The 56,350-nt window shown below is 62.3% G+C and carries 52 protein-coding genes and 2 pseudogenes (2 of these 54 only partly in view); 24 read left to right on the forward strand and 30 right to left on the reverse strand.

Annotation, left to right across the window (positions count from 1 at the left end):
* A protein-coding gene (locus P3T23_RS28945; RefSeq protein WP_429319518.1) for a glutathione peroxidase crosses the window boundary here: on the forward strand, positions 1-63 show its 3' end. The gene continues 483 nt to the left of window position 1, outside the view; the window shows 63 of its 546 coding nt (coding positions 484-546); its start codon lies off the left edge, out of view; the stop codon is at positions 61-63.
* 120 nt (positions 64-183) lie between these two features.
* Here P3T23_RS28945 and P3T23_RS28950 read toward each other — a convergent pair whose 3' ends face one another.
* The 5 genes from P3T23_RS28950 to P3T23_RS28970 all read right to left on the reverse strand — a co-directional run bounded on the left by P3T23_RS28950 (position 184) and on the right by P3T23_RS28970 (position 5,326).
* Complete coding sequence (locus tag P3T23_RS28950) at positions 184-1,359, reverse strand: thiolase family protein (RefSeq protein ID WP_429319519.1); 1,176 nt, start codon at positions 1,357-1,359, stop codon at positions 184-186.
* The gene (locus tag P3T23_RS28955) at positions 1,356-2,258 is read right to left on the reverse strand and encodes a 3-hydroxyacyl-CoA dehydrogenase (RefSeq protein WP_429319520.1); all 903 of its coding nucleotides are present in this window, start codon (positions 2,256-2,258) and stop codon (positions 1,356-1,358) included. Before P3T23_RS28955 ends, P3T23_RS28950 begins: the two co-directional genes overlap by 4 nt.
* A 14-nt stretch (positions 2,259-2,272) precedes the next feature.
* Positions 2,273-3,130 carry a fumarylacetoacetate hydrolase family protein gene (locus P3T23_RS28960; protein WP_429319521.1) on the reverse strand — a complete coding sequence of 286 codons (858 nt, stop codon included), beginning with the start codon at positions 3,128-3,130 and terminating at the stop codon, positions 2,273-2,275.
* The gene (locus P3T23_RS28965) at positions 3,127-4,209 is read right to left on the reverse strand and encodes an amidohydrolase family protein (RefSeq protein WP_429319522.1); all 1,083 of its coding nucleotides are present in this window, start codon (positions 4,207-4,209) and stop codon (positions 3,127-3,129) included. The genes P3T23_RS28960 and P3T23_RS28965 overlap by 4 nt, the downstream gene beginning before the upstream one ends.
* A 301-nt stretch (positions 4,210-4,510) precedes the next feature.
* Positions 4,511-5,326 carry a TetR/AcrR family transcriptional regulator gene (locus tag P3T23_RS28970; RefSeq protein WP_429319523.1) on the reverse strand — a complete coding sequence of 272 codons (816 nt, stop codon included), beginning with the start codon at positions 5,324-5,326 and terminating at the stop codon, positions 4,511-4,513.
* Positions 5,327-5,466: 140 nt separating this feature from the next.
* Here P3T23_RS28970 and P3T23_RS28975 point away from each other — a divergent pair, with 140 nt between their 5' ends.
* Positions 5,467-7,116 (forward strand): AMP-binding protein, encoded by a 1,650-nt coding sequence (locus P3T23_RS28975; RefSeq protein WP_429319524.1) that lies wholly within the window; start codon positions 5,467-5,469, stop codon positions 7,114-7,116.
* 104 nt (positions 7,117-7,220) lie between these two features.
* Here P3T23_RS28975 and P3T23_RS28980 read toward each other — a convergent pair whose 3' ends face one another.
* Positions 7,221-8,021, reverse strand: coding sequence for an SDR family NAD(P)-dependent oxidoreductase (locus P3T23_RS28980; protein ID WP_429319525.1), 801 nt, complete (start codon positions 8,019-8,021; stop codon positions 7,221-7,223).
* A gap of 126 nt (positions 8,022-8,147) precedes the next feature.
* Here P3T23_RS28980 and P3T23_RS28985 point away from each other — a divergent pair, with 126 nt between their 5' ends.
* Positions 8,148-8,882, forward strand: a complete 735-nt coding sequence (locus P3T23_RS28985; RefSeq protein WP_429319526.1) for a DUF2889 domain-containing protein — start codon at positions 8,148-8,150, stop codon at positions 8,880-8,882.
* Positions 8,883-8,968: 86 nt separating this feature from the next.
* Here P3T23_RS28985 and P3T23_RS28990 read toward each other — a convergent pair whose 3' ends face one another.
* The 4 genes from P3T23_RS28990 to P3T23_RS29005 form a co-directional block, all read right to left on the reverse strand.
* The gene (locus tag P3T23_RS28990; protein ID WP_429319527.1) at positions 8,969-9,535 is read right to left on the reverse strand and encodes a 3-phenylpropionate/cinnamic acid dioxygenase subunit beta; all 567 of its coding nucleotides are present in this window, start codon (positions 9,533-9,535) and stop codon (positions 8,969-8,971) included.
* A 40-nt stretch (positions 9,536-9,575) separates the two neighbouring features.
* Positions 9,576-10,967 carry an aromatic ring-hydroxylating dioxygenase subunit alpha gene (locus P3T23_RS28995; protein ID WP_429319528.1) on the reverse strand — a complete coding sequence of 464 codons (1,392 nt, stop codon included), beginning with the start codon at positions 10,965-10,967 and terminating at the stop codon, positions 9,576-9,578.
* A 176-nt stretch (positions 10,968-11,143) separates the two neighbouring features.
* Entirely contained in the window at positions 11,144-12,082 is a 939-nt protein-coding gene (locus tag P3T23_RS29000; protein ID WP_429319529.1) for an NAD(P)-dependent oxidoreductase, read from the reverse strand.
* A gap of 24 nt (positions 12,083-12,106) precedes the next feature.
* Entirely contained in the window at positions 12,107-13,537 is a 1,431-nt protein-coding gene (locus P3T23_RS29005; RefSeq protein WP_429319530.1) for an aldehyde dehydrogenase family protein, read from the reverse strand.
* 188 nt (positions 13,538-13,725) lie between these two features.
* On the opposite strand from P3T23_RS29005, the gene P3T23_RS29010 reads away from it, so the two are divergent.
* The 7 genes from P3T23_RS29010 to P3T23_RS29040 all read left to right on the forward strand — a co-directional run bounded on the left by P3T23_RS29010 (position 13,726) and on the right by P3T23_RS29040 (position 19,911).
* The gene (locus P3T23_RS29010) at positions 13,726-14,673 is read left to right on the forward strand and encodes a LysR family transcriptional regulator (protein WP_429319531.1); all 948 of its coding nucleotides are present in this window, start codon (positions 13,726-13,728) and stop codon (positions 14,671-14,673) included.
* A gap of 136 nt (positions 14,674-14,809) precedes the next feature.
* Entirely contained in the window at positions 14,810-15,460 is a 651-nt protein-coding gene (locus P3T23_RS29015; RefSeq protein WP_429319532.1) for an RraA family protein, read from the forward strand.
* Between the two features lie 19 nt (positions 15,461-15,479).
* Positions 15,480-16,253 (forward strand): fumarylacetoacetate hydrolase family protein, encoded by a 774-nt coding sequence (locus tag P3T23_RS29020; RefSeq protein WP_429319533.1) that lies wholly within the window; start codon positions 15,480-15,482, stop codon positions 16,251-16,253.
* Positions 16,254-16,294: 41 nt separating this feature from the next.
* The gene (locus tag P3T23_RS29025; RefSeq protein WP_429319534.1) at positions 16,295-17,773 is read left to right on the forward strand and encodes an aldehyde dehydrogenase; all 1,479 of its coding nucleotides are present in this window, start codon (positions 16,295-16,297) and stop codon (positions 17,771-17,773) included.
* Positions 17,774-17,895: 122 nt separating this feature from the next.
* On the forward strand, positions 17,896-18,432 hold the full coding sequence (locus P3T23_RS29030) for a phosphonopyruvate decarboxylase (protein ID WP_429319535.1): 537 nt from the start codon (positions 17,896-17,898) through the stop codon (positions 18,430-18,432).
* Positions 18,429-19,034: a thiamine pyrophosphate-dependent enzyme gene (locus P3T23_RS29035; RefSeq protein ID WP_429319536.1), complete on the forward strand. Its 606-nt coding sequence runs from the start codon at positions 18,429-18,431 to the stop codon at positions 19,032-19,034. The genes P3T23_RS29030 and P3T23_RS29035 overlap by 4 nt, the downstream gene beginning before the upstream one ends.
* Positions 19,035-19,041: 7 nt before the next feature.
* Entirely contained in the window at positions 19,042-19,911 is an 870-nt protein-coding gene (locus tag P3T23_RS29040) for an alpha/beta hydrolase (RefSeq protein WP_429319537.1), read from the forward strand.
* Between the two features lie 66 nt (positions 19,912-19,977).
* On the opposite strand, the gene P3T23_RS29045 is transcribed toward P3T23_RS29040, so the two are convergent.
* The 12 genes from P3T23_RS29045 to P3T23_RS29100 all read right to left on the reverse strand — a co-directional run bounded on the left by P3T23_RS29045 (position 19,978) and on the right by P3T23_RS29100 (position 32,685).
* A complete protein-coding gene (locus tag P3T23_RS29045; protein ID WP_429319538.1) occupies positions 19,978-21,048 on the reverse strand; it encodes an oxygenase in 1,071 nt (356 codons plus the stop codon).
* 33 nt (positions 21,049-21,081) lie between these two features.
* On the reverse strand, positions 21,082-22,026 hold the full coding sequence (locus P3T23_RS29050; protein WP_429319539.1) for a Rieske 2Fe-2S domain-containing protein: 945 nt from the start codon (positions 22,024-22,026) through the stop codon (positions 21,082-21,084).
* A 112-nt stretch (positions 22,027-22,138) separates the two neighbouring features.
* On the reverse strand, positions 22,139-23,164 hold the full coding sequence (locus P3T23_RS29055) for an amidohydrolase family protein (protein WP_429319540.1): 1,026 nt from the start codon (positions 23,162-23,164) through the stop codon (positions 22,139-22,141).
* Between the two features lie 143 nt (positions 23,165-23,307).
* Complete coding sequence (locus P3T23_RS29060) at positions 23,308-24,147, reverse strand: SDR family oxidoreductase (protein ID WP_429319541.1); 840 nt, start codon at positions 24,145-24,147, stop codon at positions 23,308-23,310.
* A 15-nt stretch (positions 24,148-24,162) separates the two neighbouring features.
* Positions 24,163-24,933, reverse strand: coding sequence for an SDR family NAD(P)-dependent oxidoreductase (locus P3T23_RS29065; RefSeq protein WP_429319542.1), 771 nt, complete (start codon positions 24,931-24,933; stop codon positions 24,163-24,165).
* A gap of 59 nt (positions 24,934-24,992) precedes the next feature.
* Complete coding sequence (locus tag P3T23_RS29070) at positions 24,993-26,045, reverse strand: phosphotransferase family protein (protein WP_429319543.1); 1,053 nt, start codon at positions 26,043-26,045, stop codon at positions 24,993-24,995.
* A gap of 20 nt (positions 26,046-26,065) precedes the next feature.
* Positions 26,066-27,340 (reverse strand): acyl-CoA dehydrogenase family protein, encoded by a 1,275-nt coding sequence (locus tag P3T23_RS29075; RefSeq protein WP_429319544.1) that lies wholly within the window; start codon positions 27,338-27,340, stop codon positions 26,066-26,068.
* 35 nt (positions 27,341-27,375) lie between these two features.
* Positions 27,376-28,113: an SDR family NAD(P)-dependent oxidoreductase gene (locus tag P3T23_RS29080; RefSeq protein ID WP_429319545.1), complete on the reverse strand. Its 738-nt coding sequence runs from the start codon at positions 28,111-28,113 to the stop codon at positions 27,376-27,378.
* Positions 28,114-28,146: 33 nt separating this feature from the next.
* Positions 28,147-30,465 (reverse strand): CoA transferase, encoded by a 2,319-nt coding sequence (locus P3T23_RS29085; protein WP_429319546.1) that lies wholly within the window; start codon positions 30,463-30,465, stop codon positions 28,147-28,149.
* A complete protein-coding gene (locus P3T23_RS29090; protein ID WP_429319547.1) occupies positions 30,462-31,469 on the reverse strand; it encodes a fumarylacetoacetate hydrolase family protein in 1,008 nt (335 codons plus the stop codon). Before P3T23_RS29090 ends, P3T23_RS29085 begins: the two co-directional genes overlap by 4 nt.
* Positions 31,466-32,017 carry a bacteriohemerythrin gene (locus P3T23_RS29095; RefSeq protein ID WP_429319548.1) on the reverse strand — a complete coding sequence of 184 codons (552 nt, stop codon included), beginning with the start codon at positions 32,015-32,017 and terminating at the stop codon, positions 31,466-31,468. Before P3T23_RS29095 ends, P3T23_RS29090 begins: the two co-directional genes overlap by 4 nt.
* A complete protein-coding gene (locus tag P3T23_RS29100; RefSeq protein WP_429319549.1) occupies positions 31,990-32,685 on the reverse strand; it encodes an SDR family NAD(P)-dependent oxidoreductase in 696 nt (231 codons plus the stop codon). The genes P3T23_RS29095 and P3T23_RS29100 overlap by 28 nt, the downstream gene beginning before the upstream one ends.
* Positions 32,686-32,851: 166 nt before the next feature.
* Between P3T23_RS29100 and P3T23_RS29105 the strand changes: the two genes are divergently transcribed.
* The 5 genes from P3T23_RS29105 (at position 32,852) to P3T23_RS29125 (ending at position 37,985) form a co-directional block, all read left to right on the forward strand.
* On the forward strand, positions 32,852-33,265 hold the full coding sequence (locus tag P3T23_RS29105; RefSeq protein ID WP_429319550.1) for a Zn-ribbon domain-containing OB-fold protein: 414 nt from the start codon (positions 32,852-32,854) through the stop codon (positions 33,263-33,265).
* Entirely contained in the window at positions 33,262-34,452 is a 1,191-nt protein-coding gene (locus P3T23_RS29110; RefSeq protein WP_429319551.1) for a thiolase family protein, read from the forward strand. The genes P3T23_RS29105 and P3T23_RS29110 overlap by 4 nt, the downstream gene beginning before the upstream one ends.
* A gap of 187 nt (positions 34,453-34,639) precedes the next feature.
* Positions 34,640-35,941 carry an MFS transporter gene (locus P3T23_RS29115; RefSeq protein ID WP_429319552.1) on the forward strand — a complete coding sequence of 434 codons (1,302 nt, stop codon included), beginning with the start codon at positions 34,640-34,642 and terminating at the stop codon, positions 35,939-35,941.
* A 23-nt stretch (positions 35,942-35,964) separates the two neighbouring features.
* Complete coding sequence (locus P3T23_RS29120) at positions 35,965-37,203, forward strand: NAD(P)/FAD-dependent oxidoreductase (protein WP_429319553.1); 1,239 nt, start codon at positions 35,965-35,967, stop codon at positions 37,201-37,203.
* 80 nt (positions 37,204-37,283) lie between these two features.
* The gene (locus P3T23_RS29125) at positions 37,284-37,985 is read left to right on the forward strand and encodes a hypothetical protein (RefSeq protein WP_429319554.1); all 702 of its coding nucleotides are present in this window, start codon (positions 37,284-37,286) and stop codon (positions 37,983-37,985) included.
* Positions 37,986-38,009: 24 nt separating this feature from the next.
* Here the strand turns inward: P3T23_RS29125 and P3T23_RS29130 are convergent, their stop codons facing one another.
* Positions 38,010-38,258, reverse strand: a complete 249-nt coding sequence (locus tag P3T23_RS29130; RefSeq protein WP_429319555.1) for a hypothetical protein — start codon at positions 38,256-38,258, stop codon at positions 38,010-38,012.
* 74 nt (positions 38,259-38,332) lie between these two features.
* Between P3T23_RS29130 and P3T23_RS29135 the strand changes: the two genes are divergently transcribed.
* The 7 genes and pseudogenes from P3T23_RS29135 to P3T23_RS29165 form a co-directional block, all read left to right on the forward strand.
* Positions 38,333-39,253, forward strand: coding sequence for a LysR substrate-binding domain-containing protein (locus P3T23_RS29135; protein WP_429319556.1), 921 nt, complete (start codon positions 38,333-38,335; stop codon positions 39,251-39,253).
* A 104-nt stretch (positions 39,254-39,357) separates the two neighbouring features.
* Positions 39,358-40,233 (forward strand): FAS1-like dehydratase domain-containing protein, encoded by an 876-nt coding sequence (locus P3T23_RS29140; protein ID WP_429319557.1) that lies wholly within the window; start codon positions 39,358-39,360, stop codon positions 40,231-40,233.
* Positions 40,234-40,253: 20 nt separating this feature from the next.
* Positions 40,254-41,414, forward strand: coding sequence for an acyl-CoA dehydrogenase family protein (locus tag P3T23_RS29145; RefSeq protein ID WP_429319558.1), 1,161 nt, complete (start codon positions 40,254-40,256; stop codon positions 41,412-41,414).
* Between the two features lie 10 nt (positions 41,415-41,424).
* Positions 41,425-42,603, forward strand: coding sequence for a CaiB/BaiF CoA transferase family protein (locus P3T23_RS29150; RefSeq protein WP_429319559.1), 1,179 nt, complete (start codon positions 41,425-41,427; stop codon positions 42,601-42,603).
* Positions 42,604-42,627: 24 nt separating this feature from the next.
* Positions 42,628-44,004 carry an MmgE/PrpD family protein gene (locus P3T23_RS29155; RefSeq protein ID WP_429319560.1) on the forward strand — a complete coding sequence of 459 codons (1,377 nt, stop codon included), beginning with the start codon at positions 42,628-42,630 and terminating at the stop codon, positions 44,002-44,004.
* The gene (locus P3T23_RS29160; protein WP_429319561.1) at positions 43,997-44,839 is read left to right on the forward strand and encodes an HpcH/HpaI aldolase/citrate lyase family protein; all 843 of its coding nucleotides are present in this window, start codon (positions 43,997-43,999) and stop codon (positions 44,837-44,839) included. The genes P3T23_RS29155 and P3T23_RS29160 overlap by 8 nt, the downstream gene beginning before the upstream one ends.
* Positions 44,840-44,866: 27 nt before the next feature.
* Positions 44,867-45,454: pseudogene (locus P3T23_RS29165) on the forward strand (MFS transporter); the annotation flags it as partial.
* Between the two features lie 314 nt (positions 45,455-45,768).
* Here P3T23_RS29165 and P3T23_RS29170 read toward each other — a convergent pair.
* Positions 45,769-46,851 (reverse strand): aldo/keto reductase, encoded by a 1,083-nt coding sequence (locus tag P3T23_RS29170; protein ID WP_429319562.1) that lies wholly within the window; start codon positions 46,849-46,851, stop codon positions 45,769-45,771.
* An 85-nt stretch (positions 46,852-46,936) separates the two neighbouring features.
* On the opposite strand from P3T23_RS29170, the gene P3T23_RS29175 reads away from it, so the two are divergent.
* Complete coding sequence (locus tag P3T23_RS29175) at positions 46,937-47,344, forward strand: MarR family winged helix-turn-helix transcriptional regulator (RefSeq protein ID WP_429319563.1); 408 nt, start codon at positions 46,937-46,939, stop codon at positions 47,342-47,344.
* Positions 47,345-48,305: 961 nt separating this feature from the next.
* On the opposite strand, the pseudogene P3T23_RS29180 reads toward P3T23_RS29175, so the two are convergent.
* The 6 genes and pseudogenes from P3T23_RS29180 to P3T23_RS29205 all read right to left on the reverse strand — a co-directional run.
* Positions 48,306-49,103: pseudogene (locus P3T23_RS29180) on the reverse strand (IS110 family transposase); the annotation flags it as partial.
* 581 nt (positions 49,104-49,684) lie between these two features.
* Entirely contained in the window at positions 49,685-50,587 is a 903-nt protein-coding gene (locus P3T23_RS29185) for a SphA family protein (RefSeq protein ID WP_429319564.1), read from the reverse strand.
* A gap of 111 nt (positions 50,588-50,698) precedes the next feature.
* Positions 50,699-52,246, reverse strand: coding sequence for a bifunctional 3-(3-hydroxy-phenyl)propionate/3-hydroxycinnamic acid hydroxylase (locus P3T23_RS29190; protein ID WP_429319565.1), 1,548 nt, complete (start codon positions 52,244-52,246; stop codon positions 50,699-50,701).
* Complete coding sequence (locus P3T23_RS29195) at positions 52,246-53,184, reverse strand: VOC family protein (protein WP_429319566.1); 939 nt, start codon at positions 53,182-53,184, stop codon at positions 52,246-52,248. Before P3T23_RS29195 ends, P3T23_RS29190 begins: the two co-directional genes overlap by 1 nt.
* A gap of 42 nt (positions 53,185-53,226) precedes the next feature.
* The gene (locus tag P3T23_RS29200; RefSeq protein WP_429319567.1) at positions 53,227-54,075 is read right to left on the reverse strand and encodes an alpha/beta fold hydrolase; all 849 of its coding nucleotides are present in this window, start codon (positions 54,073-54,075) and stop codon (positions 53,227-53,229) included.
* A 156-nt stretch (positions 54,076-54,231) separates the two neighbouring features.
* Positions 54,232-54,891, reverse strand: coding sequence for a TetR/AcrR family transcriptional regulator (locus tag P3T23_RS29205; protein ID WP_429319568.1), 660 nt, complete (start codon positions 54,889-54,891; stop codon positions 54,232-54,234).
* A gap of 495 nt (positions 54,892-55,386) precedes the next feature.
* Between P3T23_RS29205 and P3T23_RS29210 the strand changes: the two genes are divergently transcribed.
* Positions 55,387-56,350 carry the 5' portion of a hypothetical protein gene (locus P3T23_RS29210; RefSeq protein ID WP_429319569.1) on the forward strand. Its footprint extends 203 nt past the window's final position, so 964 of the gene's 1,167 nt are visible here — the first part of the coding sequence; the start codon lies at positions 55,387-55,389; the stop codon falls past the right edge of the window.

The following is a 56,350-nucleotide window of genomic DNA, read 5'->3' on the forward strand; positions in this document are numbered from 1 at the left end:
CCGGATGTGGCAGCGGACGATCCGCGCCTCGTGGCGGCGATCGATACAGAACTCGCGAAGTAAGTGCGCGGCTGACTGACTTCAGCAGCTGATTCCCGTCGCCTGGTTCGGCCGCATGAAAAAGCGGCGCGCTGTAGATAGCGCGCCGTTTCCTTTCCGGTGCTTTCCACGCGGTGTTCGTGCTCAGTCCAGCCGCTCGATAATTGTCGCCGTCCCGAGACCACCCGCGCAGCAGATCGCCTGCAAGCCATAGCGCGCGCCGCGCCGCTCCAGTTCATGCAGTATCGAGGTCATGATGCGCGCCCCGCTTGCACCCAGCGGGTGGCCGAGCGCGATCGCCCCGCCGTTCACATTCAGCTTCGAATGCGGCACACCGAGTTCTTTCATCCACACGAGCGGCACGCACGCAAACGCCTCGTTGACTTCGAACAGATCGATATCGTCGATGCCGAGACCCGCCTTCGCCAGTACTTCACGCGTCGCGGCAATGGGACCGGTGAGCATCAGCGTCGGATCGGCGCCGACGGTGGCGACCGCCCGCACGCGCGCCCGTGCCTTCACGCCGAGTGCCTTCGCTTTGCCGGCGGACATCAGCAGCAGGGCCGACGCGCCATCCGAGATCTGCGACGAATTGCCGGCAGTCAACCGCCCAACGCTCCGAAAACTCGCTTTCAGCGTCGCGAGTTTCTCGGCGTGGGTACCGGGACGGATCGTTTCGTCCGCGAAAAATAGCGGCGCCTCGCCCTCGCTCGAATTCTCGCGCAGACGCTGCACCGGCACCGGCACGATTTCGCGCGCAAACCAGCCTTCCGCTGCCGCGGCGGCCGCACGACGATGACTTTCCACCGCGAACGCATCGAGCTCGTCGCGCGTAAGCTGCCACTTGTCACACAGCCGCTCGGCTGCCTCGCCCTGGCTCGTCAACTCGTACCTTTCGCTCGCCATCCAGCCGAACGCATCGCCGTGCAGGTCGCGATTGCTGCCCATCGGCACGCGGCTCATGTTCTCCGCGCCACCGGCCACCACCACGTCCGCCGCGCCGAATGCAACCAGCCCGGCGGCAACGTGCACCGCCTCTTCCCCCGAGCCGCATTTGCGGTCGATCGTGAGACCCGGAATGCTGTCGGGCCATCCCGCGCCAAGCAAAGACGTGCGCGCGATATTGGCCGACTGCTCACCGATCTGCGTGACGCAACCGAAGATCACGTCGTTGACGACATCGGGTGCGAGCCCCACGCGTTTGACCAGTTCGTCGATCACATGCGCACCAAGATGATCGGCGCGCACGCCGGCAAGCGAACCGCGAAACTTGCCGATCGGCGTGCGCGCCGCACCGACGATCACGACATCGCCGCTCATAGCGAACTCCCTTTCAGACCCGAGCCGGGGACCCGCTGACCGTCTTCGTAGCGATACACGCCGTGACCGGTCTTGCGCCCCAGGCGCCCAGCAGCCACCATCTTGATGATCAGAGGACACGGGCGGAACTTGTCGCCGAGCGTCTGATGGAGATACCTCAACACCGACAGGCGCGTATCCCAGCCGGTGAGGTCACCCAATTCGAGTGGCCCCATCGGATGATTGAAGCCGAGGCGCAGCGCAGTATCGATATCCTCCGCGCTGGCCGCGCCCTCCTGCAACATCCACATGGCCTCATTGCCGGCGAGCGCCGACATGCGGCTCGTCGTCAAACCGGGGGATTCGTTGACGATGATCGACGTCTTGCCGATCGCGTCCGAATACTCGCGCGTAAGCGCCACGGTTTCGTCGCTGGTGGCAAGGCCGCGCACCAGTTCGACCAGCTTCATTTTGTGCACGGGGTTGAAGAAATGCATGCCGATCACGCGTTCGGGATGCGCCACCGCCGTGGCAATCTCGGTCACGCTGAGCGCCGAGGTGTTGGTCGCATAGAGCGCGCCGTCGGCCATGACCTCTGCCGCATGCGCGACCACTGCCTGCTTGACCGCGAGTTTCTCCGACACGGTTTCGATCAGCAGATGTGCACCGTCCGCAGCAGCGGCGACATCGGTCTTGATAGCGAGCCGCGCCTTGGCGGCATCGGCCGCGGTGACCTGAAATTTGCCGAGGCGCACGCCTTCGTCGAGAATCTTGCTGATGCCCTTCCGGGCCCGTTCCAACGCATTTTCGTCCGTGTCGACGAGTGCCGTGCTGAACCCCGAACTCGCGAACGCATGCGCGATGCCGGTGCCCATCAACCCCGCGCCGACCACTACCACCTTGTTGTTTTTCAAAGTCATACCGCTGTCTCCCTTCATGCTGATTCGTATGCCGATACGACGTTGCGCAATATGCCGATGCCTTCGATCGAGGCTTCCACCACGTCGCCGGGATTCAGGAAACGGCCTGTCCCCTGGCCCGTACCCTCTGGCGAGCCGGTGAACAGCACATCCCCCGCTTCGAAGCTCGAGCGCTCGTCAACGAAGCGTATCAGCGCGGCCACGTCCCACGTCATCTCTCCCGACGATGCATCCTGACGCGTATCGCCGTTCACTTTCAGCGTCATGCGCAACGCCGGACTGCCAGCCGCGAATTCGTCGCGCGTGATGATCCAGGGGCCGAGGCCCGTCGAGCGATCCTGACTCTTCGCGGCGAACAGATCCATCCCGACGCCCGGCGGCCCGCTGCGTTGCAGATCGCGCGCGCTGACGTCGTTGCCTACCGTGTAACCCAGCACACTGGCGAGCGGATCGGCGCGGTTCACATGCCGCGCGCCGATCACCGCGACCAGTTCGACTTCGTGGTCGAGTTCTTTGGTGAGCGGCGGATAGCGAATCGGATCGCGCGCGCCGATCAGCGCGCCATAGGCTTTCAGGAACGCAACCGGCTGACTGTGGCTCTTCATGCCAAAGTCGGCACTCAGGTGCTTCGCATAGTTGGCGCCGGCGACGACCACGCGATTGCCGCGTTCAACCGGCGGCAACAAGCGCAACTCGCCCAGCTTGCGCGGCGCACCTGCGAGCTTGAGCGCATCCAGGCCGTCCTTCGGTCTTGCGGTGACTGCAGGCGCCCATTCGGCGAATGAACCGGCGATCGGGGTCGCTTCGCCGCGTTCCGTATCCACTACGGCCCAGAACGGCGCGCCACCGTCCGTGCAGCGCGCGAGCTTCATGCGCTCACCGCCTGCTTCGGCGCCGGCACGCCGATCTTCGCCGGATCGAGATGCAGCAGCTTGCAGGCGTTTTGCCAGCGGATTTTTTGCAGGTCTTCTTCCGACAAACGCAGACCGTCGGTCAGATCGTGACGCACCGCATCGCTGCCGCCGAAGTTGCTGCCGTACAGAATCCGGTCCGCGCCGATGATGTCGATCAGCGCCTGGCGCATCGGCACCTCATGCAACTCGACGTCGAAATAGAAGTTCTTCAGATATTCGAGCACCGGCTTCTTGTTGTGCGCGAAGTCGAGATTGGTATTGCACTGCGCGAGACGGCCAAGTTGGTAAGGCACATAGCCGCCGCCGTGCGTGATGTACACCTTGAGATCCGGGAAGCGGTCGAATACGCCGCCGCAGATCAGATTCCAGAAGCAGCGCGTTTCGTCGTACTGCATGCCGACAATTGCCGTGGTCTCGTAGCGGTCCTCGTTGGCCTTCTTGCCCCACGTAACCGACTGGTTGTAACCGTGGATGAACATCGGCAAGTCGAGATCGCACAGCGCCTGCCAGACCGGATCGAGTTCCGGCGAATCGAATTCAAGGCCGCCGAAATTGGCGCCGCCCGCCACGAGCCCTTTTGCACCGAGTTCACCGCACGCACGGCGGATTTCCTTCGCAGCCTCTTCGGGCACGTTCAGCGGCGCATGCGCCCAGAACATTAGACGATCGGCCGCGGCGGAACAGTATTCGGCGAGCGTGTCGTTGACCTTCTTCGCGTAGCGCACCGAGAAGTCCGCTTCCGCCCAGTACATGTAGCAATGCGACGGCACCGACACCACCTGGGCATTCTGGCCGGCGGCATCCATACCGGTTAGACGTACGTTCGGATTGGCCCAACGCGCGAAGTACTCGTCCAGCTTCAGCCCTTTGCCGGACCGTACGGCTGCTTTGCGCTCCGGTGAGCCGAGCGTCAGGATCCAGTCGCCCACCCGCAGCTTGACGTCGCCGTCCTCGTGCTGTTCGAAGAACGGGCCCCAGTGGGGATGTTGGTTGTAGTAGCCCGGATGCGGGGCGTGGGCATGAAGGTCGATGAGCATGATGTCTCCTGGCGCTCGACGGCGCCGATGTGGGATAGACCTGTCTGCGGTTCACCGACACCCGGACGCACGAAAGCCAGATGCGCGAAGCAGATCAGACTGTTCGACATCATGCCAATATTAGTCACTTAATGCAAATGTGTTCAAATTAATGTTTACGCGGGCTCCTCAATGCCTGCCTTCGGTTTGCTGTCCGTCTCTGTTGCCGCTGGCATTCCTGCGTGGCGACGCGTCGGCCCCGGCGAGAAAGCCGGCGGCAAGGCGGCCGCTGGAAGCCGCGGCGTGCGTGAACGTCATACGCTTAGCGGCGCGCCCTCGTGACGCCGCCGAAGCGGATCGAATCGATGAGACGGCCGATACGGCGTTGCATCGCGCCCCGCTCGGATTCATTCGACACGAGGTGTTCGCTCATGACAAAACGGATCAGCAGGTCGCAGATCAGTTCGCGATCGAGTTTGACGCCCAGACGTTCGTCCCATGCGTCGAACACCGGCGACAGCAAGTCCTGAAAGCGCACCACGGCGTCATGAAAGATGCGCTTGAAAAAGCGCAGTGCGAACTCCGGTGCAACCAGCAACATGCGCCGGGAATTGCCCGCGTCGAGGTAGTCCTGCAGGTAGTTGATGACGACGTCGAAGCGCTCGTCCGGATCCGGATAGCGCACCAGCAGTTCAGCCAGCGACTTGTGGAAGTTCTCCCTTTTGTGACGCGAAAAAGCTTCGAGCAGTTCGTCCTGCGAGGCGAAATAACGGTAGAACGTGCCCCGCGACACGCCCGCCGTTTCGCACACTTCAAGAATGGAAATACGGTCCGCACCCGACTCCAGCACGACCTTTTCCGTCGCGGCAAAGATGTTGTCGATGGTCTGCTCAGAGCGGCGATTGCTGCGCCGACGGCGCGGGGCCGCTGCGGCTGCAGCGGGTGCGGCCGCAGGCGCTGGAGGCACAGCGGGCGCGGCTTGCACGGCAGGCGCACTGCTCTTGCGTGCCTTTGGCGCAGACGCCACCGACTGCGCCGCGCTCTTGCTGCGCTTCTCGGCGACGGCGCGTTTCTTCGCCGGTTGTTTGACAGCGATCTTCGACGTGCCGGCTTTCGATGGAGTGGTCTGTTTAGCCATAAGTTGAATAGTTTTTAGAAAATTGTGCGGGTTTCCCCGCAGATCAGGATAGGAATACAAACACTAGAATTCAATTCTCGGGTTAGAATTTGTGGGCAGGTCGCCCGGTTCACGCCCAGTTCATTTTCGGAGAGGTTGATATGGCTGGTATGGGAAGAGCAGAGACGTGGTCGCTCGGCGAACAGGACACTGTTATCGCCGCACTCGAGCGCGCCGTCGCGGCGCATCCGGACCGGGTTCTGCTCGACTTTTCGGGTGCGCTCTACACCTACGCGGACGTCGACCGTCTTTCCACGCGCCTCGCCCACTCGCTGGCGTCGCTCGGGGTTCAGGCCGGACAAACCGTCGTCACGATGCTCGACAACAACGTCGACGCCGTGATCTCGTGGCTGGCGGTCAACAAACTCTGCGCCGTGAGTGTGCCGATCAACACGGCATTGCGCGGCGAATTCCTGCGCCATCAGATCGCCGACGCCGGCGCGCCGCTCGTGATCTGCGAAGCCGACTATCTCGATCGGATCGCCGCCGTGGCGGCGCAATTGTCCGAAGTGAGACAGGTGCTGTATCGCAGCACCGATGCGGGCGCCGCCGCCGTCACCGCCACCACCTGCGGACCGTTGCCGCTTGCGCCGCTCGACGCCCATCGCGGTCATGACGACACGCCCTTCGAGCGCAAGCCGAAGCCGTGGGACCTCGCCAGTCTGATCTATACATCCGGCACCACCGGCCCGTCCAAGGGCTGCATGATCAGCTACAACTTCATGTGTAATCTGGCGCGCCTGCAATTGCGCGCCGGCCCCGCGAGCGCCAACGACGTGACGATCACGCCGCTGCCGCTGTTTCACATGAACGCACTGGCGGTGGGCATCCTGTCGAATATTCTGGTCGGCGCGCGCGTGGCGATCATTCCGCGTTTCTCGGTGTCCAATTTCTGGCCCGAAGTCGAGCGCAGCGGCGCGACCATTGCTTCGATTCTCGGCGGCATGGGCGGCCTGCTCGCCAATGCGCCGGATCACGAGGCGGCAAAGCGCTGCTTCGGCCAGATTCATACGGTGCGCGGCAATCCGTTCACTGAAGAAAACAAGAAGGTCTGGCGCGAGCGCTTCGGCGCCAGGCAGGTGGGTGGCAACGGCTACGGCCTCACGGAAGCATGCGTAATCACCTCGCTGCCGGGTGGCGAATACGCAGCGCCCGGGTCGTCCGGCAAACGCATAGCCGACTTCGACGTGCGAATCGTCGACGATCTCGACCGCGAGCTGCCGGCCAATACGCCCGGCGAAATCATCTGCCGTCCGCTGCGACCGGACATCATGTTCATGGGCTACTGGCGCCGTCCTGAGGAGACGCTGAAGCTGATGCGCAACATGTGGTTCCATACCGGAGATATAGGCAAGTTCGACGACGATGGATTCTTCTATTTCGTAGACCGCAAAAAAGACTATTTGCGCCGCCGTGGCGAAAATATTTCCAGCTTCGAGATGGAATCGGCCTTTGCACGCCACCCCGATATCGCCGAGGTCGCGGTCCATGCCGTGCCATCGGACAAAGGCGAGGACGACGTCAAAGTCACCGCCATTCTGAATCCGGGTGCCGAGCTAACCGCCGAAGCCCTGTTCCACTGGGCCACCGACGCCGTTCCATATTACGCCCTGCCGCGCTACATCGAGTTTCGCGAGACGCTGCCGAAAAACCCACAAGGCCGCATTCTGAAATATCAGCTCCGCGATGAGGGCAAGACGGCGTCCACCTGGGACATCGAGGCGACCGACATCAAGGTGGCCAAACGCTGACCGTGTTCAGTTTCGTCAATGACTAGCAGTAAAGGGGCCCGCGGGGCCCCTTTTTTTATATATACGACCCGCTTTCGTACTCAGCCGCGTGCCCGGACCATTACTCAATATTCGCGCACAGGCACGTTGGCCGGCCGCGAGTTGTAGCCCGGCAAATGCAGGCCACCGTCCACATGCAGCGTCTCGCCGGTGATGAAGCGCGACATCTCCGACGAGAGAAACACTGCTGCCGGTCCGATATCTTCTTCCGGATCGCCGCAGCGACCGAGCGGTCGCGCCGCGGCCGAACGCTCGGCAAAGCCGGGATTCTCTTCGGCCAGCTTGAAGAACGTCGCGCCCATCGCCGTCGGCGCGATCGCGTTCACGGTGATATTGAAGCGCCCCCACTCCGAAGCCGCGCTACGCGTCAAACCGACGATGCCCGACTTGGCGGTATTGTAATCGGCATGCAGCCATGCGCCGGTCTCGGTGTCGATCGAATAGAAGTTGACGATGCGGCCCCAATGGTGCTCGCGCATATGCGGCATCACCGCACGCATGGCCCACCAGGTGGCCCACAGTGACGACGTCAGGGTTTGCTGCAACATCTCGTCGGTCTTGTCTTCGAACAGTACGTTGGGCGTGGGAATAAAAGCATTGTTGACGAGAATGTCGATGCTGCCGAAGTGCGCTACGGTGCGCTGCACGGCTGCTTCGATCGAAGCTTTGCTGGTCACGTCGGTCTTGACGAACAGTGCACGACCGCCGATCTCCTTGATTTCGCGCTCGACTTGCAAGCCGGTTTTCTCGTCGATCTCGGCAATCACCACGGCCGCGCCCTCGCGCGCGAATGCCCGTGCGACGCCGCGGCCAATGCCGCCGCCGGCACCCGTGACGAGACTCACCCTCTCCTTAAGCAATGCCATGCCGACGCCTCTTGTTTGTTGAACACAATTTAATATATCGTACACTTTAAGAATAAAAGTGTCAGTATTTTGCAGCCCGCAATCGGGTATCGCTGCTGTTTTTACGCTGTTTTCGAGGGTCTCTTCATGTTCAGGCGCCGCATCGTCATCCGCAGTCGCACCGAGACGTCACAGCGCGTGACGCGCGCCGCACTCGAAGACGACTTTCATCACTTCCGCGTCGAAGTAACCAGCGCGCGTGGACAGGTGACCTCCATCGAGGCCGCATCGCCGCGCCGGCCCTATACGCTGTGTGCGCAAGCCGCCGGGCGATTGCAGGCGCTGGTCGGCATGGCGCTCACGCAAACGGCCCACGAAGTCACGCGCATAGCGGACGCCAGCGAGCAATGCACCCATCTGTTCGAACTCTCCGGACTGGCGATCGCCGCGGCGGCGCGCGGTACGTTGCGACGTCAATACGACATCGAGGTGCCGATGCGGGTAAACGATCACACCCATTCGACGCTCGCGCGTGACGGTGTCCCGTTACTCGAATGGAATGTTTTGGGCACGATGATTCAGGGACCGCCACCGTATGCGGGCATCGATCTGTATCACGGTATGGCACGCTGGGCGTTGACTACGCTATCGAGCGAAGAAGCCGAAGCGGCTCTGGTGCTCAGACGCGCGACGGGCATCGCCAAAGGGCGAGGTATGAATCTCGACGCTCAGGTGCATGCGCGCCCCAACGGTAACTGTTTTGCACAGCAGCCGGTGCGAGCCGAACAGGCGATTCGCATCGTCGGTTCGACCTTGGACTTCGCCACGCGCCCCGCCGACCTATGCGCGGCCGACCAGGCGTGGCTAGCCTTCGACGAATGAGCCACCAGTAATCGCAGACCATAAAAAAGCCCCCGAAAACAGGGGGCAACTTCCTTGGCTCGCGAAGCCTGGAGAAACGGTAACGGCTATAGAAAGATCGCCAGATTCGGCGTGCCAAGCACAGCCTGATCGAGAATGATCTCGCGGCGCGCCAGCTTGAACGTTTCGCCGCTGCGACGCAGCACATCATGGCGCTCGCCGCTGATCAAATCCATCTCGTCAAAGTTGAAACGGCTGCGCGTCACCAGCAGATTGCTGCGCACCACGTATTCGCCGGCCGCATCGCCTTCGTACACCAGCACGTTGGTGACAAGACGCCGCGTGCGCGACGGCGGGTCTTCGGCCCATGCGCTCTTGGTGCCCGTGAGGCGCATGATCCGCCCCATGATCGAGCGATAGTTGTCGTGATAGTGCTGCATCGTGCGAATAACCGATGACTCATGCTGTGCATACGGGCGCGTCTGCCGCAGCGGCGCCGCATACACGAGATCGGTCGCCAGCGTGGCGCCCCATTCTTCCAGGCGAATCTCGTCGAGCAGGACCGCCTCGTCATACAGGAAGTCGACCACCGCGTTATATACAGCTGAACCGAGCGGCACGCGAGCGCGTTGCTGCGCTGCGGCCTGCTCTACGGCTTCTTTTACTTCGCTCATCACACTGTCTCCTTGAATGGCTTTGATTGACGCGTAGCGCTCAGCTTTCCGAGGTCATCAGTTCACGCCAGTGCAGCCACCAGTGCCATTGTGTGTCGTCCTTCGTGAAGCCTTCGTTGACGATACCCGGACCAGGCCACCCCGCCGGCGCGCCGGTTTCGTATATCGCCTGATATTTGAGCGTCTGCTTCTTGCCCTGCGCGCCCTTGGCGGCGAGCGTCATATGCGGCCACGTGTCGGAGTCATCCTGCTCGACCATGCCCGACGTACCGAACAACTGGATGGTCTGCTTGAGCATCTGTTCGCGCACCTCGGGCGGACAGTCCTTTTCCGCGAAGACCCAGTTGACGAACTCGAGCTTGTCCGGTCCGCGCGGAATATAGGCGTGCAGCGTGATCGAGCCGATCACCGAGCCGTCGGCCTGCGGAATATAGAGGAAACCGAACAGTACGTTCGGGAACATGCCGCCCACTTGAGGCGGCATCGAGGTCTGCACCTGCAATTGGCCTTCGTTCAGATTGCGCTTGAGCTGGCTGACCATTTCCTTGGTCATTCCCGCGGGCGGCAGCACGTCGAGCTTCTGTTCGACCGTCAACTGATCCGGATCGAGACCGGTCAGACGGCGAATCTTGCGACCCAGATCGATGCAGCGCAGCGCGTGGCCGTGCGGCGAACTGATTTCGACGCCATACATTTCCGGGCTCAGATCGCCGCCCTTTTCATCTTTTTTCGAATACGCGCCCACTTCGCCGAGCCAGCGGTGCAAGGTCAGCGTGTGATAACCGTCGCCCGACGACTGTTCGCCCGCCGCCTTCCAGTTGGCGCGCACGATGAAGCGCTGCGGCGGCCCGAGCACTTCGATGCCCTTGTCGCTGCGTTTGAACAGCATGTCGTAATACCACTTCGCATCGCCGAGGAATTCCTCGAACGACGGGCCGTTCAGATTCCATGTCGCGAAGATCAGCCCGCCGTACAGCGTCATCCGCGCCTTTTTCAGCGAGAGCTCGTCTTTGCTGCGAATCTTGCCGTGCATGCATTCTTTCTCGACCGGCGCACCGAGGAACTGGCCGTTCGGACGAAACGCCCAGCCGTGGTAAATGCAGGTGTGGATTTGCGTATTGCCGGCGTCCAGCGTGGAGACGCGCATGCCGCGGTGCGAGCACACGTTCAGCATGACGTGAATCTCGCCGGTCTTGTCGCGCGTGACCAGCACCGAGTCCGACCCCATGTCACGGACCATGAAGTCGCCGGAATCCGGAATTTCGCTTTCATGGCCGAGCAGCAGCCATGTCTTGCCAAAAATCCGCTCCATCTCCAGTTCATACAGTTCGGGGTCCGAGAGCGTGCGCATCTGCACCTCTCGCGTTTCGACGTTCACCAGATCAGCGACCTTGGTGCCGTCCGCCAGTGTGGGACTGGTCTGAGTCAACATGCTTGTCTCCTTGACTTACCCTTCGTGGGGTTGAATTGTTAATATAAACACTTTTACAATCTGTGTACATATTTTGAGTTTTTGATCCGGATAATCCCCTAGGGGTGCGAAGCGGGCACGTTCATGCCTGCCCGCGCCCGGTCTTCGTCATGAGTCTGCAAGCCATGTCTTCATATTCAGGAAGCGGTCCAGCCCTTCGGCACACGCGCCCGTTCGATCTTCGCCAGATCGCAGATCGCGTCGGCAATGCCGGAAAAGTCGATGCGGCCATACTCACTGGCTCGCGCGAGACTGAACGACTCGAACACGGCCGCCGCCACGGGCATCGGGACCTTCGCTGCGTGCGCGGCGCCGAGCACCAGCGCCATGTCCTTGTGCGCAAGGTCGATCGTGAAGCCCGGCGTGGTGTCGCCCGCGAGCACCTTGTTCGGGAAGTTCATTCGCAGCTGGCCGTTGCTCGCCGAGGTGCCGTAGAGCACCTGCAACGTCTTTGTGATGTCGAGGCCGAAGCGCTGCGACAACGCAAGCGCTTCTGCGTTCATCTGACACAACGTGACGGCGACGTAGTTGTTGACGAGCTTGGTACGCCCACCGGTGCCGACGGCGCCGCAGTGATAGACGGTCGTGCCCATCGCGTCGAGCAAGGGTTTGACGCGGGCGAAATCTGCGTCGCTCGCCCCCACCATGAAGAGCGATTCCCCACGGTCCGCATGCTCGGCAAGACGGCCCACCGGTGCGTCAACCACCGAAAGACCATGCTCGCGTGCTCGCGCTTCCAGCCGGTCAGTGGCGAGCGGATCGATCGTGCTCATATCGAGCAGCACGCTGCCGCGCGTGGCGTTGGCGAAGATGCCGTCGGTGCCCAGCGCAACCTGCTCCACTTCCACCGAGCTCGGCAGCATCGTCACGACGATCGAACAGTCGCGCGCGATCTGCGCGACGCTTTCGCCTGCGCGCGCACCCAACTCCACCAGTTCCGCCACGGCCGCGCGATTCAAATCCATCACGACCAACTCGAAGCCCTTCTTGCGCAGATTGGCCGCCATCGGCTTGCCCATGCGGCCGAGGCCGATAAATCCGATCTTTTCCATCATCCAGGTCCTGTTGTCGTCCATCGTTATCAGAGAGGGCCGGCCGGTTCAGTAACCGACGTAGGCCGTTTTGCTGTTCGTGTAGAAATCCACCGCGTAGGTACCCTGCTCGCGCTGACCGTAGCTCGATGCCTTGGTGCCGCCGAACGGCACGTGATAGTCGAGGCCCGCAGTCGGCAAGTTGATCATCGCGAGGCCGCTTCTGACGTGCTGGCGGAAGTGGCTCGCGTGCTTGTGCGAGCTCGTGCAGATGCCCGCCGAGAGGCCATATTCGGTGTCGTTGGCGAGCGCCAGCGCTTCGTCGTAATCGGCTGCGCGGATGACCGTCGCGAACGGACCGAACACTTCCTCGCGATTGATGCGCATGCTGTTCGACGTGGCGGTCATCAACGCGGGCTGCATGAAGAAGCCGGGCGTGCCGGGCTGCAACAACTGGCCGCCTTCGACCAGTTCCGCGCCTTCGTCGCGTCCGGTCTGGATGTAGCCTTGCACCATGTCCAGTTGACGCTGGTTGATGAGCGGCCCAATGTCCGTACCGGCCGTCAATGCGTGGCCGATCTTCAGCGAGCGCATGCGTTTGCGCAGCGCGTCGACGAAACGGTCGTGGATCGCATCGGTCACGATCAGGCGGCTCGATGCGGTGCAACGCTGTCCTGCCGAAAAGAACGAGCCATTCAGCGCACATTCCACGGCGACACCCAGGTCCGCATCGTCGAGAACGACGAGCGGATTCTTGCCGCCCATTTCCAGCTGGACCCGTACCATGTTGGCGATCGCGCTTTGCGCGAGACGCCTGCCGGTGCGCACGCTGCCAGTGAAACTCAGTGCGTCGACACCTTCGACGAGCGCCTCACCGGCATCCGCACCGCGTCCGTTGATCAGATTCGCGACACCGGCTGGCAAGCCAATGCGCTCCAGCACGCGAAACAGCTCCCACGCGACGCCGGGGGTTTCTTCCGAAGGCTTGAGCACAACGGTGTTGCCGAACGCGAGCGCCGGTGCGAGTTTCCACGCGGCAATGGCAATGGGGAAATTCCACGGCGTGATCAACGCAACGACACCCACCGGCTCGCGACTGATCTGCACGTTAATGTTGGGGCGCACCGATGGCAGGTTCTCGCCGCCATAGCGCACGGCTTCGCCTGCGAAGAACTGAAATATCTGACTGGCGCGCAACACTTCGCCGATACCTTCCGCGCGCGTCTTGCCTGCTTCGCGCGACACCAGTTCGCCGATTTCCTCTTTGCGGGCGGCGAGTTCGATCGACGTTTTCAGCAAAAGATCGCTGCGCACCTGGGTCGTCGTGGCGCTCCACGCAGGTTGCGCTGCGCGTGCCGCAGCGACCGCCTCGCGCATTTGCGTCGCATCCGCGAGCGCGTAATGCCCGATGCTTTCGCGTGTATCCGACGGATTGATGCTCTCGATCGAACTCGATCCTTCGCGCCATTCCCCGCCGATGAGGTTGGGCTTCACTGTCATGTGACTTGTCTCCGATATGCGCAGCATTCGCGTAAACGCTCGGCTGAACGCGATGGTGTTTTGGCAGGGAGTCATCTTAGAATTGCGTGCAATTCGTTGTCGAATGACAAAAACTGATCGCCGTATTACGCACTGACATGCGTGGTGGTCGATTTCATGCAGCGTGTGTTTGAACTACCGGACTTGCCATGGATATCCGCCAGATCCGCACTTTCCTCGCGATCGCCGACACAGGCAGTGCGACGCGCGCCGCCGAGTTGCTGCACATCGTGCAACCCGCGGTGTCGCGGCAATTGAAGTTGCTCGAGGACGACGTAGGCGCACCGTTATTCGAGCGCGATCGCCGCGGCATGCAGTTGACCGAAGCCGGCCATATCCTGCTCGATCGAGCGCGGCGAGCGCTGCGTGAGTTGGAGTCGGCGCAGCAGGAGATCCGGCCGACACCTGGACTCGTGTCCGGCGCGGTGAGTTTAGGTCTGCTACCCAGTAGTTGCGAGTTGCTGACCGCGCCGCTGGTGGGCGCCTTGCAGCGGGCGTTTCCGCAGATACGAGTGTCGCTGTCGGTGGGCTATACCGATCATTTGCAGCGCTGGCTCGAAAGTGGCGAGATCGACGCCGCGCTGCTGTACGACCCGGCGGCTTCGCCAGCTTTGGATGTCAAACCTTTGGTCGAAGAGTCGCTGAGCCTTGTTGGGTTGGCGTCGATTTGCCTGAGCGACGATTATCCGGTTTCCGTTGCGGCACTTGGAGAAGCACCACTGGTTCTGCCCAGTGCGCCGCATCGGCTGCGGAGCCTGGTCGAACATGCCTGCGCGGTAGCCGGAGTCGAAATCACCTTTGCTGCCGAGACCAATGCTTTGAGTGTGCAGAAAGCGCTAGTCGCCCAGGGATACGGCGCGACGGTGATGCCTCGCGTTGCCGTTCAGCAGGAGATCGAACGTGGGGTGTTCAGCGCGGCACGGATCGACGGAGAAGCCTTTTTAAGGCGGATTTATCTGGCAATCCCGACGACGAGAAGGTCGTCCACAGCGGTTAGATGTGCCACCACCGTGCTGCAGAACTGCGTGAGAGAGATCGCTTGCAGCGGCGAGTGGGAAGGCGCGCGGTGGATTGGGCCCAGCCATACCCCGGACTGATCGAAGCATCAACTTTTGTGATTCGACATGCCGCCGACGCGGCTCCTAGAATCCCTTAGCCGCGGATGCGCCGCCAGGAGACAACACACCGTACGCGCACATCCGCGTTATCCGCCCTTTGGCAAAGAGAACTCCAATGACCTCACTCGCCGATCAACTGGCCACCTGCAGCACGCCCGGCCTTTTTGACGTCCTCCGCATCCACGGCCTGCCCGTCCACGAACTGCCGCGCGACATCAAGGGCCTCGCACCCAATATGAAACTGGCCGGACCGGTATTTACCGTCACCGGCCGCACCGACCCGACCATTTCGGTCAGCGAATCGCTCGAACTCTTCATCTCCAAGGTTCTGTCGGGCGCGCCGCGCGACCACGTCGTTGCGTGCCAGCCGCATGACCATGCGCGATCGGCGATGGGCGATCTCGCCGCCGAGGCCCTCAAGCAGCGCGGCATCCGCGGTTATTACATCGACGGCGGTTCACGCGATGCGGACGAAATCGAAGTCATCGGTTTCCCGGTTTTCGCCCGCTATGCCAGCCCGATCGACATCGTCGGCAGTTGGCGTCTGGAAGCTACCGATGTGCCGGTTGTCATCGGCGGCGTCACCGTGTCGCCCGGCGATTACCTTCTCGGCGATCGCGACGGCACGCTCCTGATCGAGCGCGAACACGCGGAGTTCGTCATCACCGAAACGGTCAAGACCATGAGCACGGATTCACGCATGCGTACGGCCATCCGCAGCGGTCGCGATCCGTATGACGCTTTCCTCGAGTTCGGCAAGCTGTAGAACACCCTCAGGACACCCCATGAAAATCGCCCGCTATCAATTGCACGACGCCGTTCACTATGGTGTGCTCGAAGGCGAGCATCTGGAGCGCCTGAGCGGCTCGCCTTTCGATGGCATCACGCCGGTCGGCCCGACGGATGCGTTGGCCGACGCGAAAATCCTCTGCCAGCTGGCCGCCCCCAGACTGTTCGCGGTCGGCATGAACTACGTCGGTCACATCGCCGAGGCCGACGCGAAGACACCCGAAATTCCCCAATTCTTCATGATGCCGACGACGGCGGCAATCGGCCCGGATGAAGCCATTGTCCGGCCACGCGAGGCCCAGGTGGTTCATCACGAGGCGGAACTGGCCATCGTGATCGGCAAAAAGGGCCGCCGTATCGATATCGCCCAGGCGCTCGACTACGTGTTCGGCTACACCTGTGCGAACGACGTGAGCGAACGTGTGATCCAGAACCGCGAAATGGGTTACGGCTGTTTGCTGGTCGGCAAGGCCTTCGATACCTTTTGCCCGCTCGGACCCGTCATCGCCACGGGACTCGACGCCGGTAATTTGCGCGTGCAGTCGAGTGTCAACGGCACAAAGCGCCAGGACGGCAACACGTCGGACCTGCTCTTCTCCGTGCCGTTCATCGTGTCCTATCTGAGTCAGGCGGTCACACTGCTGCCCGGCGACGTGATCCTCACCGGCACGCCATCCGGCGTCGGCCCGCTCAATGGCGGTGACGTCTGCGACATCACCATCGAAGGCATCGGCACGCTGAGCAATCCAGTGGTCGACGAAGCCGCTTGAGCGGGCTCACCGCCACGCCCTCTTTCGAAACAGGAATCGACATGCAACGCTATGTGCATTACATCGACGGCCAGGATACGCCGCCGCAAAGCCAACGCTGGTTCGAATCGCGCAACCCGTACACCGGTGACGCATGGGCGGAAATCGCCGAAGGCTCCGCCGTCGACGCCGATCTTGCCGTTCAGGCCGCGCACTGCGCCTTCACGAGCGGCGCATGGCCGCAGTTGACCGCGACGCAACGCGGTGAGCTGCTGCGCCGGCTGGGCGACCTGATCGCACGCGACGCGCAAAAACTTGCTGCCATCGAAGTGCGCGACAACGGCAAGCTGCTCGCCGAAATGGCCGGGCAACTGAACTACATCCCGCAGTGGTTCTATTATTTCGGCGGTCTCGCGGACAAGATCGAAGGCAGCGTGATTCCGCTCGATAAAAAGGGCTTCTTCAACTTCACGCGCCATGAACCGCTCGGCGTAGTCGCAGCGATTACGCCCTGGAACTCGCCGTTGCTGCTCACGGCGTGGAAGATCGCGCCGGCGCTCGCCGCGGGTTGCACGGTCGTGATCAAACCGTCGGAATTCACTTCGGCGTCCGCGCTGGAGTTCGTCAGACTGTTCGCCGAGGCCGGCTTTCCGCCGGGGGTGGTCAACGTCGTAACCGGTTTCGGGCGCGATGTGGGCGCGGCGCTCGTCGAACATCCGCTGGTACGCAAAATCACCTTCACCGGCGCGGACAGCACCGGACGCGCGATCAACGAAACCGCCGCGCGGCACTTCAAGCACGTGAGTCTGGAGCTGGGCGGCAAGTCGCCGAACATCGTGTTCGCCGATGCGAATCTCGACGACGCCGTCAATGGCGCGGTCGCCGGCATCTTCGCCGCGACCGGGCAAACCTGCATCGCCGGGTCACGGCTGCTGCTGCAGGACTCGATCTACGACACATTCGTCGAGCGATTGTTGAATCTCGCCCGCACGGCGCGCATGGGCGACCCGATGTCGGCGGATACACAGGTCGGCCCGATCACCACGCGTCCCCAATACGACAAGGTGCTGCGCTACATCGATACCGCACAGTCCGAAGGCGCCACGCTCCTGCTCGGCGGCAGCGCCGGCACGCGGCCCGAATGCGGACGCGGCTGGTTTGTCGAGCCGACTATTTTCGGCGACGTCGATAACAGCATGCGCATCGCTCAGGAAGAGGTGTTCGGCCCGGTGCTCTCGATCATTCGCTTCAGGGACGAACACGACGCGCTGCGCATTGCCAACGACGTGCGCTTCGGACTCGGCTCGGGAGTCTGGACGTCGGACATCGGCCGCGCGTTTCGCGTGTCGGAGCGGCTGCAAGCCGGCACGGTCTGGGTCAATGCCTATCGCGCGGTCAGTTTCATGTCGCCGTTCGGCGGCTATAAAGACTCGGGTCTGGGGCGCGAGAACGGCGCCCAGGCGATCCACGAGTACCTGCAAACCAAGAGCGTGTGGATCAACACGGGCGCGGGCAGCGCCAATCCGTTCGTGATGCGCTGAAGGCGCGAGGCGCTGCGCTCGTCCATGCCAAAAGCTGATATCACCAGCAACCTTTGTTATTGGCGCTGCGCCCGTCTCTCACCCTAGCATAGCGCTACACATTCACGGACTCACGAGGAGACATGAGCACAACCGAGTCGCCAGTATCGAACTGGCAGGAGAACATTTTCTCCATTCTGAAGAGTGGCGGCGTGCGCCAGGTCGCTTATGTGCCGGATGCCGGCCACGCGCACGTGATCCGCCGTGTCCAGCAGGACCCGCAGATGCGCGACATCGTGCTGACCACCGAAGAGGAAGGCGTCGCGCTCACGAGCGGCGCATGGCTCGGCGGCCAGCGCGCGGTGCTGCTGATGCAAAGCAGCGGCGTTGGCAATTGCGTGAACATGTTCTCGCTGCTGCAGAGCTGTCGCTTCCCGTTTCTTACCCTGGTGACGATGCGCGGCGAATACGCCGAGTTCAACCCGTGGCAATGCCCAATGGGCCAGGCGACCCAGGGGGCGCTCGAATTGATGGGGATCACCGTACTGCGTGCTTCGACACCTGACGAAGTCGAAGACATGGTGTCCGCCGGACTCGACGCCGCCTTCGAAGGCGGTCAGCAGGTTGCCGTGCTGCTGTCGCAGCGCCTCATCGGACGCAAAAAGTGGGAACGCAAATGAACACCTCCTCTTCCATCGCTTGTTCCGCGTCGATCGATCGCCGCGATTTCGTCGCGCGCCTGCTCGCGCTGTGCCCGAACGCGCTGGTGGTGACAGGTCTCGGCTCGCCGACTTACGACGTGTTTGCTTCCGGCGACTCGGACCGCTACTTCTATCTCTGGGGCGCAATGGGCGGCTCGACCTCCATCGCGTTGGGCCTCGCGCTCGCGCAACCCGCTCGCCCTGTGCTGGCGATTACCGGCGACGGCGAACAGTTGATGGGCGTCGGCAGCCTCGCAACCGCCGGCGCACAGCAGCCGCCCAATCTGTCCGTGGTCGTGCTCGACAACGGACACTTCGGCGAAACGGGCATGCAGCGCAGCCATAGCAGTCTTGGGACAAAGCTCGCGCAGGTGGCGCGGGCATGCGGCATCGAACAGGCTGCCGAAATTCACTCGCTCGACGGCGTCGAGGCGTTGGCCGCGCGGATCAACGCGCGCACTGGACTGAACTTCGCGCAGGTGCATGTCGAAGCCGACGAGTTGCCGCGTGCCTTGCCGTCGCGCGATGGTGTCTTCGTGAAGAATCGCTTCCGTCAGGCGCTCGGGTTCGCTCCGCTGTGATCACGCCATGAAACCGTCCACGACGACTCCGCTTTCCGCCGAACTCGAGGCGCAGTACAACATGCGTCTGCTGCGGCCCGATTTCGAGGCGAGCCTGCTGCAGGAATGGCTGACACGTTCAGCCGCATTCAGGAACTCGCCCGGCGCGCAACTGGATGTCGCGTACGGTCCGGGGCCGCGGGATCGTCTGGACTATTTTCCCGCAGCGTCCGCCGATGCGCCGCTGCTGATTTTCTTTCACGGCGGCTTCTGGCAGCGCGGCGACAAGTCGGTCTATAGCTTCGTGGCCGAGCCGTTCGTGGCCGAAGGTGTATCGGTCGTGCTGGTGAACTACACGTTGTGTCCGGCGGTGTCGGTCGACGAGATCGTCGCGCACTCGCAAAGGGCGCTGGCATGGCTGTGGCGTCATGCCGGCGAGCTCGGGTACTCGCGCGAGCGCTGGTTTGTCAGCGGCCATTCGGCGGGCGGCCATCTCGCCGCGCGGATGATGGCGACGCATTGGGATACGCTCCGCGACGATTTGCCAAAGCAGATGCTCAGCGGCGCGATCCTGATCTCGGCGCTGTTCGACCTGGAGCCGCTGTACGAAACCTCGATCAACGAAGGTTTGCAACTCGACCGTGAGCAGGCGCGCGCCGTGAGTGCGTTACGGCATCCGCCCGCGACCGATGCGCCGCAATTGATCGCCGTGGGCGGCGCCGAAACGCCAGCGTTTCATCAGCAGGCTCGCGCCTACGAAACGGCATTCGGCAAAGCCCAGCGTTTCATGCCGCATTACCGCATCGACGACTGCGACCATTTCGACGTGGTGCAGGCCTTTGCGGACCAGACCCATCCATTCTTCGCACTCTGCCGCGATTTCGTCCGGGCGCGCTAGGGCGGGGTGCGGGAGCGGACCTCACGCAGGCACGCCTGCTTCCGCGTCGGCGTTCGCCAAGCCTTGTCAATCCACCATGCCAAGCAGCGCGCCGATATCGCGTCCCGGTTCCGCGTCCGATCCGTAGGAGAAGTCGCCGCGCGCCTGCCGTTGCACCAGTTGATCCATCAGGAAGCGGTAGCGCGTTCCCGGTGCATCGAAACGCGAATGCAGATCGAGACGCTCGTCCGGATCGAAATAGCGCTCGTTCTGCGGCCGGATCACCGAGTTGTCCTGCGGCTGGATCACGAACGCGATTCGCGGCATTACATAGCGCAACGGAATCGGCGCCGCCGTCGTATTGAAGGTGACGTCGCAGCGCGAGCGATGGCGGCCCACCGGCACGAACGGTTGCAGATTCGGCACATCGTAGCCGGGCCTGAAACGCGGATAGGAAATGCACACGTTGCTGCGCAAATGCACGTGCAGCACCGCACGAAAATCCTGGTACTTCGCGCGCACGCCGCCGACCCAGCGCATGATCGGCGCCACCGACTTCTGAGTCACGATGCGTGTGCGCGTGACTGTCTCCGAGGTCCATTCCGTTTCGACGATGTCGGACTCGGAGGTGCCGTCGCCGATCGTATTCGCGTGCAGAAAATCGGCATGCGTGAGATCGATCAGGTTTTCGATCGAGAGTGCCGAGGTCGAATCGAAGCGCACCGTGCGTTGCGTATAACCGGGCAAGCTGCCGTCGAGCGGCAGAAACGGAATGTGCGGCAGCAGTTGCTCGTCGGCGTTATCCGGATTGCCGTACCACGCCCAGATATAGCCATAGCGCTCCGCCACTGGATAAAAACCCGAGCCGCCGGTGAACGCGCTGGCCTGCGCACGGCGTTGTTCCAGTTGCTCGGGGCGAAACTCCGCGGCGAACGGCTTACCCGTGTGGTCCCGCCACAGAAAATACGGCTGCGAATGGACGATGCGGCGAATCGGTTTCTCCGTCACGTCACGGCTATGCGAGACCGGAAACCAGGCGTCGCGCAGATCGTAGTTGAGCGGGGTCCAGTCGCGGCGCGCGGATCTGGACGGCGCGCCGCCGGAGGTGGCGACGAGATTGGCCGTATCGGCGGCGAGTGTTTCGGTGGCGGCATTCATCGTGCGATGCTCCTTGTCGAAATGGAAAGCAACTCAGGCGGCCTCGCTCATAGGCGCGCGCCGCGCGGCGCGTGCCGCGGCCAGATCGCGCGACGGCGCCACCAACAACGCAGCCAGCGCGGCGCCGTCGATCATTTGATGTATCCGGAACGGCGCGCGTGCGCGACGCCTGGTGAGATGCCAGCGCAGCGGGGCGCCGGCCACGCGGGTGTCGTGTCTGAAGCCACGCCAGCATAGGCTGGTGGTGCCACGCCGATTGACGCTTGACGCGATGTACAACGTCACGAGCGGTGCCTCGTCCGCATCCAGCAGCTCGACGCGTATCGTGCCGCCCTCGAGCGGCACCGCCGTGCGCACAATCAGCGGATGATCGATGACGAAGGCCGGCGGCAACATCCGCGTCGTCCATACCGCGCCGCGATCGACCACGAGACGCCCTGCTTCCACGCGTGGGTCGCCGAGGAAGAAATCGGTCATACGCACGCTGCCGAATTCGAGCAGGCATTCGGGACCGTCGAGCATTGCAGCGAGATATTCGTCATGGGCGATATTGACTACCGCCGCGCCGCTGAATTCGCTGCCCCGCGGCTGATAGTCCGCGCTCGGCAGCGGCGCATCCGCGGGACCGCCCTCGCCTAGCCATACGTGCACGAAGCCATTGCTTTCGGCAACCCGATAGGTACGCGCGCCGTAACGCGACGGCACGCGCTCGTCCTCACGCAGATTCGGAATCGTGGTGCACATCCCGGTGGTGCCGTTGAAGGTCCAGCCGTGATAACCGCATTGCAGCCCCTTCGGCGTGACAGTCCCGAGCGCAAGCGGCACGCGCCGATGCGGACACCGATCCTCCAGCGCGCACAATTCGCCCGCAGCATTGCGAAACAACACCAGCGCCTCACCATTGCACACGATCGCGAGCGGCTTGTCGCCGTTCACCGATTCGCGAAGGGCCGCCGCCCACCAGTTGCCTGTCGTCATACGCGTGTCTCCGTCTTTTTTGTCGAGTCTCGCCGGCGCGGTGCAACAAGGCATCGCACCGGCTCGCGTTGCAGACTTCCTTGCGCGATGTGTTTTTCCCCGCGCTACCGCTTCAGGCGGCGACCTGCTCGCTGACCTCGAGTTTCAGCAGCTTGATGGCGTTGCCGCTGCGGATCTTCTCGCGATCGGTTTCGGAAAGCCCGAGACCTTCGGTCAGATCGCCGTGCTCGTACGCGCCGCCGAAATTCGTGCCGTACAGCAGGTTTTCCACACCCACCACCTCCACCACACCGCGGCGTAAGCCAGTTGCATGCACATCGAGGTCGAAGTAGAAGTTCGGCAGATAGTCCATCACCGGACGCTTGTTGCGCGAGTCCGGCGCCATCACGCGATTGAGATCGTTCAGGCGTCCAAGCTGGAAAATCGCCATACCGCCCGCATGCGTGATGTAGGTCTTCAAGCCGGGGAACGTATCCAGTGCGCCGCCGTTGATCAGATTCCAGAAGAACAGCGTTTCGTCGAAACAGTCGCCGACGATCGAGGTGGTCTCGAACTTGTCGTCGGTATGCTTTTCACCCCAGTAGATCGACTGGTTGAAGCCGTGCACCATGATCGGCGCATCGAGCTTTTCAAGCTGCTCCCACACCGGGAACAGTTCTTCGCTATACGCTTCCAGACCATTGAAATTGGCGCCGCCCACGCACACGCCCTTGGCACCGAGTTGCGTTACCGCGCGTTCGATTTCGCGTGCGGCCTCGGTCGGATTGGCGAGGTTCGCATGCGCCCAGAACGCGAAATGTTCCGGGTCCTTTGCGCAGAAGGCCGAGAGTTCGTCGTTACAGATGCGCGCGTATTCGTCGCCGAATTCGCCGGCCCAGTACATGAACGCATGCGACGGCGTGGACAGCACCAGCATGTCGACGCCGCGCTCGGTCATCAGCTTGCGGCGCGCTTCGTGTGTCATGCGCGCGAGCAGATTCGCTTCGGCTTCGTCGTCGTCGCGCGCTTTTGACGGTTGCGTCGTGCCGAGCGAAAAATGACCGACGGTCAGACCTTTGGTCTTCATGAACGGGCCCCAGAATTCGTGACGCTTGAGCATCGCGGGGGTGAAAAGATGGGCGTGGACGTCGATCAGCATGGTCTTTCTCCTGGTATGGCGGGGGATGGCTGTGTTGGGCCGTGTAGGGACGCCGTCGCTACGCGAATGTCATGCGGGCCGCGGCGTGATGTTCGAAATGCGCGCACGGCGCGTCAATGCGCGGCGCGCTTTGCTCAATTAGTTCAATCTGTTCGGTCTGTTCGATCTACTGCTTCCGGCATGCGGCCCATGAAACCCGCCGCGCGCTGATGAAACTGGCCGCTGCCGGTTGAGCCCGCCACCGTCACGCCGGAGTCGACGACCAGCGTGTGTGCGTTGACATGGCGCGCATCGTCGCTTGCCAGGTAGACGAGCGCGGCGGCGATTTCCTCGGGCATCAGCGGCGTACCGAGCGGCGATGCCGTAGCCGCTGCGTCGAGCGCCGCTTCGAGGCTGCCACGGCCCTGCACGATCATGTTGGTCACGGTCGTACCCGGCGCGACCGCGTTCACACGCACGCCTTGCGGCGCAAGCTCCGAGGCGGCAGATCGGGTGAGCCCGATCACACCGTGTTTGGCTGTGGTGTACGCATGCGGGCCGAGGCCGCCGATTACGCCCGCAGTACTGGCCACCGACAGAATGCAGCCCTTCTTTTGCCGCGCCATCGCGCGACCGGCGTGCTTGATGCCGTAAAAGACGCTATCGAGCAGCACAGCAAGCGTGGCGTGCCAGGCGGCGGCGTCAGTCTCGAGGATCGAGCCGAACGCGCCCACCAATCCTGCGTTGTTCACCATGCAATCGAGACGCCCATGCTGTTGCAACGCATGCTCGACCGCCTGAGCGACCTGTGCTTCAACGCTCACGTCGGTGCGCACGAACGAGGCATTCGCCAGTTCCCGCGCCAGAGAAGCACCGGCGTCGGCGTCGATATCAGCCAGCACGACCGTGGCACCTTCCGCCGACATGCGCCGGGCCGTCGCCGCGCCTATGCCGCTGGCGGCACCAGTAATCAACGCGATCTGGCCTTGTAGACGTTCAGTCATTGCGTGCCGCCGCGCTCAAGGAATCATCAGACCGCCGTCTACCGCCAGCGTCTGTCCAGTGATGAAGTTCGCGCCGTCGCTGACGAGAAAGAGCAGCACGGGCGCCATCGCCGTGTCGGGGTCGCCGAGGCGCCCGCCGAGCGGTATCTGCTGCGCCATGAAAGCGTCGTGCGCGGCGAGTTGTTCGGCATCCAGCCGGGCGCGGAATTTCTCGTACATCGGAGTCCACATGGCGGGCGCCAATGCATTGACCGTGATGCGGTGCTTGCCCCACTCTTTGGCCGCCGTGCGAGTCCAGCCAAGCACCGCCGCCTTGGCCGCCGAATAGTGCGCGAGACCCGGCACACCCATCACGCCCGCCGCCGACGCGAAATTGATAATGTGCCCGCCGTGTTCTTTCAGATGCGCGAAGGCGGCCTGATTGGTATTGAGCGTGCCGCGCGCGTTGACGTCGAACATCAGGTCCCAATCTTCCTGGGTGATCGACTCAGCCGGCGATTTACGCTCGACGCCAGCGATATTCACGAGCGCATCGAGCCCGCCGATGCGCTCCACCGCCGCCTTGAATGCGTCGTCGACCCGCGCGCGCTGGCTCACGTCGCAGCGGAAGTAATGCGCCACGCCCGGTCCCTTTGCGGATGCCTCGGCGGCGATGTTGCGGCCCGCTTCGTCGTTCAGATCGAGTGCCGCCACTTTCGCGCCGGCAGCGACTAGCGCCTTCACGGCACTCGCACCGATGCCGCTCGCCGAGCCCGTCACGATCACACGCTTGTTCTGGATGTCCATGTCTGTCTCCGTGTTTCTATTCTTGTCGAATACTTCAAGCGTCGCTGTCTTGCCTCACGTTACGCCATTTGTGCAATCAGATCCCTGGCCTGCCCGAGCAGGCGCACGGCCGACGCGCGATGCTTGCCGCCCAATTCCGCAGGCGACTTCCCGGCGCACGACCGCGCATAACTGCCTTCGAGCAGAATGCCGAGCTTGAAGCGCGCCAACACCACGTACCAATCGATCGCGGATAAATCGCGATCGCTACGCTCGCGGTAGTAGCCGACGAGTTCGGCGGCGCTCGGAAATTCGAGCCACGGCGTGACGCGTATCGTTCCCGCACCCTGACCTTCGGCATTCGGCCACGTGGCCACCAGCCAGCCGAGGTCGAGCAAGGGATCGCCGACGGTGGCCAGTTCCCAGTCGATGATCGCCGCGAGTTCCGCCGAGTCGTTGCGGAACATCACGTTCGCCAGATGAAAATCGCCATGCAGGATGCCGGTGCGCGATGGTGCGGGGCGATTCGCGTCGAGCCACTCCGCCACCTCGACCACACCCGGCAGCGAAGCGGGGCCGGGCCAGCCCGCATGCACCTGGTAATGCTCCAGTTGAGCGCGCCAACGCGCGACCTGCCGTTCGAGGAAGCCCTGCGGTTTACCGAAGTCGCCGAGACCGACGGCCAACGGATCGACTTCGCCGAGCCGCAGCAGCGCATCCACCATCGAGTAGCCCATGCGTTGCTGCGCTTGCGGCTGCGCATGAAAATCCGGCAACGCTGCAGCGGAAGCGTTGAAGCCCTCGACCGGCGCCATCAGATAGAACGGTGCGCCGAGCACGGCATCGTCGGTACAGGATCCGAACAACTCCGGATGCGGCACCGCGGTGCCTGCCAATGCACCCAGCACGCGCGCCTCGCGAGCGATGGTCGCGCACACCTCCGGCCGTGCGTGCAAGGGCGGCCGGCGCAGGACGAATTCGCGTGCCCCGCGTCTGAAGCGCAACAGGATGTTTTGCGTGCCTCCCGTGAGCGGCTGCGCGTCGACAATCGGTCCGCTCTCGAGTGACTGCGCATCCATCCATTGCGTGAGCCGTTCGAGGTCCACGGCCGCCTGCCAGCCGGAATTCGTCATCACTTACTCCTGTGAGCGGGTTAGCCGAGCGCGGCGCGGAATTTACGCTCGGCTACCGCGGCCGCGGTCGGCCGGTGGTAGGCGGGGAACAGGTCCGCGCACGGCTCATAGTCACGCAGCAACTGTTTGGCGACGGTGACCTTGTGCACCTCGGTCGGGCCGTCGGCGAGACCCATCTGGAAGGCGCGCGAGATCATGCCGGCGAACGGCATTTCCGAAGAAGCGCCGATCGAACCGTGCACATGCAGCGCGCGCGCTGCGATGTCGTGCAGCACCTTCGGCATCGCCGCCTTCACTGCGGCGATGTCCTTACGCACCTTCTGGTAATCCTGATAGCGATCGATGCGCCACGCGGTACGCATCACGAGCAAACGGAACTGCTCCAGTTCGAGCCACGAGTCCGCGATCTTTTCCTGCACCATCTGTTTGTCGGCGAGCACGCTGCCCTGCGTGTGGCGTGACAGCACGCGCTCGCACAGGGCGTCGAGCGCTTTCTGCGCCAGACCGATGGTGCGCATCGCGTGATGCACGCGGCCGCCGCCGAGCCGCACCTGGGCGACCGCGAAGGCCTCGCCGGGCGCGCCGAGCATGTGGTCGGCCGGCACGCGCACCTGGTCGAAGGCCAGATAGGCGTGCGTCGCTTCGGGCTCGTCGGCCATGCCGACATTGCGCAGAATGCTCAAGCCCGGTGTGCCCGCCGGCACGATGAACATCGACATGCCCTTGTAGGCGGAGACATCCGGATCGGTGATCGCCATCACGATGAAAAAGTCCGCGAACCGCGCGTTCGACGCAAACCATTTCTGCCCGCTAATCACCCAGTCGTTACCGTCGCGCACCGCACGGGTCGTGAAGACCTTGGGATCGGCGCCGCCTTGCGGTTCGGTCATTGCGAAACAGGAGACGATATCGCCTGCCAGCAAGGGCGCGAGATAACGCGCCTTCTGCGCCTCAGTACCGTAATGCGCGAGAATTTCCGCATTGCCGGAATCGGGCGCCTGGCAGCCGAATACGATCGGCGCGAACAGCGCGCGGCCCAGAATCTCGTTGATCAGCGCGAGCTTGACCTGCCCGTAGCCCGGTCCGTCGAGTTCGGGCCCGAGGTGGCAAGCCCACAGCTTGCGATCTTTCACCTGCTGCTGCAACGGCTTCACGAGAATCTGAAACTTCGGGTCGTGGATATTCCACGGGCTGCCCAACACATGTTCGAGCGGTTCGACGTCTTCGCGCACGAACTGCTCGATCCAGTCGAGTTCGGCCTGAAAGTCAGGATCGGTTTCAAAGTCCCAGGACATGCGATTCCTCTTCGAGGTAAGCGTGCGGATAAGAATCAGGCGAGCAACATGCCGCCGTCGAGCAGCAAGGTCTGGCCGAGCATGTACGCGGAGAGCGGCGACGCGAGGAACAGTGCGCCGCCGGCCATGTCCGCGGGCGTGCCGAGGCGGCCGAGCGGAATGCGCCGCAGCGCGCCTTCGAGCCGCTTCGGGTCGGCGGTCGTCACGCGCGTGAGCTTGGTTTCCACGAGCCCGGGCGCGATGCCGTTTACGCGGATGCCGTCGCGTGCCCACGCTTCGCCTAGGGTGCGTGTCAGACCGAAGGCGCCGGTTTTCGACGCGTTATACGCGGGATTGCCGCGCGTCGAATGAAAGGCTGCTGCCGAGCTGACGATGATCATCGCGCCGCGCGCCGCTTTCAACGGTTCGAAGCAACGATCCGCACAGGCCATCAGGCTGGTGAGGTTGATATCGAGCACCTTTTTGAAGCCTGGCGTCTTGAACTCCTGACGGTCGTATAACACCGTGCCTTGCGCCTGCACGAGCACATCGAGCCTGTCGAACGGCAGTGCGCAGCGTTCGATATTGGCGGACTCCGACACGTCCACCTGGGCGTAGTGCAGCCCCTTCAGATTCGAATCGGTCGAGTCCGCGTAATCGGATACCGAAGCGCGCGTGCCCCATACATGCACCATCGCGCCGCGTTCCAGGAATGCCTGGGCTATACCGTTACCGATACCGCTCGAGCCGCCCACCACCAGCACGTTCTTGCCGGTGAAATCGAGTTCGTTCATTGTCTTTGTCTCCGTGGCGCTCAAATTTGGCGCTTAAATGCGCGTGACGCCCTGATTGACCAGCTCATCGATGTGTTGCGCGTCAAACCCCAGCATCTCCAGCACCTCGCGGCTGTGCTCGCCGAGCGCGGGCGGCGCCCGTTCGATGACGAGCGGCAAGTCGTCGAAGTCCCACAGCGCGCCGATCTGCTGCAGCGAGCCATAGACGGCGTGGCCGTACGTAGCGTGCAGCCCGGCGGCGGCATGGTCGGCGCTGTCGAGGAAGGCGTCGCTTTGCAATTCCAATGCGGGCTCGGCGGGTACGCCCGCTGCGTGCAATGTGGTCAGCGCCGCCGTGACGTCGAGCGCGGCAAGCGCGGCTTCGGGTTCCTTGCCTGCGATACGCGTGAAGGCGTCGCCTTCCGCCGCGCTCAGCGCGGCCACGGCGATCCAGCCATCCTTGCAGCGATAGAGGCGATGCGTCGGCGCGATACCGTGCTGGCCCGCGTCGAGATGCGCCATCGGCGTCAAGGCGCGCTCCCGATCGATCACGACGGCTTCGCTCGCGGTCATCGTCATCGCACCGAGCAGCGACGAGGCGACGGCCTGTCCCTGGCCGGTCCGCATGCGCGCGAGATGCGCGAGCAACACCGCGAACACCGACGACAAAGCCGCCAGATGATCGCCGACGCCAAAGCGCAGCCAGCTCGGCGGATTGCCCTCGCCGCCCTCTTCCGTTTCCCAGCCGACCGCCGCCTGCATCAACTGATCGAACCCGGGCCAATCGGCACGCGGGCCTTTCGGACCATACGAGCTGACGTGCGCGCAGACGAGCGCCGGCTTGATTGCGCGCAACTGCTCGGGCGCGATGCCGAGCTTGCGCGCCGCCGGAAGGCGCACGTTGTGATGGACGATGTCTGCCCAGTTCGCGAGCGCCTCGATGACCGGTTTGCTGCCTTCGGCGCCGAGCTTCAGTGCAAGCCCGCGCTTGCCACGCTGCGTGCCGGCGAAGGCGCGCTCGAGCCGTCGCATTGCGTCGCCCGCGGGCGGCTCGACCTTGATGACGTCGGCACCGAGATCGGCGAGCACCATGCAGGCAAACGGACCGGCGAGGTAGGCCCCGAGGTCCAGCACCTTGAGGCCGTCGAGCGGGGGCCGGGATGCCGCCGACGCGGCGCTTTGCGTGTGGGCCCCGTCGGTGGCGAGGGAACTCGCGCGCGCGGTGGCGCTAAAGCGGCCGTTCGCCGACCAGCCGATGTCGTGGGCCGGCATTGGCGCTTGCAAGGGTCCGCGCACACGCGCGGGTGGATCGACGTGATACGCAGGCCCGGGTTGGGACGTGCTGCCGAGCACCGGATCGTCCACGCCGACGACATAATCGTTGAGCCGCGCCTGCTCGTCGGCGTAAATCTTGCCAAACGGCGCGGCGATCTGCGCGGCCACGTCGTGCGCCCAGAAATGTTCGACCCAATCCTGCGCGTTGCGCGTGGCGATGATTTCCCGATTCGCGCCAAAGTTGGGCGCGACATGGCTCGGCGGCCATTGTGCGTTGGCGCGCGCCACCTCGTCCGGGCCCATCGCGGCGATCGCTTCGGCCATCCACGGCGCGGCGTCGGGTGAGTAATGCACGTGAATCCAGCGGTCGTCCGCGCAGCGATGCAGCGGAATCGGCACGCTCTTGTCGAGCCCCTTGGCAAACACGGGTGTGGGCTGCGCGGCGCGCGACCAGTGCATCGTCATCGGCACGAGCGCGGCTTGCGCGAGACTCGTGTGTGCAATGCCGCCCTGCCCGTCGCGTTCGCGCGCGATCAGCCGCGCCATGACGCCGACCGCGCTCAGCCAGCTGGCGATCCAGCTGGCGAAGGGCATGCGGATAAATACTGGACCAGGCCGATGCCCGGGTTGTTCATCAAGAATGCCTAGACGCGCCAGCACCAATGTCTCTCGTACGGGCGCGTCTGCGAGCGCATGACGGCGCGGCCAGCCGCCTACGCTCGCGATGACCAGCGCCGGATAGCGTTGCCGCAATTCCTCATCGTCCAGCGACCATACGGCAGCTTCCGCGGGCGTGAGGTCGTGGACTAGCACGTCCGCATCCGGCAGCAAGCTATCGAGCAGGTCGCACTGCGCGGCAGGGTCGCCATCGGTCACGCGGCGCTTGCCGCGATCGAGCACATGAAAAAGTGCCGCGTCGCGCTCGGCCTCATGGCGTGGGCGTTCGATTTTTACGACGTCCGCGCCGGCTTCGGCGAGATACAACGCGGTGGCGCTGCCTGCGAGGCCCGTGGCAAAGTCGATTACTTTCAGACCGGCTAACAGCGCTGGCTGCGTGCTTTGGGCCCGTTGCGCGGCGTCGGCTTGAGCGGCGCTCATGCTTCGACCTCCTGCACTACCGGCCGCACGATCCTGCTGCGCAATACGCCGATGCCCTCCACCTCCAGTTCGACCACATCGTCCGGCTTCAGATAACGGAGCTGCTCAAGTCCGCAGCCGTTGCCGACCGTTCCTGAACCCAGAAACTCGCCCGGATGCAAAGTCTCGGAGCGCGAAATATGCGCGATTACGTCCTCGAATTGCCAGCGCATGTCGCGCGTGTTGCCGCGGCCCCATTCGTCGCCGTTGACGCGTGCAATCATGGTCAGGTCGTACGGGTCGCCCAGTTCGTCGGCGGTGACGAGGCACGGGCCCATCACGTTCGCCGTATCGAAGTCCTTGCCTTTGGCCGGCCCGAGCATGCCGCCCATTTCGGTGGCCTGGGCGTCGCGTGCGCTAATGTCGTTGAAGATCGTGTAGCCGTAGATGTGCGCGCGCGCATTCTCGCGCGAGACGTCTTTCGCGCGCTGGCCGATGTAGCAGCCGAACTCGAGTTCGAAGTCGAGCAGCTTGCTGTAGGCCGGCCAGATCACGTCGTCGTCGGGGCCGATCACGGCGAAGCGGTTGCACTTGTAGTAGATCGGCTGACGGTTGAAGGTGTCGATTACGCGATCGTCGGCGCGCGTATTCATCGCCTTCAGCGTCGCTTCCGGGTCGGGCGTACGCAAGGCGCGCGCACGACGCGCCGCGGCGAAGCTCTGCCGCAGGTGCAGTTCGAAGCACGAGCAGTCGCGCATCTGCGTGGGCGGTTGAATCGGCGCGAGCAGCTTCACGGCGCTGCGTTCGCGCACCGCATCGGCGGGCGCGCGGGCCAGCAGCGCGCGGGCTTCTTCGAGCAAAGGCGCGCCGCCCGTCAGCAATGCCTGCACGCTCGCCAACGCGACACTGTCGCCGCCGCGCACGATGCGGCTCGCCTCGCGCAAATCGAGTACCGCCTGATCGTTGTCGAACAGTGCGCCCGAGCGTTGCACGCCGTCGGCCAATTGAAAAGTGACGAGTCTCATCGAGTGGTTCCGGCTTGAAGGGATGAATCGGACGCAGCGGCGGCGATGCCCGGCATGGCGCGCCGCAGGACCACTGGCAGGCCGCCGTGGGTGCGTTTGCTCATCCAGTGGGACAAGGCCGCGTCCATGTAATCGGCGTGGCCGGGAAACCAGCCGGCGAGCGCTTCCGCGAGTTCACGCGCGACCTGACGGGTGGCACCGTCACGCAGCATCTGTGCAACTTCGCGCACCGAGCGCAGAACCGCCGCGTGTTCGTCCGCGTGACACTGGGCGGCGGGAAAGCTCGTGTCCTGCATCCACTGCTCTTCCTGCTCGAAATGAGCGACTGCATGATTTTCGAAAGCCGCGAGCGTCTCGGGTAAGGACGCCTCGTCGCATTGCTGCAAAGCGGCGACGCATTCGACGAACTCATGATGCGTCTCGTCCATGGGCGCGAAGCCGAGCAGGAAACCGTCGTTCCAGCTCAGCGTGGCTTCGGGCTGCCGCTGTGTGTTCTGATCGGGAGAAAGCGCGGCGCCCATTACACGCGCCCCGCTACGGGCAGACACGCGCCGGTCACCGCACTGGCATCGTCCGACAACAGGAAGGCGATCACCGCGGCAAGCTTGTCCGCTGCGACCCAGCGCGACGTATCGGCGTCCGGCATAGCCGCACGATTCGCGGGCGTGTCGATGATGCTCGGCAGCACCGCATTGACGGTGACGTTCCGGTCTTTCAGTTCTTCCGCGAGCGCTTCGGTGAGCCGCGCGACGCCTGCCTTCGACGCCGCGTACGCGCCCATGCCCACACCGGCCTTCAAGGCGGCCAATGCGCCGACGTTCACGATGCGTGCGCTCGTCTCGCGCAGCAGATAGGGCAGGACTTCATGCGAAGCGATCGCCGCCGTGCGCACGTTCATCGCATAGAGACGATCCCACGTTTCGATGCTGCCCGACTCCAGCGTTTCCCACGCAAAGCCACCCGCGATGTTGACCAGCGCGTCAATCCCGCCGAGCCGCCCGGCGATCTGCTCAAACGCGCTCGAGGTACTGGCTGTATCGCCAAGATCGACATTGCCGAACACCGCTTCGACACCGTCGATCGCCACGCTTGCAGCGCGATCCACCAGCGCGACGCGCGCACCGCGCGCGCTCAGTTCTGCGCCGACCTGGCGCCCTAGCGCGCCAACACCGCCCGTGACGATGACCCTGCGATGGATAAGTTGATTGGTCGGCATAAGAACGCCTGTCTCCTGTGTTTGACCGGGCTTCTGAGTGATTTCCCTGGAGGGAAAACCCTGCACCGCTCTCGCCAATTTAATACATTTTTATCATTTCTGTTCATATATTATGGTGACATCAACACACGGTCAACTGCCAGGCAATACGAAAACAATCGCATCCATGCCGAGAAAACTTCCTCTTCTGACTGCTGAAACCGCGCCGTTCTGGCAAGGCGGTGAACACGGCGTGCTGAACGTCTACCACTGCGATGCATGCCGCCATCTGTTTCATCCGCCCGCGCCGCTCTGTCCGCGCTGCATGTCGTCGCACGTCGGCGCCAAGCCGGCCTCGGGACGCGGCAAGGTGGTGAGTTTCACGATCAATCATCAGGCATGGCTAACCGATCTTCCGGTGCCGTATGTCGTCGCGATCGTCGAACTCGCGGAGCGCGAAGGCCTGCGTTTCGTCACGAATATCGTCGGCGGTGCAGTCACGGACGTACATATCGGCATGCCGGTACGCGTGAAATTTGAACAGCAGGAAGACGTGTGGCTGCCGCTCTTCGAAGCCGATCCCGAGCGGAGCGTTGCATGAGCGACAACCTGTTCGAGAAGAACGTGGCGATCAGCGGCATCGGCCAGTCGGAAGTGGGCCGCCCGTCGAACCGTACGGCCATGCAGTTGAGCGTGGATGCCGCGCTCGAAGCGATCGCCGATGCCGGTCTCACTCGCGAGGACATCGACGGGATTTCGTGTTGGCCCGGCGACAACGACAACGGCAACCCGTTCTCGCCGGTGGGCCCAAATGCGCTGATGAATGTGCTCGGCCTGAAGGTGAACTGGTATGGCGCGGGCTACGAAGGGCCCGGGCCGCTCACGGGTCTGGTAAACGGCGCGATGGCGATCGCTGCGGGCCTGTGCAAACACGTGCTGGTGTTCCGCACCATTACCGAGGCAAGCGCGCGCCTCAAAAGCAAGACCGCCAGCGCGCTCACCAACAAGACAGTGGGCCGCGACGGCAGCTATTTCTGGCAGTGGTATACGCCCTTCAATGTCGTCTCCGGCATCAACCTGATGGCGCTGTATGCACAACGTCACTTTCACGAGTACGGCACTACGCCCGAGCAACTTGCACAGATTCCGCTGACCTGTCGTGCCAACGCGATGCTCAATCCGAAAGCGGTGTTTCGCGATGCGATGACGATGGACGACTACCTCGCGTCACGCACGATCTCCACGCCGCTGCGCATGTTCGATTGCGACGTGCATTGCGACGCGTCCACGGCCATCGTGCTGTCACGCGCCGACCTTGCACGCAACGGGCCGAACGCGCCGATCCGGCTCGAAGCCATCGGCTCCGCGCTGCATCAGCCGTGGTCGTGGGATCAGATTTCGTTGACGGAGATCGCCTGCTTCGACGTCGGACGCATGCTGTGGTCGCGTACCGATCTGAAGCCGAAGGACGTCGGCAATGCACAGCTCTACGACGGCTTTTCGATCCTGACGATGCTATGGATGGAAGGACTCGGCCTCTGCCCGCGCGGCGAGAGCGGCGCGTTTGTCGAAGGCGGCCAGCGTATCGTGCGCGACGGCCAGTTGCCGTTGAACACCAACGGTGGGCAGCTGTCCGGCGGACGTACGCACGGCCTCGGCTACGTGCACGAAGCCTGCACGCAGTTGTGGGGCCGAGGCGGCGAACGCCAGGTCGCGCCGCACGAGGTGGCGATTGCCGCGGCGGGCGGTGGACCGCTCGGTGCCAGCGTGCTGCTGGTCAAGGAATGACACGGCTCAGCTTAAGGCCGATGGCCCAGCCAACCGCGTGCCATCCCAGGGCATCTACCGAGTTATCCGAATCAATCTATATATAGAATTGTTTTCTCTATCTGAAATATAACACGCGCGGCGGGCTGCTTCCCAAGCGCGTTTTGCGCGCACAGTGGCCGCTTGCCGATCCGTAAAGGAACCGCCGATGTCCCCCTCTGACCCGTCTCAATCCGCCGCCATCGACCTCACCGAATTCCGCGCCGGCTGGCGCCCCGTGCTGATGGCAATGCTCGGGCTCGGCGTGGCCGCCAACGCTTCGCTGCTGTATGCGTTCGGTTCGCTGGTGATTCCGCTTCAACATGCACTTGGCTGGAGCCGCGGTGAATTGCAACCGGCGATCAGCTTTCTGTTCGGCGGCGCCGTGATCGGCGCGCAAATTGTCGGCTGGCTCAATGAACGCTATGGGATGCGGCATGTGACGATCGCGTCGCTGATCGGACTTGCTGTCGTCTACGCGTTGATGTCGCTGATGCAGGTGATGGGCCACTCGATCGGCTGGCTCTATCTGATGTGCACGCTGCTGCCGATCGCCGGCATGGGCACGATGCACATCACGTGGACGCATCTGGTCAACCTGTGGTTCGAGCGCAATCGCGGCCTGGCACTTGCCGTGATGCTATCGGGCACAGGCCTCTCGGCGATTCTGATTCCGACGGCGGTGACGTGGGTGATCGGCCGCTGGAACTGGCAAGCGGCATTTCTTTTGCTTGCGGCGCTGCCGTTGATTCTGGTGTTGCCGCTCGTGCTGATGTGGTTGCAGACACCGGCCGGGCAAGACGCCTCTGCCGGCCGTGGCGAGCGTGCCGCCGGCCATCGCGCGGCGCCACCAGTGCGGGCGCACACGGGGCTCGCGTTCCGTGACGCGATTGGTTCGGCGCGCTTCTGGACGCTCAACATTGCCCTTTCGCTCGTGGTAGCTGCGACCGTCTCGATGGTCAGCAACACCGCGCCGCTCCTGCGCGACAAAGGGCTTTCAGCTGCCGAAGCCAGTCATATTTTCGGCAGCTTCGGGCTCTCGCTGATCGGTGGCCGACTGCTCGTCGGCTATCTGATCGACCGTTTGTGGGCGCCCGCGGTCGCTGCCGTCGCGCTGGCCACGCCCGCCCTGGGCTGTCTGCTGCTATCCACCACCGGTGCCGATCACGCCGGCACGCTCGCGCTTGCCACGCTGTTGATCGGCCTCGGTGCCGGCGCCGAGTTCGACATTGCCGCGTACCTGATGGCGCGTTACTTCGGCATGCGCGACTACGGGCGTCTCTTCGGCGTGCATATCGCGCTGATCACCATTGCGTCGGCATTGGCGCCGTGGCTGTTTGGCCGGATCTACACCGTGACCGGCTCATACACGACGATGCTGTCGATCTGCGGCACCGCCTTTCTGCTCGGCGCGATCACGCTGCTGCCGCTCGGCCGTTACCCGAAATTCGATTCGCTGAATCTGGCCTGATTACTCATACTCTCGATCCTCTCATGTCATTGAATAACGTCGTCATTGTCGGTGCGGGCCAGGCCGGATATCAGACCGCGGCCTCGCTGCGGCAGGAAGGTTTTGAAGGCAGCATCACGCTGATCGGTGACGAGCCCGGTGTGCCCTACCAGCGTCCACCGTTGTCGAAGGCTTACCTGCTCGGCAAGATCGGCGCTACGGCGCTGCGCTTTCGCACTCACGAATGGTTCGAGCAGCAGCGTCTCGCGCGGGTCGAAGCGCAGGTCACGTGGATCGATCGCGAGGCGCAGCGCGTGGAACTGGCGAGCGGCGAGCGTGTGCCGTACGACCATCTGGTGCTCGCCATGGGCGCACGCAACCGTGTTCCGCCCATCGAGGGAATCGAACTCGACGGCGTATTCGGCATCCGCACGCTGGAGCATGCCGATGCGCTCGCGCCGCGTGTGGGGGTCGCGCGCGACGTGGTCGTAATCGGCGCCGGCTTCATCGGCCTCGAATTCGCGGCCGTAGCGGCGGCCAAAGGCCTATCGGTCCACGTGGTCGAACTCGGAACGCGGCCGATGGCGCGCGCCCTCTCCACTCATATGTCGACGCTGTTCAGCGCCGCGCATACCGGCTGGGGCGTGAAATTCGACTTCGGCCAAACCGTCGAGCGGCTGGTCGGCGACAACGGCCGGATAGTGGCCGTGGAAACGGGCGACGGCCGCCGTCTGCCCGCGCAACTGGTCGTCTACGGGATCGGCGTGCTGCCCAACACCGACCTCGCCGCCGATGCGGGCCTCGCCGTGCAGAACGGCATCTGCGTCGACGCGCAGTTGCTGACCAGCGATCCGTCAATTTCAGCCATCGGCGACGCCGTCAGTTTTCCGTCTGCGTGGAGCGGCGCGCCGATCCGCCTGGAGTCGGTGCAAAATGCCGTCGACCAGGCGCGCAATGTGGCGGCACGCCTGACGGGCAAGCCGGTGGCTTACACTGCGCTGCCGTGGTTCTGGAGCGACCAGGGCGACCTGAAACTGCAGATCGCGGGGCTCTCCGATGGCCATGACGAAACGGTCCTGCTGGGCTCGAGCGAGAGTCGCCAACTGAGCGTGTTGTGCTTCCGCTCCGGTCGTCTGATCGCCGTAGAGTCGTGTAACCGGCCGGGCGACCATATGGCGTCTCGCAAGCTGCTGGCCCGCGCCGCCTTGCCAACGATCGCGCAAGCAGCCGAGCCGGGTTTCGATCTGAAGGAATTCGAGGCCGCTACACGTGAGCCGGGCTGAACCGATCTGAAGCTGATTTGAATGAGGCGGGTGCGGGCGCGCAGCGACGTCGTGGGTCAGCGTCACCTGCCGGAGCGTCGATGAGAGCACTCACATGGTCCATTGCAGCTTGGTGTCTGCCGATGGCGCTCGCGCATGCCGCCGCGCCAGCGGTCAGCGGCCCCGCGTCGCCTCAAGCCGCCCGTTGCATCGCCGGCGATGCGGGCCGTTACGAAGTCACCGAGTTTGTCGACCGAACCAAGCTCGTGAGCGACGGCCATCTGGTCAAGCGTATCGACGTGCCCCAGGCCAGCTGTTATCCCTTGTGCCGGCGCGAACAGGTCGATAGCCATCTATACCGGATCGAAGATCCTGCCGGTGACGAACTCATGCACCCGTCACTGCATAACGACGATCCGGCGGACCCGGCACGCGTGTCGTCAGCCGCGCTGCAGCAGATCGATGCCGCCACGCTGCAACTGGAAGTTAGGACCCGAGGCCGCGCGCACGCCTGGATTGTCGAGGCTGACACGGTCAAACGTATGGTGACGTCGACGAAGGAAACGACTGCCAGCGGCAGCCTGACGTATAACGATCTGTTTTTTGTCGTGTTCAACCATGCATCGCTGCCCACGCTGACCATCACGGCGGGGGATGCCACGCGTGAGTTGGGCCCGAGCGAATTGGACCTGAATCAGTTGCCTTCGTGGCTGGTCGAGCCGATCGCGCCACAGCAGTTGGGCGAGTCGACGGTTTATACGCTGAAGATCGTCGGCGGCCCGGGTTGCGCAACAGGTAACTGAACACCGGTCGGGACAGCGGGCAATTCAATTCCGGCTCACGTCACGGCCGTGCTGCGTCGTCGCCTTGGCTGTATAGCCGACGATCTCGTCCGGATTCGATGAGTTCATCGAGACGAGTTTCGCTTCGGTCTGCACCCGCTCGCTGTTGATCACCAGCGGATGTGTCTGGTCAAACTCGGAACGCATTTTTTTCAGGGCCTGCTGCATGTCTGCTTTGGCACTTTCAGTGTCGAACAAATCGAACGGCTCGTTCCTGAGCGGCGCGATCAACATCGCTTTCTCCAGATTGATTTCTGCTATTTGCTACACTGGATCAACGGAGCATCTCTTCATTCAGAGCACGTAACATGGCCATGCATTTCGATCTGGTTGATCTTCGTCTCTTCACATGTATTGCTGAGACGGATAGCTTGACGCGTGGTGCCGAGCGGTTTCATATGTCTGTACCCGCAGCAAGCACCCGGATCAAAAATCTGGAAGAAAGCATGGGGGCGAAACTGCTGTATCGGACTAGCCAGGGGGTTACCCTCACGCCACCGGGCCAGGCCTTCCTTCACCATGCGCGGGTTGTCCTCTCGCAGCTCGAGCAGTTGCGCGGCGACATGCAGGAGTACGCACGCGGCGTCAAAGGTCATGTGCGGATCTTCGCGAATACGACGGCGACCACGGAGTTTCTCCCTAACGACCTGCGTGACTTCCTCGCCGAGCATCCCGACGTGAACGTCGAGCTTCGCGAACGGTTGAGTCATGACGTGGTGCGCGCCGTCAGCGAGGGCACGGCGGACGTTGGCATTGTGGCGGGGAATGTCAGGCCCGAATCGCTGGAAGTCATGCCGTATCGCTCTGACCGGCTCATACTGGCGGTGTCGGAATCACACCCTTTGGCCGGGAAAACGTCCATTCCATTTGAGGAGGCAACGGAGTTCGACTTCGTCGGGATGCCTGAGGCGAGCGCGATTCACACGTTTCTGAACCGCGTAGCACACGATATACACAAGAAACTTCAGGTGCGAATTGAAGTAGGCAACTTCGAAGCGCTATGCCGCATGATCGAGGCTAACGTCGGGATCGGCGTGCTGCCCCGTTCGTCAGCGATACGCTACGTCAAAACCATGAACATCCGTCTGGTTGAAATCGAGGATGCCTGGGCGAAGCGCAATCTGCTGATCTGCGTGCGCAACCTCGACCTGTTGCCGTCTTTCGCGCGGGAACTCGTCGACCTCCTCACACAAAAATGCAAAGGCGATTGCGAGGGTCAGCCGGCGTGAAAGGCAGCAGTTAGTCTGCGTTTAAAGCCCTCTTCTCCACACACAAATTGTAGTCAGCAGGCCGGTGCGGCAATCTAGCGTGGACGACGCTATCCGATGCCCTCATGACTACCGAACTCAACTATCTGCGCACGTGGATCGGCCGAACCCAGGCTGAGCAGGAACTCGTCTCCCCGCGTCTTGCGCAACAACTCGCCGCTACACTGGACTACGAGGACGTGCCGCGTGCCGGCTCTCCGTTGCCTCCCCTTTGGCACTGGGCGCTCTTTCCTCATATCGTTTCGCAACCGCAGGTTGGCGTGGACGGGCATCCGAAACGCGGTGGATTCCTGCCGCCCGTGCCATTGCCCCGCCGTATGTGGGCAGGCAGCCGGGTCCGGTTCGAGCGGCCGCTCGTGGTCGGCAGCCTGGTCACCAGAACCTCCCAGATTGTCGACGTCGCCGCCAAGGAAGGACGCACAGGAAAACTCGTATTTGTGCGTCTGCGTCACGAACTGGAAGACTCGGAAGGTCCCCTGCTCTCCGAAGAGCAAGACGTTGTTTATCGCGAATCCGCGACGACTGTGTATAGCGCGGCGACCGGACCAACAGCGCCCACAGAGTTCACATGGAAGCGGGAAATCGTGCCCGACCCCGTTCTGCTCTTTCGCTACTCCGCCGATACGTTCAACGGACATCGCATTCACTATGACCGCACCTACGCTCATGAACAGGAAGGCTATCCCGCGCTGGTCGTACACGGGCCGTTGACCGCGACTTTGCTGGTCGATCTCGTCCGACGCAGCCTTCCCGGCGAGTCGATCGCGTCCTTCTCGTTCAAAGCGGTCAACCCACTCTTTGACCACGCCCCCTTTCATCTATACGCCGCGCGCGCAGCCGGATCGAACGAGGTGAGGCTTTGGGCTGCCAATTCCGAAGGCGTGTTGTGCGTCGATGCAGCGGCAACGCTAACGGCACCTGCGCGTGCTTTTCAAAAATGAAACCGAAGGAGTAGAGACAAGTGCTGGCTAACGTTGATCCCTATCAGGACATTCGCGAAGCGGTTCGCGATCTGTGTTCCAACTTCCCTGCCGAGTATTTCCGCAAGGTCGATGAGGAGCGCGCCTATCCCGAGACCTTTGTGCAAGCCCTGACCGACGCCGGTTGGCTTGCCGCGCTGATTCCGCAGGAATATGGCGGCTCGGGACTAGGGCTAACCGAAGCGTCGGTGATCATGGAGGAGATCAACCGCAGCGGCGGCAATTCCGGCGCGTGCCACGGGCAGATGTACAACATGGGGACGTTGCTCAGACACGGCTCCGCCGAGCAAAAGGCTCGCTACCTGCCGGAAATCGCTAGCGGAAAGTTGCGGCTTCAATCGATGGGTGTGACCGAGCCGACCACGGGCACCGACACCACCAGTCTCAAGACGACTGCAGTTCGCAAGGGCGACCGGTATATCGTCAACGGTCAGAAGGTCTGGATCTCGCGGATTCAACACTCCGATCTGATGATTCTGCTGGCGCGGACCATACCAATCGATCGGGTCGCCAAAAAGTCCGAGGGCATGTCGATATTTCTGGTCGACCTGCATCACGCGGTCGAGCAAGGCATGACAGTTCGCCCGATCCCGAACATGGTGAATCACGAGACTAACGAGCTCTTTTTCGACAACCTCGAGATTCCCGCCGAAAACCTGATTGGTGAAGAAGGCAAAGGCTTCAAGTACATCCTTGATGGGCTGAATGCCGAGCGGACACTGATTGCTGCCGAGTGTATCGGCGACGGCTACTGGTTCCTCGACAAGGTTTGTACGTATGTCAAAGAACGCGTCGTCTTCGGCCGCCCGATCGGACAGAACCAGGGCGTGCAGTTTCCGATCGCCCGCGCACACGTCAACGTCGAAGCGGCAAGCCTGATGCGCTATAAGGCCTGCGAGCTTTTCGATGCCAAACAACCGGCCGGCGCGCAAGCCAACATGGCAAAGCTGCTGGCTGCGGACGCTTCCTGGGAAGCCGCCAACGCGTGTCTGCAGTTCCACGGTGGCTTCGGCTTTGCGAACGAATACGACGTGGAACGCAAATTCCGCGAAACACGCCTCTATCAGGTCGCGCCGATCTCGACCAATCTCATTCTTTCGTATGTAGCCGAGCATCTGCTCGGGCTGCCGCGTTCTTTCTAAGGGGCTGGACATGAAACCGCTGGACGGCGTGAAGGTTATTACCCTCGAACACGCGATTGCAGCACCGTTTTGCACCCGTCAACTCGCCGATCTCGGCGCACGCGTGATCAAGATCGAGCGCCCCGGTACAGGTGACTTCGCGCGCGCCTACGACGAGCGTGTACACGGCATGGCCTCGCACTTTGTATGGTGCAACCGCTCGAAGGAAAGCCTCACGCTGGACGTCAAGGCCCCGCAGGCGCAGGGTATCTTCGAGCGCTTGCTCGAAGATACCGACGTGCTGGTGCAGAATCTGGCACCCGGCGCTGCAGCGCGACTGGGGCTGTCGTATGAAGCGTTGCGTACGAAGTATCCCCGCCTGATTGTCTGCAACATCTCGGGTTACGGCTCCGATGGTCCGTATCGCGACAAGAAAGCCTACGATTTGCTGATCCAGAGCGAGTCCGGTTTTCTTTCGATTACTGGCGGCCCGGACTCGCCTGCGAAGGCCGGCTGTTCCATCGCCGATATCGCTGCAGGGATGTACGCCTATACGAACATCCTCGCCGCGCTTCTGCAACGTTCGAAGACGGGTTTGGGAAGAGAAATCGACGTCTCGATGCTCGAGAGCATGGTGGAGTGGATGACGTATCCCCTTTACTACGCGTTCGATGGCGCATCGCCGCCGCCTCGCGCTGGAGCCGCTCACGCGACCATCTACCCCTATGGCCCTTTCCCTGCTGGGGACGCAAAGACCGTCATGCTGGGCTTGCAGAACGAGCGTGAGTGGGGCGTCTTCTGCGCAAAGGTTCTGCTCGCACCCGAGCTGGCTACCGATCCTCGCTTCAGTTCCAACTCAAAGCGGGTGGCGGCACGCGAGGCGCTGCGCGACATCATCGCCAAGGCATTCAGCAAACTGACCTCGGAAGAAGTCATCAGCCGGCTGGATCACGCGCAGATTGCCAACGCGCGGATGAACGACATGTCTGACGTGTGGGCGCATCCACAGCTTAACGAACGCAATCGCTGGGTGAACATCGACTCGCCTGCCGGCTCCATTCCGGCCTTGCTGCCACCAGGCATCGGTACGGCATCCGATGTCCGACTCGACCCTGTCCCCGCACTGGGCCAACACACCGAAGCCCTTTTGAGCGAATTGGGCTTTTCGAACGATGCCATCCGCGAACTTCGTGACGCGGCCGTCGTATAACTCCCCAGTTAAGGTAAGCCTGTTATGAGCAACACACAGATTCTGGCTTCGTTTGCGGCCAATCTCGAGTTTGAACAGATCCCCAAGGACGTCGTAGCACGCACGGAAGACCTCTTCCTCGACTGGTTCGGATCCGCATTGGCTGGTCGCGGAGCGCGCCCCGTCGAGACGATCCAGAAACGCGCATTTGATTTCGGCCCGCAGTCCGGTCCCTGCGAAGTTCTGATCTCCCGCCGAACCACCAGCCCGCTCTTCGCGGCAATGATCAATGGCGCGGCGTCGCACTTCGCCGAACAGGACGACCTCCACAACAGTTCAGTCCTGCACCCGGCAACCGTCGTCTTCCCCGCGGCATGGGCCGCCGCTCAAGCACTCGGAAGAAGCGGCAAGGAGTTCATCGCTGCATCCGTCGCGGGCTATGAAGTGGGTATCCGCGTCGGCGAATTCCTCGGTCGATCGCACTACAAGATTTTTCATACCACCGGTACGGTCGGAACGATCGCAGCCGCCGCGGCGGTCGGCAGGCTTCTGCGGTTGAGCGGCGAACAGATGGTGAATGCGTTCGGCTCCGCCGGTACCCAGGCAGCCGGGCTCTGGGAGTTCCTGAAAGACGCTGCGGACTCCAAGCAACTGCATACGGCCAAGGCTGCAGCGAACGGTCTTCTCGCGGCCTACCTGGCGGCCGACGGCTTCACCGGCGCGAAAGATATCTTCGAGGGCGGCAAAGGCATGGGAGCCGGCATGTCCACGCAAACGCATCCGGACAAGCTCGCCGACGCGCTCGGCACGCGCTGGGCCCTGAGTGAAACTTCGTTCAAGTATCACGCCTCCTGCCGGCACACCCATCCGGCGGCCGATGCGCTGCTGCAGGTCATCAGGCAGGAGCAAATCGCATCGGACGACATCGAGACGGTGGTGACTCATGTTCACCAGGCCGCAATCGACGTCCTCGGGGCGGTAACCGATCCGCAGACGGTTCATCAGGCGAAGTTCTCCATGGGCACCGTGCTCGCCATCGCCGCGGAGTTCGGCCACGCGGGCGTACGTGAGTTCGACGCCCACTACAGGGACAGCAGGATCGCGCACTTCTGCAAGAAAGTTTCGATGGTGCTCGACCCTGAGGTCGATACGGCCTATCCGTCACGCTGGATCGGCAAAGTCACCGTGCAGACCAAGGATGGCCACACTTTCGAAGGTCGAGTGGATGACCCCAAGGGGGATCCAGGCAACACCCTCACGCGCGCCGAACTCGAGCATAAAGCGCTCACGCTTGGCTTGTATGGCAATGCGGCTACCGAAGACGAACTCAAGCGCGCCATTGCGTCCGTATGGGCGATTAGCGATGCGATCGTCGTTCCCAAACTGCTCCCCGAATCGAAACTGGAGGCTCATCATGGCTGACCTGGCACCCCGGTCCTATCTCTTCGTTCCTGGCAACCGGCCCGACCGGTTTGCCAAGGCTGCGGCGTCGGGAGTCGACGTTGTGGTTATCGATCTGGAAGACGCCGTACCTCCCGCCGAAAAGAAGATCGCGCGGGCCGCCCTTGCCGAGTGGCTGTCGACAAACAGCACGCCAGTCGCCGTGCGGGTAAATGATGTGAACAGCGAATGGTTTCGCGACGACATCGCCGTATGCCGTGCGCCCTCCGTGGCCGCCGTCATGCTGCCCAAGACGGAACGCATCGACGATATCTTCCTGTGCGAGTTCGCCGGCAAGCCGACCGACATCCTGCCGATGATCGAGACGGCCCAAGGTTTTCGGAATCTGGTTGCTATCGCCCAGCACCGGCTGACCACGCGGCTCGTCTTTGGCAATGTGGATTTCCAGCTTGACCTCGGCATCGATGGAGACGATGAGCAGCTCCTGTATTTCCGCTCACAGATCGTCTTCGCATCCCGCATCGGCAACCTGCTTCCGCCGGTGGACGGGGTCAGTACCACGCTCGACGATCCCGAGCAGATCACGCGCGACACGATTCGTGCAAAGCGGCTCGGCTTCGGCGCCAAGCTTTGTATTCATCCCCGGCAGGTGGCTGCGGTCAATGCTGCGTTCGTCCCCAGCGAGAAGGATGTCGAATGGGCGCGCCGGGTTGTCGAAGGCGCCGCTGCCTCGCACGGAGCGGCCGTTGCTGTGGACGGCCGCATGGTAGACCGGCCCGTCATTTTGAAGGCGCAGGAAATCCTGGCAGAGTCCCAGCGACGTCTGCCAGAGTACATCGTGACCGCGGAGAACTAGAGGGCTGCGACCGCGTCGACGCGGTTCTTCACGCCGTTGCTGCTGCAAACGGGCTTCGGCATGACGCCTCAGGCGGCGGGCATCGCGGTGATACCGCTGCCGGTGTGCCTGGCGCTTGGCAGCCTGGCGAACACGCGCATCGTCACGCGTTTGCGCGCCCCGATGACGATCGTCACGGTCGGCTTCGCCTTGATCGGCGCAGGTTGCGTCGGTACGTCGATGCTCGACAGCACAAGCCCGCATGCGCTGGGCGCGTTGTCGATGGGCGCGGCAGGCGTCGGCCTCGGCTTCATCTTCAACAGCCTCAACGTTTTTGCGCAGGAGTTGAGTGGGCGCGCACGTTTCGGCATCACGACCGCGCTTATCCAGTCGACGCGGATGGTGGGCGGTATGCTGGGGACGGCCACGATCGGCAGGCTCGTCTCGCGCAGCTTGGCACGTATCGTCGCAGGCGCCGGCAATGGCGCGCTCGCCGGGGATCAGGCGGCTGTCGCGCATGCCATCCATATGGGGTTCGCGATCGTCGTCGTGGTGGTATGCGCCGCGGTGGTCTGTGCGCGGCGCATCGTCGGCGTGCGCCTGCGTCCGGTGCCTTCAGCCCAGCAAGGAGAATGACAGAGTCGCAATAGGCGAAGTCGCGAGAGATGCCTTCGCTCTGGTCTGTAGTTGAGCGACTTGGCAATCACCGCTTCTTCAAGTTACTGCTCCCCCGACACCTGGTTGAAGTGGTTCACGGAGGTGGCCGCACCAGCGACATCTACGGAGTCACCCAACCCAATCTAACGATTGCGCAGGCTCGAGCGCACGCCGTGCACTACCGGTGTGATTGCAACTGCAATTCCTTGCCAACCAGCAGGAGAGCGTTATGCCAGAAGTCATTGTTTACCCAGTAGCAGGGCGCTCAGCCGACCAAAAGAAAGCCCTGATTGTCAGTAGATCTTGTCGCCCTTTTTCAGCTCGAAAGGCGTCGGCGGCGCGTTGACGCCGTTCACTGAGGTACCGCCGTTGTGGAGGGCCGAAAACCAAGGCTGTATGCTCTGGGGGAAGCTGAACGTGGGCTTCGTCAGCGCGTCGAGCCGGCCGAGTTCCTCGGTCGACAGTTTGACGTCGAGCGCCTTCAGGTTGTCCTCGAGCTGTGCGAGCCGTCGCGCGCCGATGATCGTCGAGGTCACGCCGGGCTGCGCCTGAAGCCAGGCCAGTGCGACGCGCGCGACCGTGCTCTCGTGCGCCTTGGCGATGATGTCCAGCTCGTCCACGATCGCGTAGGTCTTCTCGGTGAAGACGGTGTCAGCGATGAAGCGATCTGGCTTGATCTGGCCGGCGTTGTGTCGCGTGTATTTGCCGCTGAGTACGCCGCCCTTGAGGGGCGACCACGGCGTAATACCGACGCCGAACTCGCGAGCCATCGGCACGAGCTCCTGCTCGACGGTCCGCTCAAGCAGCGAGTATTCGATCTGCAGCCCGACGAACGCGGACCAGCCACGGAAGCGCGCCGTGACGTTCGCCTCGGCGATCTTCCACGCGGGTGTATCGGAGACGCCGAGGTAGCGCACCTTGCCGGCGCGCACGAGATCTTCGAGCGCGGCCATCGTCTCTTCGATAGGTGTGTGCACGTCCCAGTTATGCAACCAGTACAGATCGATGTAGTCCGTCTGCAGGCGGCGTAGCGAGTTTTCGCACGCCGCAATGATCGACTTCCGGCCAGATCCGCCGCCGTTGGGATCCCCGGGGTATAGGTTGCCGCTGAACTTCGTGGCGATGACGAGCCGGTCGCGCCGAGCGCTGTGGCGCCCCACGTGGTCGCCGATGATCTTTTCGGAATGACCTCTCGTGTAGAAGTTTGCGGTATCGATGAAATTGCCGCCGAACTCGATAAAGCGGTCGATGATCTGTTGAGACTCCTCGACGCTGGAACCCCAGCCAAGGTCTTCACCGAAGGTCATCGCGCCGAGACAGAACGGGCTCACACGCAGCCCTGAACGGCCGAGGGTAATATAGTGATCGAGGGGCATGGCGCTCTCCGAGTTGCTACTATGGTACAATTTTGCGCTAGTTCCAATTCACGATAGTTTATTCTTAAACAAATAGCAAGTGCCCATGCCCAAAATCGATGTCGGAAAGATTTGGTCCCTCAATTACCGGCTCTTGATGTCGGTGATCACCAGCGTCGCGCCTGACATCACCGAGCTCGGGCTGGAGACGAAAGAGCTGTTCGTGCTCGCTGAGGTTGACGCGCACCCGCACCCCGCGGAACTGGCCGGCGTCCTCAGCATGCCGAAGCCCACCGTGACGATGTACGTCAAGCGGCTCGAAGCTGCGGGCTTTCTGCGCCGTGAAATCGATGGCGCGGATCTGCGTCGCCACCGCCTCATCCTTACACCCGAGGGGCGCAAGACGATGGCGCGCGGGCTTGCGCTCCTGTCGAACGCGTTCGGTGCCCGGCTGGCACGGTTAAACTCAGCGCAGCAGTTGGAACTCGCGACACTGCTTGAGAAGCTGAGCTAAGCGCGCACGCGAATCCGCTTTGCGCAATCAAACGCGCATCTGATAGCCTTGATTCTTTCTGGCTCCCAAGCCGGCTCGGCAGATACGCAAGGGGAAATGGGCCGCCGCTGACAACTGTTGCATCCCTCAGCGTTGAAACGCGTGCAGCTGCGCAGACCTCGTGCTACGGCGATGTCCGCCTGGGTCGAAAGCGCCAGCTCTCCGGTGCGAGAAAGCGGACGTTGCCGAATGGCAGCTATGAAAAAGCTCGACCGGCTGTTATGGCCGAACTGCTGTCCCCGAGAAGCTGGTGTGGATGACCGGACCACTCTGTTACCGGCCGTTGAACCCCTGACAGCGCGACCGGCGGCAGTGGGTCACAAGTACCCATCCGCTTGCTGCGAGAGCTGTCACTCGCAGGTGCCGACGAGTGAACGTCAGGAATGCGGCCTGTAGCCGCCTCACTAAGGCCGATACCTGAATGAATGAAATGAACGCGCCCACCCACGAACGTGAGAGCAAGGGAGGTGAGCCCTCACGGGCCAACGGCATCGATGTGCCAAGTAGAAAATAGGAGGTTTTCCAAGCAAGTCAGTATGACTCCCGTCGGCAAGGCTGGCCGCCGTGGGGATGTAAGCGCGGGTTAGCATTGCTGCCAGAGCCGCATTGAGTGGGGACGGAAGCGCCACTCAACGGTCTGTTCCGACACGGAGGCCAGCGTGGGAAACGATAGCACGTTGTACGTGGGACTGGACGTTCACGTGCGACCTGGAAGTCGCTTGAGTTCCTGTTTCACTGGAGAAGGTATGACCTGATGAAACCGGTTGTTCCATCAACCGTTCCCTACCCGGACATGCTGAGCCGGCAACAGCTTGGTATGAAGCTCTGGGGACAACGTAGCCGCCGGATAACCGGTACGCCGAACCGCGAGGTGAGGCGGAATCTGCCAGCACGAAGGCGGAGAGGAGCAAGGGATGAGCGGGTAACTGTTGCCGGTCTTCGTAATGCTGCCTTGTCGCCGTTTGCCGCCTGACGAGTGTTCCGAGGGGGTGACCCCGAGCCACGCCATCAACTGTCGCGGGTGCTCGAATCGTGACAGGTCACCCAGTTCGGATACCAGTCCGACCGCGGACGTGAACTGGATGCCGCGCATGGCTTGAAGAGCCAGTACAGCGGGATAGAACCGCCAGTGGGCAACAGCCTCACGCAGCGCCACCTCCAGCCGTTCGCGTTGCGCCAGGCGATCCTCGATCGTGCGACGGTGTTCATTGAATGCCAGTTGCTGCCAGGTACTGTCGAACGAGAACGTACTCAGCCAGCGCCGGTGGCTCGGCCCCCAGTCTGGACGACCGAGATAATGCACGCCATGCGAGAGCAGGAACGACTTCAATCGACAGCGTGCTGCCTTCAGGTCCTCCCTGGCAACTGACCACGCCCGGGCCAGATCGCGAAATGCTTCGTCTTCCACCGTCGGCACATGGACGGCAGACAGGTCACCGGCTCGCAGCGAACGCACGAGTTTGATTGCGTCGCGCCGGTCCGTCTTGACGCGCTCGCCCGGCTTGCGTGGAATGAGGGATGGCGCGCACACCATGCAGTCGAACCTTTTGTCGACCAGCCGCCGGTACAGACCGTAGCCGCAGGAGCCCGCCTCATAGACGACAGAGATGTGTCGCGCCTTCGCCTGCAGTCGTTTGCAGAGCCGGTCCACATCAATTTGCATTGTGCCGATCTTGCCAAACAGTTCCACTTCACCCATGTCGATCGCGTAGGCAACCATGATCGATTCCTTGTCGGGTACGGTCGATGGCTTCACGGTTGCGCGCTTCGAGCGTGTCCAGGATGCCGGACAGTCGCAATTGCTAAGGGAAGCCACCCGCGCTCGGTTGCGATCTCCCGCACGGCTGCCAGCTTCTTACGGCCCATGATCTTCGACCGGTCGATATCCCGGTCGGAGTCACCCTGGCGCATTCGCACCAGAACCTGTCGATATTGGTACATCTCGAACTTCCTCTTCAAGCCACCCTCTGGAGCAAATGCGTGCCGGGAGGGTAGCGGTTGGCGAAGTTCGAGCGCCCGACTCAGACGCCAGTGGCGCCTTTACGGCGAAAATCTACTGGCGCCTATACGCCGAAAGACTTGTGGCGCCTAAACGCCGAAAAGTCCCTGGCGCCTTTATGCCGAAAGCGGTTTGGCTCCTTAACGGCGAAAGTTCACAGACGGCTCGTGAAGCGCCCCCAGCGGGCGGTTCTCTGTTCATCGGATCGACTACGCATCGCAGGTTCACTATGCCAGAACCGATGGCATTGGAGCCACGCGCGGTCTCCGCAAATGACGGGCGGAACGCCCGCACTGACAGCGTCATCCGAGAGGGAACACAGCCTTAAGCCATAGAGCCTTACCCTGGACCCGGTTTCTGACTTCCGTATCGAGTTCATATTTCAGGGTGACGAGCCAGCCCTTTTCGCTGCCATACTTGATTGATGGACCGATTGCCAATGCTCTACCCTTGTTGTTCAGGATGGTTTGCCCGTTTTGTTTGTCATTGGTGAGTTGCTGGTAGAAATATCCACCGATTCCGACAACCCATCCATGACCAATTCCATATCCCGCATCATAGTCCATGATCAATTCATGGCCTGAGGTATAGCTCGTCGCCGCGTTTATCGTATTGATGTTATACATGACCTTCAGGTCACCGTTGAATCCTCGCGGGTCGATGTACGAAACCCCAATGAGTGGCTGAAATGCCCAATAACTTCTGCCGATATTTGCAAGATCATTTTTATTGTAAGAACCCGTTGGTGCGAATACATCGAGTCCAGCTACCATATGCAACTGTGGGCTGAGATGCCACCCCAAAGCCGTGCCGAACGATGCATCGCCGACCCCCGTCTTGCTTTGACTTGAACCGGCCTCTTTAACGTCGAGATTGACAAGTGGCAGCAGACCATGGAAAACCAGCGAGGCGCCGAGGATCTGCTCATGGGTCACCCAGATGAGTCTTGGGACAATTGCTACGGAAGTTACTTTGAATCCAGGTATTGGGATGGCATTTCCGTTGTTATCTCTGAAGGAACTGCCTTCGTTGTATTCTGAATAAACAATCCCGTAGAGGCCCGGCGGGGGCACGGCGCAGCAAGAATATGCTTCAGCACCGGTTGGATATATCGAACCGCCCCCCTCTGTTGCATTTGCAAAAGTCGAAATCGCGAAGGCACCGCAAACAAAAATTATTATTCTGATTAAATTCCGGGCAATCATCTGCCGTCTCCTGAGTAGTTTTTAGTGTGCTTCTTGAAGAAATATTTGCCGCAGACCAGACGCGCGGGTGCTCGCGAATTGAGGCGAGCACCGGGCTACCAACTAGACGTTCTAAATGGGCATGCTTAGGCCGAAGCCATCCGCAGCGGCAACAAAGCGATCCGGACGGATTGCGATGACCTTGGCCTTGAATTCACGCATCCATTCGATCAGCGAACCGTCGAGATCGATGATGTCGGTTGTCTTCACGCCCCGTGATTCAGCCGAACGCAGCGTCAGGAAGCGCGCTCCGAGGTTTGCCCATGCCTGCCGGTCAGTGGCGGACAGCACGGCTTCCGGATCGACCTCGCTGCCAAGTAGCACGAAGCCGTTGCCGAGCTGATCGTCAAGCATGCAGAGCTTGCCGTTCGCACCGGCCACGCGCGGTTGCGGGACCATCTTGCCGACGATGCTGCCTTCGTCGAGCGGGCCGCGCACCCAGCCGGCACGGAGCACGGGCGGCCTGAGCAGCGGCGGCTCGGATGGTGGCTGGTCGGACGGCGGCGGTGCCGCAAGCGCCTTCACTTCTTCCTCGCTCAGCTGCTGCTTGATGATGCGTCCCATTTCCACCGCGATCGCCGTCATCTCGGCGACGTGCGGCGCGCGTTCAATTTCATAGGTGTCGAGCAGGCTTTCGGGCAGGCGGCCGGCCAGTACCTCGCGCAGCTTCCAGCTCAGGTTGAACGCATCGCGGATGCCGGACTGCATGCCCTGGCCCGCCCACGGCGGCATCAGGTGCGCGGCATCGCCAAGCAGGAACACGCGACCTACGCGCCAGGTTTCCGCATGGCGCACGTGGTGCTTGTAGAACGCGTGCTGGTGAATCTCGACTTCCTTGTCGGTCACGCCGAGCGAGTTGAGTAGCTTCCACAGTTGCTCGTGCGTCGAGAAGTCGGCGTCGGTCTCATGCGGCTCGAGCGGGAATTCCCAGCGATGGTTGCCGAGCGCGAGCGCGATATCGACAACCGGACGTTTCTTGTCCGACCAGAACGTGAGAATGTTGCGGTGCGGCCACCAGCGTCTTACGCGCCCGTCGATCACGACCCAACGCGTTTCCACGGTCTCGCCGAGCAGCTTCACGCCGAGGTGTTCGCGCGTAGCGCTCGAACCGCCGTCGCAGGCCAGCGCATAGCATGCGCGGATACGATGCTCGACGCCGCTGTCCTTGTCGCGGGACGTGACGGTGACGCCGGTTTCGTTCTGAGCGATATCGACCACTTCTTCACCGAAGCGCACCGTCACATGGTCCTGGAAGCGTTGCACACCGCGTCGCAGGATTTCTTCCATCACCGGCTGATAGATGGCGTAGGAGCGCGGATGGCCCAGCGTGGACGGCGGAAACTCCATATGTGTCAGCTCATGGCCGTCATAGGTTATCCAGCGCAGCGCCCGGGTCGGGTCCATATTGCGGCTCAGTTCATCGTCGAGGCCGACCGACTGGAATAGTCGCATGGTCCAGTCGTTGACCGTGACGGCGCGCGCGCGCGGATAGATGTCGCGGTCTCGCTCGATCGCGATTGTCCTGACGCCATAGGCGCCCAGCGCATTGGCCGCAGCCACGCCGCTCGGGCCGTATCCGATGATCACAACATCGGCATCGAAGGTCTGCATGGTACTCATCACGCCACCTCCGCCGGGTGACTCACGGCCAGCGGCGCGGCAGGCCGGTGGCCCCATTCGCTGATGCCGTCATAGCGGCACGATTGCCAGGTGGCGTCTTCCACAAATACGCCGCCGTAGCCAAATTCCACGTGGAAGCCCGAAGGCGTTTTGCCGTAGAACGAGATCATCTGGTCATTCGGGTGCTGACCGATGTCCATGACTACCGCAAGACCATCTTTCAGGAAGCGATCTCGTGCGAAGCCGACTTCCCGCATGGAACGGGCCTCGAGCATGAAATGGTGGATCCGTTTGTGCGGTCCCGGCACCGGTGGGCGTGGGGCGACTGCAAACGAGTGGTGACGTTCGTTGGCATGGAAGAATGCGACCTCGATCGTCACTTGCGGAGCGACGTGCATGTCGATGTAGTCGCTCAGGCGTAAACCAAGCACATCCCGAGCAAAGCGGAGCATTTCGGGATATTCGTTGGCTTCGAATACGACATGCCCAAGTCCACCGCCAGCGGTCACAAAGCCGGACGGCACGAGCTTTGAGGTGAACGGCGTGCTGGCGGCGGGGTGACCACAATAAACTTCGTGACGGTTACCGGCCGGATCACAGAAATGGATCATGCTCTTGACTTGGCGCAGCGCAAGTTCGGCCTCTGTACCGATAGTCCACGACAGGCCAAGTGCAGTCAGGTCCTCGCCGAATGCGCGCACGGCAACCTCATCGGCCACGCGCCATCCGGCAAACGCGTAGTCATCGGCCGGACCTTCGGTCAGGATGAAGCGGTAAGCCTTGTCGTCCATGCGCAGCAGGCGGTTGGCCTTGCCATCGACCTGGGGCGTACCGGCGAGTACCTCGAGACCAAGGTCGGCCACGGCGAATGCCTCCCAGCGGAGTATGTCCGACACCTCGAAGCCGAGATAGCCGAGCTCCTGAATAAGATGATTCATGAATTGTCCTTGGCAGTACTAAGCGCCTGTTAAAAATTTTAATCAGGAAAGAAACTGGGTAACGAGTGCATTGAAGCGCTCGGCATGCTCCCATTGCGCCCAGTGGCCGCATTTGGCAAGCAACACGAAATCGGCGTCCGGCATCTTGGTAAACGGCTCCATGCCGGCTACCGGGTTGACCTTGTCCTGCAGCCCCCAGATAAACAGGGTGCGGTGTTCGAGTGTGGCCAGACGCGGATCTAGGCTGATGAACGTCTCTTTTCCGGGGCCGCCCGGCGGACGGGTCAAGGGAGGATTCGCGCGAATCTCCGGATCGTTGCTCGCATCGAAACGGGCCTGGACCAGCTCCGGCGTGAGGACGCTGGTGTCATACACCAGATTGCCGAGAAACTGACGGAGCTTGTCGACGCTGGGGCCCTCGCCAAGGTAATAGGTGAGCAGTTGCTCGATGCCGTCCGTCGGACCGGTCGCTCCGGAGACCACTCCACCGCCCGGCCCCATCAGGACGAGACGGTCAAAGCGCTCCGGTTGGTCCATCGCTGCGCAGAGCGCGGACGAGCCGCCGAATGAGTTGCCGATCAGGTGTGCGCACTCGATGCCGACAGCATCCATGAAGGCGAGAACGGCGCGCCCTCCGTTATGGAACGGCCCGGGGCCGCCAAACTCCTGCAGATTTTTGGAGCTCTGCCCCCAGCCCGGGAAATCGATGACCCAGCAACGGAAATGACGCGCCAGTGTCTCAATGTTGCGGCTGTAGTTGCTTGCGCCCGTTGCGCCCGGACCGCCGCCGTGCAACAGGATCACGTCAGGACCGCTGCCCCGGACCTGGTAATGGATACGCCAAGCCGCACCGGTTTCGGTACGGCCTCCGGCAAACTGTGTCTCCGCCATCGAATACTCTCCGTCGTTTCATTTGCGCCCATCGGATGGATTGCCCGCGCGGAACGGCCGGAAGGCCATGCGCGGCGACGCGATGGCCTAATGTATTTATCGACGACAAAAGTGTCAATGATAAAAGTGTCAATGTAGGGTATGTCCTGAGGCGGATTAGCGCGCGCCAAGGTCCAGTTGTTCGATCTTGCGCAGGGCTTTCCGAATACGGGGCGGGGAAGCCCCGAGCGCGGCGAGTGTGGCTGAGATCACGGTGATTGCGCGCTCCTTGGCATGATCGCTGGCATGAGGGGTCCTGAGAGCGAAAACCATGATGCCGAGCGCGATGGATTCGGCAAGGTCGATGTCATGGATAGTGATCTCGCCCTGTTCGATGGCCGCGCGCAGGTCCGCGCGTGCGTGCTCGGCGCCGAGCGGGCCGATGCTGGATACCGACCCGAGGAAGGCGCCGAACACCGGATCCACGATGGCCTTGCGGTAGTACATCCAGGCACCGGTAGCGAGGCGGATGATCGGGTCGGACTCTCCTGCCACCAATGGCGCGATCGATGAAATAACGTCGTCGGAAAGGGTCGCCACGGCGGCATCTAGCAATTCGCGCGTGGTCTGAAAGTAGGTATAGAAGGTGCTGCGAGCTACGCCGGCGGCCTTGGCGAAATCGTCGATGACCGGGGCGTCCGGGCCGTGTTCGGCAAAAACATGGATTGCACATTGAATGATCCATGCACGCGTCTTTGCGCGTTGCGCCTGACCGATCGCGGTGCGATGGTGTTCCGCTTTCGCAACGTCAGGCTCGCTGTGTTTGGTTTTTGGCATTCTGCTCCGATTCCGATGGTCAGATCGCCGACCAGGACCTAATGCGCTCCTTTTGGTCTGGACGGCGTCGTTGTGAGCCGAAGATTTGCGGCATATGGGAGGAGTTTACGCCAAGAAGCTGCCATCCCGGTCTGCACGTCGTTAGGGGATGGGTTGTCAAGATGAGAGGTTTCCTTCGTCTATTGCCCAGCTCCTATCGGAATGGCTGGATACCGATCGCGGGTTGTGATCTGATCGTTGCTCCCGCCGACTCGTGAAGGATATCCCAGTCGAAGCCAAAAGCTTTGGCACAGGTGAGGCCGTAACCGGCGAACGAGCGATATTCTGCCGGTTGCCTTGGCGGTGGTTCCTTGCAGAGCCGTACAGACTCGCGTGATGGTGCCCGGGGCGGATTGATTCCCCGGTAGTCGAATGTCCGTTTCGCCGACCGGAGCAGACGGCTGAACGTCCGACTGACTGCGCGGGCGAATGACGCCTTCTGTTTAGGTTTGTAGGATGCCTGCCCAAGACCACAGGTGGACCCGTGAACGATCCATCTGGAGCTGGTTCGATCAGCTCTACGGCCCATCGGTCAGCCGCAGCGTGGCGCTGCTGTCCCTCATCTGGATGACCGGCGCGCTCGCTGCACAGATTCGCGGGGGATTGGCAGTGCTTGCCCTGACAGGCTTACCCAGCACGGCCACGCTCCCACTAATCAGTGGCGTCCTGATCGGCCTATCCATTGTTCGACTCTCCTGGCTTTCTGCAGGATTGGCCATCTGCATGCTAGGGTGCGGTGTCATTCTCGCCTACGTGCTGTTCGAGACTGGAGGGCTCGGCATCTGGCTGCATGCCCCGGTACTGTTTGCCAATGCCCTGCGGCAGACCGCGCTTGGCCGCGAGGGACTCACCATGACCTCAGTAGTCGCCATGGTCATCTGCGGCGCCGACTACCAGCAATTCGTCCTCGCAGCAGATAGGCCGGCCACAGCGCGTACCGGCTGCCTGCTTGCGGCAGGAGTTGTGTTCGCCGTCGGATTCTTACCTGCTTCTACCGTTATCGCCACCCGTTCGTTCTGGCAATTGAACAACGTGACCGATTCTGTACAGGTCGTTCCGATGCTGCTCATGCACGCCTTGTCGCACCAAATTAGTCCGAATTTCATCATCGCAGTGCTGGTTGCATCGGCCCTCGGCGCCGGATGCGCTATTCTTCGCGCAATGTCTGATGCACTCACCACAGTTGGACCGCGATGCGCTTGGCAATCAATCTGGTCGCGAATCTTCCCAGTCGTGCTCAGTTGCCTCGTGGCAACGCGTGGCCAAAGTCTTGTCGACATGATGGTCGACCTCAACATGGTCTGTCTTGCAGCAGTCGGCCCGCTGCTGGGTCTCAGGCTGCTACGCGTACGTGTGTCTGACACGATCGCCAACACCTCAATGGCAGCCGGATCTGCGGTGGCAATAGCCCTCTATCTGC

The organism is Paraburkholderia sp. GAS448, assembly GCF_050435685.1.
Lineage (GTDB): Bacteria > Pseudomonadota > Gammaproteobacteria > Burkholderiales > Burkholderiaceae > Paraburkholderia.

What these genes read in the sequence shown, in the direction of transcription:
- P3T23_RS28950 (WP_429319519.1), bottom strand. Translation starts at nt 1,359, where the DNA reads ATGAGCGGCGATGTCGTGATCGTCGGTGCGGCGCGCACGCCGATCGGC.
- P3T23_RS28955 (WP_429319520.1), bottom strand. Translation starts at nt 2,258, where the DNA reads ATGACTTTGAAAAACAACAAGGTGGTAGTGGTCGGCGCGGGGTTGATG.
- P3T23_RS28960 (WP_429319521.1), bottom strand. Translation starts at nt 3,130, where the DNA reads ATGAAGCTCGCGCGCTGCACGGACGGTGGCGCGCCGTTCTGGGCCGTA.
- P3T23_RS28965 (WP_429319522.1), bottom strand. Translation starts at nt 4,209, where the DNA reads ATGCTCATCGACCTTCATGCCCACGCCCCGCATCCGGGCTACTACAAC.
- P3T23_RS28970 (WP_429319523.1), bottom strand. Translation starts at nt 5,326, where the DNA reads ATGGCTAAACAGACCACTCCATCGAAAGCCGGCACGTCGAAGATCGCT.
- P3T23_RS28975 (WP_429319524.1), top strand. Translation starts at nt 5,467, where the DNA reads ATGGCTGGTATGGGAAGAGCAGAGACGTGGTCGCTCGGCGAACAGGAC.
- P3T23_RS28980 (WP_429319525.1), bottom strand. Translation starts at nt 8,021, where the DNA reads ATGGCATTGCTTAAGGAGAGGGTGAGTCTCGTCACGGGTGCCGGCGGC.
- P3T23_RS28985 (WP_429319526.1), top strand. Translation starts at nt 8,148, where the DNA reads ATGTTCAGGCGCCGCATCGTCATCCGCAGTCGCACCGAGACGTCACAG.
- P3T23_RS28990 (WP_429319527.1), bottom strand. Translation starts at nt 9,535, where the DNA reads ATGAGCGAAGTAAAAGAAGCCGTAGAGCAGGCCGCAGCGCAGCAACGC.
- P3T23_RS28995 (WP_429319528.1), bottom strand. Translation starts at nt 10,967, where the DNA reads ATGTTGACTCAGACCAGTCCCACACTGGCGGACGGCACCAAGGTCGCT.
- P3T23_RS29000 (WP_429319529.1), bottom strand. Translation starts at nt 12,082, where the DNA reads ATGGACGACAACAGGACCTGGATGATGGAAAAGATCGGATTTATCGGC.
- P3T23_RS29005 (WP_429319530.1), bottom strand. Translation starts at nt 13,537, where the DNA reads ATGACAGTGAAGCCCAACCTCATCGGCGGGGAATGGCGCGAAGGATCG.
- P3T23_RS29010 (WP_429319531.1), top strand. Translation starts at nt 13,726, where the DNA reads ATGGATATCCGCCAGATCCGCACTTTCCTCGCGATCGCCGACACAGGC.
- P3T23_RS29015 (WP_429319532.1), top strand. Translation starts at nt 14,810, where the DNA reads ATGACCTCACTCGCCGATCAACTGGCCACCTGCAGCACGCCCGGCCTT.
- P3T23_RS29020 (WP_429319533.1), top strand. Translation starts at nt 15,480, where the DNA reads ATGAAAATCGCCCGCTATCAATTGCACGACGCCGTTCACTATGGTGTG.
- P3T23_RS29025 (WP_429319534.1), top strand. Translation starts at nt 16,295, where the DNA reads ATGCAACGCTATGTGCATTACATCGACGGCCAGGATACGCCGCCGCAA.
- P3T23_RS29030 (WP_429319535.1), top strand. Translation starts at nt 17,896, where the DNA reads ATGAGCACAACCGAGTCGCCAGTATCGAACTGGCAGGAGAACATTTTC.
- P3T23_RS29035 (WP_429319536.1), top strand. Translation starts at nt 18,429, where the DNA reads ATGAACACCTCCTCTTCCATCGCTTGTTCCGCGTCGATCGATCGCCGC.
- P3T23_RS29040 (WP_429319537.1), top strand. Translation starts at nt 19,042, where the DNA reads ATGAAACCGTCCACGACGACTCCGCTTTCCGCCGAACTCGAGGCGCAG.
- P3T23_RS29045 (WP_429319538.1), bottom strand. Translation starts at nt 21,048, where the DNA reads ATGAATGCCGCCACCGAAACACTCGCCGCCGATACGGCCAATCTCGTC.
- P3T23_RS29050 (WP_429319539.1), bottom strand. Translation starts at nt 22,026, where the DNA reads ATGACGACAGGCAACTGGTGGGCGGCGGCCCTTCGCGAATCGGTGAAC.
- P3T23_RS29055 (WP_429319540.1), bottom strand. Translation starts at nt 23,164, where the DNA reads ATGCTGATCGACGTCCACGCCCATCTTTTCACCCCCGCGATGCTCAAG.
- P3T23_RS29060 (WP_429319541.1), bottom strand. Translation starts at nt 24,147, where the DNA reads ATGACTGAACGTCTACAAGGCCAGATCGCGTTGATTACTGGTGCCGCC.
- P3T23_RS29065 (WP_429319542.1), bottom strand. Translation starts at nt 24,933, where the DNA reads ATGGACATCCAGAACAAGCGTGTGATCGTGACGGGCTCGGCGAGCGGC.
- P3T23_RS29070 (WP_429319543.1), bottom strand. Translation starts at nt 26,045, where the DNA reads ATGACGAATTCCGGCTGGCAGGCGGCCGTGGACCTCGAACGGCTCACG.
- P3T23_RS29075 (WP_429319544.1), bottom strand. Translation starts at nt 27,340, where the DNA reads ATGTCCTGGGACTTTGAAACCGATCCTGACTTTCAGGCCGAACTCGAC.
- P3T23_RS29080 (WP_429319545.1), bottom strand. Translation starts at nt 28,113, where the DNA reads ATGAACGAACTCGATTTCACCGGCAAGAACGTGCTGGTGGTGGGCGGC.
- P3T23_RS29085 (WP_429319546.1), bottom strand. Translation starts at nt 30,465, where the DNA reads ATGAGCGCCGCTCAAGCCGACGCCGCGCAACGGGCCCAAAGCACGCAG.
- P3T23_RS29090 (WP_429319547.1), bottom strand. Translation starts at nt 31,469, where the DNA reads ATGAGACTCGTCACTTTTCAATTGGCCGACGGCGTGCAACGCTCGGGC.
- P3T23_RS29100 (WP_429319549.1), bottom strand. Translation starts at nt 32,685, where the DNA reads ATGCCGACCAATCAACTTATCCATCGCAGGGTCATCGTCACGGGCGGT.
- P3T23_RS29105 (WP_429319550.1), top strand. Translation starts at nt 32,852, where the DNA reads ATGCCGAGAAAACTTCCTCTTCTGACTGCTGAAACCGCGCCGTTCTGG.
- P3T23_RS29110 (WP_429319551.1), top strand. Translation starts at nt 33,262, where the DNA reads ATGAGCGACAACCTGTTCGAGAAGAACGTGGCGATCAGCGGCATCGGC.
- P3T23_RS29115 (WP_429319552.1), top strand. Translation starts at nt 34,640, where the DNA reads ATGTCCCCCTCTGACCCGTCTCAATCCGCCGCCATCGACCTCACCGAA.
- P3T23_RS29120 (WP_429319553.1), top strand. Translation starts at nt 35,965, where the DNA reads ATGTCATTGAATAACGTCGTCATTGTCGGTGCGGGCCAGGCCGGATAT.
- P3T23_RS29125 (WP_429319554.1), top strand. Translation starts at nt 37,284, where the DNA reads ATGAGAGCACTCACATGGTCCATTGCAGCTTGGTGTCTGCCGATGGCG.
- P3T23_RS29130 (WP_429319555.1), bottom strand. Translation starts at nt 38,258, where the DNA reads ATGTTGATCGCGCCGCTCAGGAACGAGCCGTTCGATTTGTTCGACACT.
- P3T23_RS29135 (WP_429319556.1), top strand. Translation starts at nt 38,333, where the DNA reads ATGGCCATGCATTTCGATCTGGTTGATCTTCGTCTCTTCACATGTATT.
- P3T23_RS29140 (WP_429319557.1), top strand. Translation starts at nt 39,358, where the DNA reads ATGACTACCGAACTCAACTATCTGCGCACGTGGATCGGCCGAACCCAG.
- P3T23_RS29150 (WP_429319559.1), top strand. Translation starts at nt 41,425, where the DNA reads ATGAAACCGCTGGACGGCGTGAAGGTTATTACCCTCGAACACGCGATT.
- P3T23_RS29155 (WP_429319560.1), top strand. Translation starts at nt 42,628, where the DNA reads ATGAGCAACACACAGATTCTGGCTTCGTTTGCGGCCAATCTCGAGTTT.
- P3T23_RS29160 (WP_429319561.1), top strand. Translation starts at nt 43,997, where the DNA reads ATGGCTGACCTGGCACCCCGGTCCTATCTCTTCGTTCCTGGCAACCGG.
- P3T23_RS29170 (WP_429319562.1), bottom strand. Translation starts at nt 46,851, where the DNA reads ATGCCCCTCGATCACTATATTACCCTCGGCCGTTCAGGGCTGCGTGTG.
- P3T23_RS29175 (WP_429319563.1), top strand. Translation starts at nt 46,937, where the DNA reads ATGCCCAAAATCGATGTCGGAAAGATTTGGTCCCTCAATTACCGGCTC.
- P3T23_RS29185 (WP_429319564.1), bottom strand. Translation starts at nt 50,587, where the DNA reads ATGATTGCCCGGAATTTAATCAGAATAATAATTTTTGTTTGCGGTGCC.
- P3T23_RS29190 (WP_429319565.1), bottom strand. Translation starts at nt 52,246, where the DNA reads ATGAGTACCATGCAGACCTTCGATGCCGATGTTGTGATCATCGGATAC.
- P3T23_RS29195 (WP_429319566.1), bottom strand. Translation starts at nt 53,184, where the DNA reads ATGAATCATCTTATTCAGGAGCTCGGCTATCTCGGCTTCGAGGTGTCG.
- P3T23_RS29200 (WP_429319567.1), bottom strand. Translation starts at nt 54,075, where the DNA reads ATGGCGGAGACACAGTTTGCCGGAGGCCGTACCGAAACCGGTGCGGCT.
- P3T23_RS29205 (WP_429319568.1), bottom strand. Translation starts at nt 54,891, where the DNA reads ATGCCAAAAACCAAACACAGCGAGCCTGACGTTGCGAAAGCGGAACAC.